Annotated in this window: 58 protein-coding genes and 1 tRNA gene (2 of these 59 cut by a window edge); 12 read left to right on the plus strand and 47 right to left on the minus strand. The window is 39.1% G+C overall.

Features of this window, described 5'->3' with window-relative positions; translation table 11 throughout:
* The 13 genes from rpmC to rpsL form a co-directional block, all read right to left on the minus strand.
* Positions 1 to 105 carry the 5' portion of a 50S ribosomal protein L29 gene (gene rpmC, locus AC58DT_RS08865; RefSeq protein ID WP_202335251.1) on the minus strand. The gene continues 87 nt to the left of window position 1, outside the view, so only the first 105 of its 192 coding nucleotides appear in the window; it begins with the start codon at positions 103 to 105; its stop codon lies beyond the left edge, outside the window.
* Between the two features lie 11 nt (positions 106 to 116).
* Positions 117 to 536 (minus strand): 50S ribosomal protein L16, encoded by a 420-nt coding sequence (gene rplP / locus AC58DT_RS08870; RefSeq protein ID WP_154191847.1) that lies wholly within the window; start codon positions 534 to 536, stop codon positions 117 to 119.
* A gap of 18 nt (positions 537 to 554) precedes the next feature.
* Complete coding sequence (gene rpsC / locus AC58DT_RS08875) at positions 555 to 1283, minus strand: 30S ribosomal protein S3 (RefSeq protein WP_062622471.1); 729 nt, start codon at positions 1281 to 1283, stop codon at positions 555 to 557.
* A 4-nt stretch (positions 1284 to 1287) separates the two neighbouring features.
* Entirely contained in the window at positions 1288 to 1698 is a 411-nt protein-coding gene (rplV, locus tag AC58DT_RS08880; protein WP_497216504.1) for a 50S ribosomal protein L22, read from the minus strand.
* A gap of 6 nt (positions 1699 to 1704) precedes the next feature.
* Positions 1705 to 1983 carry a 30S ribosomal protein S19 gene (gene rpsS / locus AC58DT_RS08885; protein WP_062622473.1) on the minus strand — a complete coding sequence of 93 codons (279 nt, stop codon included), beginning with the start codon at positions 1981 to 1983 and terminating at the stop codon, positions 1705 to 1707.
* Between the two features lie 3 nt (positions 1984 to 1986).
* Positions 1987 to 2811 (minus strand): 50S ribosomal protein L2, encoded by an 825-nt coding sequence (rplB, locus tag AC58DT_RS08890; RefSeq protein ID WP_045079240.1) that lies wholly within the window; start codon positions 2809 to 2811, stop codon positions 1987 to 1989.
* Positions 2812 to 2837: 26 nt separating this feature from the next.
* Positions 2838 to 3128 (minus strand): 50S ribosomal protein L23, encoded by a 291-nt coding sequence (rplW, locus tag AC58DT_RS08895; protein WP_045079239.1) that lies wholly within the window; start codon positions 3126 to 3128, stop codon positions 2838 to 2840.
* A gap of 7 nt (positions 3129 to 3135) precedes the next feature.
* On the minus strand, positions 3136 to 3765 hold the full coding sequence (gene rplD, locus AC58DT_RS08900; protein ID WP_497216505.1) for a 50S ribosomal protein L4: 630 nt from the start codon (positions 3763 to 3765) through the stop codon (positions 3136 to 3138).
* Positions 3765 to 4376 carry a 50S ribosomal protein L3 gene (rplC, locus tag AC58DT_RS08905; protein WP_497216506.1) on the minus strand — a complete coding sequence of 204 codons (612 nt, stop codon included), beginning with the start codon at positions 4374 to 4376 and terminating at the stop codon, positions 3765 to 3767. The genes rplD and rplC overlap by 1 nt, the downstream gene beginning before the upstream one ends.
* A gap of 174 nt (positions 4377 to 4550) precedes the next feature.
* Positions 4551 to 4856, minus strand: coding sequence for a 30S ribosomal protein S10 (gene rpsJ, locus AC58DT_RS08910; protein WP_010181931.1), 306 nt, complete (start codon positions 4854 to 4856; stop codon positions 4551 to 4553).
* A gap of 11 nt (positions 4857 to 4867) precedes the next feature.
* Positions 4868 to 7000, minus strand: coding sequence for an elongation factor G (gene fusA / locus AC58DT_RS08915; protein ID WP_497216507.1), 2133 nt, complete (start codon positions 6998 to 7000; stop codon positions 4868 to 4870).
* Between the two features lie 3 nt (positions 7001 to 7003).
* Positions 7004 to 7480 (minus strand): 30S ribosomal protein S7, encoded by a 477-nt coding sequence (gene rpsG / locus AC58DT_RS08920; RefSeq protein ID WP_068763088.1) that lies wholly within the window; start codon positions 7478 to 7480, stop codon positions 7004 to 7006.
* 61 nt (positions 7481 to 7541) lie between these two features.
* Positions 7542 to 7916: a 30S ribosomal protein S12 gene (gene rpsL / locus AC58DT_RS08925; RefSeq protein WP_014782632.1), complete on the minus strand. Its 375-nt coding sequence runs from the start codon at positions 7914 to 7916 to the stop codon at positions 7542 to 7544.
* 186 nt (positions 7917 to 8102) lie between these two features.
* Between rpsL and AC58DT_RS08930 the strand changes: the two genes are divergently transcribed.
* The 5 genes from AC58DT_RS08930 to rlmB all read left to right on the plus strand — a co-directional run bounded on the left by AC58DT_RS08930 (position 8103) and on the right by rlmB (position 15768).
* A complete protein-coding gene (locus AC58DT_RS08930) occupies positions 8103 to 9800 on the plus strand; it encodes a BamA/TamA family outer membrane protein (protein WP_497216508.1) in 1698 nt (565 codons plus the stop codon).
* Between the two features lie 120 nt (positions 9801 to 9920).
* The gene (locus AC58DT_RS08935; protein ID WP_497216509.1) at positions 9921 to 12989 is read left to right on the plus strand and encodes a SusC/RagA family TonB-linked outer membrane protein; all 3069 of its coding nucleotides are present in this window, start codon (positions 9921 to 9923) and stop codon (positions 12987 to 12989) included.
* Between the two features lie 20 nt (positions 12990 to 13009).
* Positions 13010 to 14446, plus strand: coding sequence for a RagB/SusD family nutrient uptake outer membrane protein (locus AC58DT_RS08940; RefSeq protein WP_497216510.1), 1437 nt, complete (start codon positions 13010 to 13012; stop codon positions 14444 to 14446).
* 21 nt (positions 14447 to 14467) lie between these two features.
* Positions 14468 to 14896: a hypothetical protein gene (locus AC58DT_RS08945; protein WP_497216511.1), complete on the plus strand. Its 429-nt coding sequence runs from the start codon at positions 14468 to 14470 to the stop codon at positions 14894 to 14896.
* A gap of 131 nt (positions 14897 to 15027) precedes the next feature.
* Complete coding sequence (gene rlmB, locus AC58DT_RS08950) at positions 15028 to 15768, plus strand: 23S rRNA (guanosine(2251)-2'-O)-methyltransferase RlmB (RefSeq protein WP_497216512.1); 741 nt, start codon at positions 15028 to 15030, stop codon at positions 15766 to 15768.
* Between the two features lie 3 nt (positions 15769 to 15771).
* Here the strand turns inward: rlmB and AC58DT_RS08955 are convergent, their stop codons facing one another.
* Complete coding sequence (locus AC58DT_RS08955) at positions 15772 to 16554, minus strand: rhomboid family intramembrane serine protease (RefSeq protein WP_497216513.1); 783 nt, start codon at positions 16552 to 16554, stop codon at positions 15772 to 15774.
* Positions 16555 to 16645: 91 nt separating this feature from the next.
* Here AC58DT_RS08955 and AC58DT_RS08960 point away from each other — a divergent pair, with 91 nt between their 5' ends.
* Positions 16646 to 17923, plus strand: a complete 1278-nt coding sequence (locus AC58DT_RS08960; protein WP_497216514.1) for a replication-associated recombination protein A — start codon at positions 16646 to 16648, stop codon at positions 17921 to 17923.
* On the opposite strand, the gene AC58DT_RS08965 is transcribed toward AC58DT_RS08960, so the two are convergent.
* Genes AC58DT_RS08965 through radC form a run of 6 tightly spaced genes read right to left on the minus strand, consistent with a single transcriptional unit; the run spans position 17920 to position 23409 of the window.
* On the minus strand, positions 17920 to 18720 hold the full coding sequence (locus tag AC58DT_RS08965) for a hypothetical protein (RefSeq protein WP_497216515.1): 801 nt from the start codon (positions 18718 to 18720) through the stop codon (positions 17920 to 17922). The genes AC58DT_RS08960 and AC58DT_RS08965 overlap by 4 nt on opposite strands.
* Positions 18717 to 20132, minus strand: coding sequence for a DUF5723 family protein (locus tag AC58DT_RS08970; protein ID WP_497216516.1), 1416 nt, complete (start codon positions 20130 to 20132; stop codon positions 18717 to 18719). Before AC58DT_RS08970 ends, AC58DT_RS08965 begins: the two co-directional genes overlap by 4 nt.
* A 4-nt stretch (positions 20133 to 20136) precedes the next feature.
* Positions 20137 to 20682, minus strand: coding sequence for a hypothetical protein (locus AC58DT_RS08975; protein ID WP_497216517.1), 546 nt, complete (start codon positions 20680 to 20682; stop codon positions 20137 to 20139).
* Between the two features lie 50 nt (positions 20683 to 20732).
* Positions 20733 to 21422 carry a YjjG family noncanonical pyrimidine nucleotidase gene (locus tag AC58DT_RS08980; RefSeq protein ID WP_497216518.1) on the minus strand — a complete coding sequence of 230 codons (690 nt, stop codon included), beginning with the start codon at positions 21420 to 21422 and terminating at the stop codon, positions 20733 to 20735.
* Complete coding sequence (locus AC58DT_RS08985) at positions 21409 to 22707, minus strand: DUF7033 domain-containing protein (protein WP_497216519.1); 1299 nt, start codon at positions 22705 to 22707, stop codon at positions 21409 to 21411. Before AC58DT_RS08985 ends, AC58DT_RS08980 begins: the two co-directional genes overlap by 14 nt.
* Before the next feature lie 6 nt (positions 22708 to 22713).
* Entirely contained in the window at positions 22714 to 23409 is a 696-nt protein-coding gene (radC, locus tag AC58DT_RS08990) for a RadC family protein (RefSeq protein WP_497216520.1), read from the minus strand.
* Between the two features lie 123 nt (positions 23410 to 23532).
* Between radC and AC58DT_RS08995 the strand changes: the two genes are divergently transcribed.
* Positions 23533 to 23973: a DUF1569 domain-containing protein gene (locus tag AC58DT_RS08995; RefSeq protein WP_497216521.1), complete on the plus strand. Its 441-nt coding sequence runs from the start codon at positions 23533 to 23535 to the stop codon at positions 23971 to 23973.
* A 61-nt stretch (positions 23974 to 24034) separates the two neighbouring features.
* Here the strand turns inward: AC58DT_RS08995 and AC58DT_RS09000 are convergent.
* From AC58DT_RS09000 to mraZ, 16 genes are all read right to left on the minus strand, one after another.
* A tRNA-Arg gene (locus AC58DT_RS09000) sits at positions 24035 to 24108 on the minus strand.
* Positions 24109 to 24146: 38 nt separating this feature from the next.
* Positions 24147 to 24596, minus strand: a complete 450-nt coding sequence (locus tag AC58DT_RS09005) for a GatB/YqeY domain-containing protein (RefSeq protein ID WP_497216522.1) — start codon at positions 24594 to 24596, stop codon at positions 24147 to 24149.
* 148 nt (positions 24597 to 24744) lie between these two features.
* On the minus strand, positions 24745 to 26721 hold the full coding sequence (gene ftsZ / locus AC58DT_RS09010) for a cell division protein FtsZ (RefSeq protein ID WP_497216523.1): 1977 nt from the start codon (positions 26719 to 26721) through the stop codon (positions 24745 to 24747).
* Positions 26722 to 26760: 39 nt separating this feature from the next.
* Positions 26761 to 28113 carry a cell division protein FtsA gene (ftsA, locus tag AC58DT_RS09015; RefSeq protein WP_497216524.1) on the minus strand — a complete coding sequence of 451 codons (1353 nt, stop codon included), beginning with the start codon at positions 28111 to 28113 and terminating at the stop codon, positions 26761 to 26763.
* A 4-nt stretch (positions 28114 to 28117) separates the two neighbouring features.
* The gene (locus tag AC58DT_RS09020; protein ID WP_497216525.1) at positions 28118 to 28834 is read right to left on the minus strand and encodes a cell division protein FtsQ/DivIB; all 717 of its coding nucleotides are present in this window, start codon (positions 28832 to 28834) and stop codon (positions 28118 to 28120) included.
* Positions 28824 to 30179: a UDP-N-acetylmuramate--L-alanine ligase gene (gene murC, locus AC58DT_RS09025; RefSeq protein ID WP_497216526.1), complete on the minus strand. Its 1356-nt coding sequence runs from the start codon at positions 30177 to 30179 to the stop codon at positions 28824 to 28826. Before murC ends, AC58DT_RS09020 begins: the two co-directional genes overlap by 11 nt.
* A gap of 2 nt (positions 30180 to 30181) precedes the next feature.
* Positions 30182 to 31270, minus strand: a complete 1089-nt coding sequence (gene murG, locus AC58DT_RS09030; RefSeq protein ID WP_497216527.1) for an undecaprenyldiphospho-muramoylpentapeptide beta-N-acetylglucosaminyltransferase — start codon at positions 31268 to 31270, stop codon at positions 30182 to 30184.
* The gene (locus AC58DT_RS09035; protein WP_497216528.1) at positions 31267 to 32457 is read right to left on the minus strand and encodes an FtsW/RodA/SpoVE family cell cycle protein; all 1191 of its coding nucleotides are present in this window, start codon (positions 32455 to 32457) and stop codon (positions 31267 to 31269) included. Before AC58DT_RS09035 ends, murG begins: the two co-directional genes overlap by 4 nt.
* A 14-nt stretch (positions 32458 to 32471) precedes the next feature.
* On the minus strand, positions 32472 to 33851 hold the full coding sequence (murD, locus tag AC58DT_RS09040) for a UDP-N-acetylmuramoyl-L-alanine--D-glutamate ligase (protein WP_497216529.1): 1380 nt from the start codon (positions 33849 to 33851) through the stop codon (positions 32472 to 32474).
* Positions 33826 to 34200, minus strand: a complete 375-nt coding sequence (locus AC58DT_RS09045) for a four helix bundle protein (protein WP_497216530.1) — start codon at positions 34198 to 34200, stop codon at positions 33826 to 33828. The genes murD and AC58DT_RS09045 overlap by 26 nt, the downstream gene beginning before the upstream one ends.
* A 36-nt stretch (positions 34201 to 34236) precedes the next feature.
* Positions 34237 to 35478 (minus strand): phospho-N-acetylmuramoyl-pentapeptide-transferase, encoded by a 1242-nt coding sequence (gene mraY, locus AC58DT_RS09050; RefSeq protein ID WP_497216531.1) that lies wholly within the window; start codon positions 35476 to 35478, stop codon positions 34237 to 34239.
* A gap of 3 nt (positions 35479 to 35481) precedes the next feature.
* Positions 35482 to 36945, minus strand: coding sequence for a UDP-N-acetylmuramoyl-L-alanyl-D-glutamate--2,6-diaminopimelate ligase (locus AC58DT_RS09055; protein ID WP_497216532.1), 1464 nt, complete (start codon positions 36943 to 36945; stop codon positions 35482 to 35484).
* A complete protein-coding gene (locus AC58DT_RS09060) occupies positions 36942 to 38942 on the minus strand; it encodes a penicillin-binding protein (protein ID WP_497216533.1) in 2001 nt (666 codons plus the stop codon). The genes AC58DT_RS09055 and AC58DT_RS09060 overlap by 4 nt, the downstream gene beginning before the upstream one ends.
* Before the next feature lie 52 nt (positions 38943 to 38994).
* Positions 38995 to 39321, minus strand: coding sequence for an FtsL-like putative cell division protein (locus AC58DT_RS09065; protein ID WP_497216534.1), 327 nt, complete (start codon positions 39319 to 39321; stop codon positions 38995 to 38997).
* 1 nt (position 39322) lies between these two features.
* Positions 39323 to 40219: a 16S rRNA (cytosine(1402)-N(4))-methyltransferase RsmH gene (rsmH, locus tag AC58DT_RS09070; protein ID WP_497216535.1), complete on the minus strand. Its 897-nt coding sequence runs from the start codon at positions 40217 to 40219 to the stop codon at positions 39323 to 39325.
* A complete protein-coding gene (gene mraZ, locus AC58DT_RS09075) occupies positions 40206 to 40679 on the minus strand; it encodes a division/cell wall cluster transcriptional repressor MraZ (protein WP_497216536.1) in 474 nt (157 codons plus the stop codon). Before mraZ ends, rsmH begins: the two co-directional genes overlap by 14 nt.
* Before the next feature lie 204 nt (positions 40680 to 40883).
* Here mraZ and AC58DT_RS09080 point away from each other — a divergent pair, with 204 nt between their 5' ends.
* Both AC58DT_RS09080 and yihA read left to right on the plus strand, forming a co-directional pair.
* On the plus strand, positions 40884 to 41648 hold the full coding sequence (locus AC58DT_RS09080) for an alpha/beta fold hydrolase (RefSeq protein ID WP_497216537.1): 765 nt from the start codon (positions 40884 to 40886) through the stop codon (positions 41646 to 41648).
* 125 nt (positions 41649 to 41773) lie between these two features.
* Positions 41774 to 42385 carry a ribosome biogenesis GTP-binding protein YihA/YsxC gene (yihA, locus tag AC58DT_RS09085; protein ID WP_497216538.1) on the plus strand — a complete coding sequence of 204 codons (612 nt, stop codon included), beginning with the start codon at positions 41774 to 41776 and terminating at the stop codon, positions 42383 to 42385.
* Positions 42386 to 42391: 6 nt separating this feature from the next.
* Here the strand turns inward: yihA and gldC are convergent, their stop codons facing one another.
* Together gldC and gldB are read right to left on the minus strand one after the other, a co-directional pair.
* Positions 42392 to 42730, minus strand: coding sequence for a gliding motility protein GldC (gldC, locus tag AC58DT_RS09090; RefSeq protein ID WP_497216539.1), 339 nt, complete (start codon positions 42728 to 42730; stop codon positions 42392 to 42394).
* Positions 42730 to 43689, minus strand: a complete 960-nt coding sequence (gene gldB, locus AC58DT_RS09095; RefSeq protein ID WP_497216842.1) for a gliding motility lipoprotein GldB — start codon at positions 43687 to 43689, stop codon at positions 42730 to 42732. The genes gldC and gldB overlap by 1 nt, the downstream gene beginning before the upstream one ends.
* 105 nt (positions 43690 to 43794) lie before the next feature.
* Between gldB and nadE the strand changes: the two genes are divergently transcribed.
* Together nadE and AC58DT_RS09105 are read left to right on the plus strand one after the other, a co-directional pair.
* Complete coding sequence (gene nadE / locus AC58DT_RS09100; RefSeq protein WP_497216540.1) at positions 43795 to 44583, plus strand: NAD(+) synthase; 789 nt, start codon at positions 43795 to 43797, stop codon at positions 44581 to 44583.
* A gap of 164 nt (positions 44584 to 44747) precedes the next feature.
* A complete protein-coding gene (locus AC58DT_RS09105; protein WP_497216541.1) occupies positions 44748 to 45380 on the plus strand; it encodes a response regulator in 633 nt (210 codons plus the stop codon).
* Between the two features lies 1 nt (position 45381).
* Here AC58DT_RS09105 and dnaG read toward each other — a convergent pair whose 3' ends face one another.
* The 5 genes from dnaG to AC58DT_RS09130 all read right to left on the minus strand — a co-directional run bounded on the left by dnaG (position 45382) and on the right by AC58DT_RS09130 (position 51227).
* A complete protein-coding gene (gene dnaG / locus AC58DT_RS09110) occupies positions 45382 to 47340 on the minus strand; it encodes a DNA primase (protein WP_497216843.1) in 1959 nt (652 codons plus the stop codon).
* Between the two features lie 134 nt (positions 47341 to 47474).
* Positions 47475 to 48545, minus strand: coding sequence for a hypothetical protein (locus AC58DT_RS09115; protein ID WP_497216542.1), 1071 nt, complete (start codon positions 48543 to 48545; stop codon positions 47475 to 47477).
* Positions 48546 to 48618: 73 nt separating this feature from the next.
* Positions 48619 to 49413, minus strand: a complete 795-nt coding sequence (locus AC58DT_RS09120; RefSeq protein WP_497216543.1) for a hypothetical protein — start codon at positions 49411 to 49413, stop codon at positions 48619 to 48621.
* Positions 49400 to 49966, minus strand: a complete 567-nt coding sequence (locus tag AC58DT_RS09125) for an RNA polymerase sigma factor (RefSeq protein ID WP_497216544.1) — start codon at positions 49964 to 49966, stop codon at positions 49400 to 49402. Before AC58DT_RS09125 ends, AC58DT_RS09120 begins: the two co-directional genes overlap by 14 nt.
* 283 nt (positions 49967 to 50249) lie before the next feature.
* Entirely contained in the window at positions 50250 to 51227 is a 978-nt protein-coding gene (locus tag AC58DT_RS09130) for a polyprenyl synthetase family protein (protein ID WP_497216545.1), read from the minus strand.
* A gap of 321 nt (positions 51228 to 51548) precedes the next feature.
* Between AC58DT_RS09130 and AC58DT_RS09135 the strand changes: the two genes are divergently transcribed.
* Positions 51549 to 52433 carry a choice-of-anchor J domain-containing protein gene (locus AC58DT_RS09135; RefSeq protein ID WP_497216546.1) on the plus strand — a complete coding sequence of 295 codons (885 nt, stop codon included), beginning with the start codon at positions 51549 to 51551 and terminating at the stop codon, positions 52431 to 52433.
* A 47-nt stretch (positions 52434 to 52480) separates the two neighbouring features.
* Here AC58DT_RS09135 and rlmN read toward each other — a convergent pair whose 3' ends face one another.
* The 4 genes from rlmN to AC58DT_RS09155 all read right to left on the minus strand — a co-directional run.
* Positions 52481 to 53521 carry a dual-specificity RNA methyltransferase RlmN gene (gene rlmN, locus AC58DT_RS09140; RefSeq protein WP_497216547.1) on the minus strand — a complete coding sequence of 347 codons (1041 nt, stop codon included), beginning with the start codon at positions 53519 to 53521 and terminating at the stop codon, positions 52481 to 52483.
* A gap of 83 nt (positions 53522 to 53604) precedes the next feature.
* A complete protein-coding gene (locus AC58DT_RS09145; protein ID WP_497216548.1) occupies positions 53605 to 55263 on the minus strand; it encodes a T9SS type A sorting domain-containing protein in 1659 nt (552 codons plus the stop codon).
* 130 nt (positions 55264 to 55393) lie between these two features.
* Positions 55394 to 56443 carry a tRNA preQ1(34) S-adenosylmethionine ribosyltransferase-isomerase QueA gene (gene queA, locus AC58DT_RS09150; RefSeq protein WP_497216549.1) on the minus strand — a complete coding sequence of 350 codons (1050 nt, stop codon included), beginning with the start codon at positions 56441 to 56443 and terminating at the stop codon, positions 55394 to 55396.
* A 169-nt stretch (positions 56444 to 56612) separates the two neighbouring features.
* Positions 56613 to 57671 carry the 3' portion of a 3-phosphoshikimate 1-carboxyvinyltransferase gene (locus AC58DT_RS09155; protein ID WP_497216550.1) on the minus strand. 186 nt of this gene lie beyond the right edge of the window, so only the last 1059 of its 1245 coding nucleotides appear in the window; its start codon lies off the right edge, out of view; its stop codon occupies positions 56613 to 56615.

The raw sequence follows: 57671 nt of genomic DNA on the forward strand, positions 1-57671 counted from the left end.
TGAAATGGTATGAGCCATTTTAAGGTCTGAATAAGCCTTTCTAGATTCAGCGTATGCTTCCTGAAGTTCTGCCGTTGATGCTTTCTTAATTTCTGATTGTTTCATCTTTCAAAAAATTATGCTTGGAAATCCCGAGACATTACAAATTTAGTTTTTACCGGAAGCTTTTGTGCTGCAAGGCGCAATGCTTCTTTTGCTGTTTCAACTGGAACACCGGATACTTCAAAAAGCATTCTTCCTGGTTTAACCACAGCAGCATAATATTCTACGGCACCTTTACCCTTACCCATACGTACTTCAAGAGGTTTTTTGGTAATTGGCTTATCTGGAAAAATCATGATCCAAATAGAACCTTCCCTTTTCATAAAACGGGTAGCGGCGATACGTGCAGCTTCAATTTGTCTTGCTGTAAGAAATTCTGATTCCAACGATTTTATACCGAAGGTTCCGTATGCTAGCTGGTTGCCACGTTCGGCATTGCCCTTCATACGGCCTTTCATTTGTTTACGGTACTTTGTTCTTTTAGGTTGTAACATTTTTTTCTATTTAAAAAATTACTTTCTGCGACGTGCTTTATTGCCACCGCGTCCTGCTGGAGCACCTTTACCACCACTCTTTTTGCCAGTCGATAGACCAACTAATGGGGAAAGTTCCCGCTTTCCATATACTTCGCCTTTCATAATCCATACTTTAACACCCAATCTACCGTAGGTAGTGTGTGCCTCAACTAAAGCGTAGTCAATATCGGCTCTAAAAGTTGATAATGGGATACGACCTTCTTTGTACGATTCTGAACGTGCCATTTCAGCGCCGTTCAAACGTCCCGAGATTTGCACCTTAATACCTTCAGCGTTCATTCGCATTGTTGCCGCGATTGCCATTTTTATGGCACGACGGTATGAAATACGGCTTTCAATCTGGCGCGCGATGCTCGCAGCTACCAAATATGCATCAAGCTCAGGTCTTTTGATCTCGTGGATGTTGATCTGTACCTCTTTATCTGTAATTTTCTTAAGCTCTTCTTTTAGCTTGTCTACTTCCTGGCCACCTTTACCGATAATGATACCGGGACGGGCAGTGGTTATAGTAACGGTTACAAGCTTAAGCGTACGCTCAATAATTACTCTACTCACACTAGCTTTACTTAAACGTGCGTGAACATATTTTCTAATCTTGTCGTCTTCGGCTAGTTTATCGCCGTAGTCGTTGCCTCCGTACCAGTTGGATTCCCAACCTCTAATGATACCTAAGCGATTCCCGATTGGATTTGTCTTCTGTCCCATTTAATTATTTGCTTTGTGTGTTATCGTTTGCTGCCAATACCAGTGTTACGTGGTTGGAGCGTTTTCTAATTCTGTGTGCGCGGCCTTGTGGTGCTGGGCGAAGTCTCTTCAACATCGTTCCACCGTCCACACGGATTTCCTTAACAAAAAGATCTGCATCTTCAATTGAAGCATCTTCGTTCTTTTGTTGCCAGTTATTGATGGCAGACAAAAGTAGTTTCTCCAATTTGCGTGAAGATTCTTTTGAACTGAACTTCAAAATGTTAAGTGCTTTGTCTATTTTCTCACCTCTTACCAAATCTGCCATTAAACGCATTTTTCTTGGTGAAGTGGGGCAATTGTTCAATTTAGCCATGTAAGTAGTCTTCTTGGCTTCCTTGATTGCTTCTGCTCTTTCTCTTTTACGAACTCCCATGGCCTATTATTTTTTACCTTTGTTTTTAGCACCTGCGTGACCACGGAATGATCTTGTAGGTGAAAATTCTCCTAGTTTATGCCCAACCATGTTTTCTGTAACATACACAGGAACAAATTGGCGCCCGTTGTGTACAGCGATGGTTTGACCAACAAAATCTGGAGTAATCATAGAAGCACGTGACCAAGTTTTGATAACGGTCTTCTTATTGTCCTCAACGTTTTGTTGAACTTTCTTGTCTAGTTTATAATGAACGAACGGTCCTTTTTTTAACGATCTTGCCATAACTTATTTCTTTCTTCGTTCTAAGATATATTTATTACTTGCTTTCGTTTTAGTACGGGTTCTGTAACCTTTAGCAGGGATACCTTTTCTAGAACGTGGATGACCTCCTGAAGCGCGGCCCTCACCACCACCCATTGGGTGATCTACTGGGTTCATCACTACTGGTCTTGTACGTGGTCTTCTACCCAACCATCTGCTTCTACCGGCTTTACCTGAAACCAATAATTGGTGGTCACTGTTTGAAACGGCACCAATGGTAGCCATACAGTTTACCAAAATCAATCTAGTTTCACCTGAAGGAAGTTTTACGGTAGCGTATTTTCCATCACGAGCCATAAGCTGTGCGAAAGCACCAGCACTACGAGCCATAATAGCTCCTTGACCGGGACGAAGCTCGATACAAGAAATAATAGTACCTAATGGAATAGCTGAAAGTGGCATTGCGTTTCCAATCTCTGGAGCTACTGCTTCACCGGAAAGGATATTCTGCCCAACTTGTAGTCCGTTCTGTGCAATCACATATCGCTTTTCACCATCTTGATAGTTCAAAAGTGCGATAAACGCAGTACGGTTTGGATCGTATTGAATACTGGCAACGGTAGCAGGGATTCCCGCTTTGTCGCGTTTAAAATCGATAATTCGATATTTCTTCTTATGACCACCACCTATGTAGCGCATGGTCATTTTTCCTTGACTGTTTCTACCACCAGATCTTTTGTTCGGAGCAAGTAACGACTTCTCCGGCTTATCGGTTGTAATGGCGTCAAAACCATTTACAACCCTAAAACGCTGACCTGGGGTGATTGGTTTTAATTTTCTTACTGACATTTGTGTCTGATTAAATCTAAGTTGCCTTAGATGTTACTGTAAAAATCTATTGTATCACCTTCCGCCACCTGTACGATTGCTTTTTTGTAAGCGTTCGTTTTACCAGTTTGGACACCTGTTTTTGTATAACGGGTCTTCCTATCAGGGCGGACATTCATTGTGCGAACTTTTTCAACAGAAACTCCGTAAGCAGCCTCAACCGCTTTCTTGATTTCTACCTTATTCGCCTTTGGGTTCACTACAAAGCCAAAAACGTTTTTGTCTTCAGCATCTTTGGTAGCTTTTTCCGTAATTATAGGTTTAATTAAGATGTTCATCTTGTTTCTATTTACTTAAGTTTGTTTCAATTCCTTCCAAAGAACCTTCAAATAGCACTAAACTATTTGCATTCATAATTTTATAAGTACTTAATTGTGAGTTAGTTATAACTTCAGTACCTTTCAAATTGCGCGAGGACAAATATACATTATTATTTAAGTCTCCCAACACAAATAAAGATTTTTTGTCATTAAGCCCTAAACTGTTCAAAACCGCAGTAAAATTCTTGGTTTTTGGAGCATCAAAATTTAGGTCTTCCAATACAAAAATGGCTTTATCATTCGCCTTCATCGAAAGGGCAGATTTACGCGCCAAACGCTTCAGGTTCTTGTTCAATTTGAAGGAGTAGTTACGCGGACGAGGCCCGAACATTCTACCACCACCTTTAAATACACCAGACTTGATGCTACCCGCACGGGCAGTACCAGTTCCTTTTTGTTTCTTTATCTTTCTGGTAGAACCAGCAATCTCAGCACGCTCCTTTGCCTTGTGGGTACCTTGTCTTTGATTTGCAAGGTATTGCTTCACATCAAGGTAAACAGCGTGATTGTTAGGCTCTATTCCGAACACATCTGCAGAAAGTTCAACTTTCCGACCTGTGTCTTTTCCGTTTATGTCTAATACAGCTACCTTCATTATTTCTCGATCATTACATAAGCGTTTTTATGGCCAGGAACTGCTCCTTTAACCACAAGTAGATTCTTTTCAGGAATTACTTTCAAAACTCTTAAATTTTCAACTTTTACTCTTTCGTTGCCCATTTGGCCAGCCATACGCATTCCCTTGAATACTCTCGCAGGATATGACGCAGCCCCAATGGAACCTGGCGCACGCAAACGGTTGTGCTGACCGTGTGTTGCTTGCCCAACACCGCCAAAACCGTGACGCTTAACAACCCCTTGGAAACCTTTACCTTTTGATGTACCCGCGATATCCACGAACTCACCCTCGATAAAATGCTCCACAGTAATTGTGTCACCTAATTTGTAACTTTCTTCAAATCCCTTGAATTCGGCGACTTTGCGTTTTGCAACGGTTCCTGCTTTTTTGGCGTGCCCTTCGGCAGCTTTAGTTACAGTCTTCTTGTCATCGAAACCAAGTTGAAGAGCTTCGTACCCGTCAACCTCTTTGGTTCTGACTTGGGTAACAACACAGGGTCCTGCTTCAATAACGGTACACGGAATGTTCTTTCCGTTGTCGTCAAAGATGCTGGTCATCCCTATCTTTCTTCCAATTAACCCAGACATATTTAATTATTTATTGATTATTACTTATTTAAATTTCTATTCAAAAAAACAGGGTCAAAATAAATTCAACCCTGAATATTATTTTGTTTCCGTTTTTCCACAACCATCGTTGAGGACATTTTTAATCTTTACAAGATCCCGAAGCGAGTTCGGGAAGTAAATTAAAGTTTATAACTAAACTTTGATTTCCACTTCTACTCCACTTGGAAGCTCCAATTTCATTAGAGCGTCAATTGTTTTTGAAGAAGAACTGTAGATATCCAAAAGTCTTTTGTAAGAACTTAATTGGAATTGCTCTCTACTTTTCTTGTTCACGTGCGGAGAACGTAGTACTGTAAAGATTTTTTTATGTGTTGGTAAAGGAATTGGCCCTGTAACTACAGCTCCGGTACTCTTTACGGTCTTTACGATTTTTTCAGCAGATTTGTCCACCAAATTGTGATCGTAAGATTTTAGTTTTATTCTTATTTTTTGACTCATTGCTGAAATTATTAAACGTTAGCGGTTCCTCTTGCTGCTGCTATTACACTTTCTGAAATGTTAGAAGGTGTTTCAGCATAATGTGAAAATTCCATAGTTGAAGTTGCACGACCTGAAGACAATGTTCTCAATGTAGTTACATAACCGAACATTTCAGAAAGTGGCACTTCAGCCTTGATAACCTTTGCTCCGGCGCGGTCAGCCATATTATTGATTGTACCACGACGACGGTTAAGGTCACCCACAATATCACCCATATTTTCTTCTGGCGTAAGGACCTCAAGCTTCATTATAGGCTCTAGAATTACTGCACCTGCTTTTTTGGCAACTTCTTTGAAACCAATTTTTGCGGCAAGTTCAAAAGACAATGCATCAGAATCCACAGGGTGGAATGATCCGTCCTTTAAAGTAACCTTCATACTGTCAACTTCAAAACCTGCAAGTGGCCCATTGACCATTGCTTGTTTGAAACCTTTTTCAACAGCAGGGATAAATTCCTTAGGAACGTTACCACCTTTTACTTCGTTTACGAATTCAAGCCCAATCTTGCCTTCTTCAGCTGGTTCAAGTGTAAATACGATATCAGCAAATTTACCACGACCACCAGATTGTTTTTTGTAAACCTCTCTGTGATCAGCAACTTTTGTAACAGCTTCTTTGTACTCAACCTGTGGTTGTCCTTGGTTTACTTCAACTTTGAATTCGCGACGTAAACGATCCACGATAATATCTAAGTGAAGCTCTCCCATTCCTGAAATAATTGTTTGCCCAGAAGCTTCGTCTGTACGCACTTGGAATGTTGGATCTTCTTCGGCAAGTTTTGACAAAGCCATACCCAATTTATCAACATCAACCTTAGTTTTAGGCTCTACCGCGATACCAATTACTGGATCAGGGAAGTTCATACTTTCCAAAACAATTGGATGTTTTTCATCAGACATGGTATCACCAGTCTTGATATCTTTAAATCCTACCGCCGCCCCAATATCTCCAGCTTCGATATAATCGATAGCATTTTGTTTGTTGGAGTGCATTTGGTAAATACGTGAAATACGTTCTTTTTTACCGGAACGGTTGTTCAAAATGTAAGATCCTGCGTCCAAACGACCTGAATAAACACGGAAGAATGCCAAGCGACCTACGAAAGGATCTGTAGCAATCTTAAATGCTAGTGCAGAAAATGGTGCACTTACATCTGGTTTACGTATTTCTTCTTTTTCGGTATCTGGGTTAACACCAATAATACCTTCCTTATCGGTTGGTGCTGGCAAATAACGGCAAACAGCATCTAAAAGAAACTGAACCCCCTTATTCTTAAATGAAGAACCACAAACCATTGGAATGATAGACATATCCATTACGGCAGCACGAAGCGCAGCGTGCACCTCTTCTTCAGTAATAGAGTCTTCGTCCTCCATATATTTTTCAAGCAAGTTTTCGTCATAAGCAGCAACTTCTTCAATAAGTTTACCACGTAAAACTTTTGCTTCAGCTTTTAATTCTTCTGGAATTTCAACAACGTCGAATGTTGAACCGAATGAATCATCATGCCAAATTACAGCACGGTTTTTCACTAAGTCAACAATTCCTTTAAAGTCTGCTTCGTCACCAATATTCAATACAATTGGCACTGCGTTGGACTTCAGCATATCCTTTACCTGCTGACATACAGCCATAAAGTTTGCTCCTTGACGGTCCATTTTGTTAACGAAACCGATACGAGGTACTTTATAGTTATCTGCAAGCCTCCAGTTTGTTTCGGATTGTGGCTCAACACCATCTACCGCACTGAAAAGGAATACCAAACCATCAAGAACACGCAGCGAGCGGTTTACCTCTACGGTAAAATCCACGTGGCCAGGAGTGTCAATAATGTTGAAATGGTAATCTTTTGTTTCAGGAAGCGGTTGTGCGTTTTCCAATGGAAACCTCCAAGTACAAGTAGTAGCAGCCGAAGTAATGGTAATACCACGCTCCTGCTCTTGCTCCATCCAGTCCATGGTTGCAGCTCCATCGTGAACCTCACCAATTTTATGGCTTACCCCAGTATAAAAAAGGATACGCTCTGTAGTTGTGGTTTTACCGGCATCAATATGCGCAGCAATCCCGATATTTCTTGTGTATTTTAAATCTCTTTGTGCCATTTTTTAGAATCTGAAATGTGAGAATGCTTTGTTAGCTTCTGCCATTTTGTGAGTATCCATACGTTTCTTTACAGCGGCGCCTTCTTCTTTGGCAGCGGCAAGAATCTCACCAGCAAGTTTTGCGGCCATGGATTTCTCGTTTCTTTTTCTTGAATAAGTAATTAACCATTTCATTGCGGTAGCAATTTTACGGTCCGGACGTATTTGCATAGGAATTTGGAAGGTTGCCCCACCAACTCTACGGCTACGCACCTCTACGTGAGGCATAATATTGGAAAGCGCATCTTTCCAAAGCTCCAACGCAGTTTTTTCGTCGTCTTGTTTCTTTTCATCTACAATGTCAATTGCATCATAGAAAACTTTGAAAGCCACACTCTTTTTTCCATCCCACATCATGTTGTTTACAAAACGCGTAACCAACTGGTCGTTAAACCTTGGATCTGGTAAAAGTGGTCTTTTTTTGGCCTGTCTTTTTCTCATTTGTTGTTTGTTAATGGCTAAGAATATATTTTTTCAATTTATTCTCGACCCGTTTTCATTTTTACTTCTTTGGGCGTTTTGCTCCGTACTTAGATCTACGTTGCGTGCGGCCTGCAACACCTGCGGTGTCTAATGCTCCACGAACAATGTGATACCTAACTCCTGGCAAATCCTTTACCCTTCCACCTCTAACCAATACTATCGAGTGCTCTTGGAGATTGTGTCCTTCGCCTGGGATGTATGCGTTTACTTCCTTACCGTTTGTAAGTCTTACCCTTGCAACTTTACGCATTGCAGAGTTAGGCTTCTTAGGTGTAGTAGTATATACACGCGTACAAACACCACGACGTTGTGGGCACGAATCCAAAGCAACCGATTTACTCTTCTTGGTTATTTTGGTTCTTCCTTTACGTACTAATTGTGAAATTGTTGGCATATAAAATATGTATTATTACTGTTTAAAAATAAAACACCCCTATTTTTAGGGGATGCAAATGTAGAATATTTTTTTTACTAATCAAACCATACTGAATTAATTTTCAGCATAGTTTCATTATTTTTTCGCTTTAGATATGAAATGGCAAGTTGAAGCGTTAATTTTACACAGCAAATGTCACCCTTTTTGAAAAGATTCCTATACATTTTTCTATACCTTAATATATATACCTGTTTTTTCTTCGGAATTAAAGCGCAGGAGCTCACCCTATCCATAAAGACAGAAAAACCAATTTCCGAAGGCATAATAGATTCGCTTCAAATGAAGACAAGCTTCAAGGATTTTAATTCGCTGAAGAATGAAGCCGACACCCTTTATTTGAAGTTTCAGCGCATGGGTTTCATAGAAAGCGAACTGATTGAATTAAAAAAAGAAAACGACAGCAGCTATTTAGCAGATTTCTCTCTCGGGAAAAAGTTCAGCTACCTAAAGGTTTTTTATTACAATGAAGATTTCACCAAAAAGGAACTACAGCAGATTTCTTCGGAAGTTGACGAAATCTATTTTATTCTTCCTTTTGAAAATATACCCCTTTCACTAAAAAAACTCACCGCGTTCCGAAACCAAAAAGGAAATGCTTTTGCACGGGTAAAGCTTTCGGACTTTGAAAAAGATGAAAATGAAAATTTATCCGCCACCCTTTTTATCGACAACGGAAATGTCCGCACTGTAGATTCAATTGTGGTTAAGGGCTATGAAAAGTTTCCCCGATCTTTTCTGAAATATTATGCCGGCGTTCGCAAGGGGAAAATTTTCAATCAGAAAAAGTTAGTTGCTCAAAATGAAAATCTAGACGGGCTAGGTTTTGTTTCAGCAGCTAAACCACCCGAAGCATTGTTCCGAAAAGATTCCACCACCGTTTATTTTTATTTGGAAAAACAAAACAATAATCTGTTTGATGGAATTTTGGGCTTTGCCACTGATGAAGAAACTCAAAAATTAACTTTTAATGGATATTTGAACCTAGAGCTGAACAATAATCTAAATTATGGAGAGCAACTTTTAATAAATTATAAAGCTGACGGCAAGGAACAGGTAAACTTCAGGACCAAGTTAACGCTACCTTATCTTTTCAGCACACCTTTTGGGCTGAGTGGAGAATTGAAGATATTTAAAAGAGACAGTACGTTTATCACGACAGAGCAACAGATTCGCGCAACCTATCAAATAGATCCTAGATCTACGGTATATGTTGGTTACAAAGGGTACGAATCAAGTAATTTGCTAGATGAAGCGATTGCAGGCATCCCTATTGATGACTTCAAGTCGCAATTCTTCATTGCTGGAGGTAGCTATATAAAACCGCAAAACCGCAAACTGTTTCCAGTCAAGACCGCCATATTGCTGGACGCTGGAATTGGCTCAAGGGAAAAAGACGGAAAGTCAGAAGGTCAATTGGGCGTTGAGACCACCCTCAATAATATTTTCAATTTAAATTACCGGAACTCAATCTTTATTCAAAACCAAACGAGTGTTCTATTCAGTGAAAGTTATTTGGTAAATGAATTGTATAGGTTTGGAGGAATCAACAGTATACGAGGTTTTAACGAAAATAGCATAGACGCGTCTCTTTTTTCAATAATTAATACGGAATACCGCTATCAATTTAATGATGGCATTTATGTTCATAGCATAATAGATTTAGGATATTTTGAAAATGAAACTATTTCCATAAAACAAAATCTATACAGTTTTGGATTTGGACTAGGCTTGAACACCAAAGCAGGCCTTTTCAAATTTAATGTAGCCAACGGGAATGCCCAAGATTCAGATTTTAGCTTTTCAAACACTAAGATACATATCAGCATTTCCTCAAAATTTTAACAAACTACCCGTAAACAGATTGGTTTCATTAAATAAAACACAAAAATTGGGAGCAAATACTTGTGTAATTAACTTTTTATTATGATTTTTGCCGTTGGCTAATTCAAATAATTTATAAAAATGAGAACAAAGTTTAGTGGAATTTTAACGCTTTTACTAGCGTTAGTTGTGCAGCTTACCTTCGCACAGCAAAAAACTATTACAGGTACGGTGACAGACGATACAGGTCTGCCATTGCCTGGTGCAAACGTTATAATTAAAGGAACAAGTACTGGTACCCAATCAGATTTTGATGGTAATTATACCATTTCTGCAAATGTGGGACAGACATTAACCTTTAGTTATGTAGGTTTTGACACCAAGGAAGTAAAAGTAGGTGCCCAGAATAAAATTGATGTTACTTTACAACCAGGTGAAAGCCTGAATGAGGTAGTTGTAACTGGGTATTCTACACGAAACCAAACAGTGCAAACCTCGGCAGTTGTGTCAATTTCTGCCGCAGAACTTTCACAAATGGCTCCAACCACTAGTATAGACAATATGCTACAAGGTAAAGCCGCTGGTGTACAGGTAACTGCTGCTAACGGTAAGCCGGGGCAGGGAGCTTTTGTTCGTATTCGTGGAACAGGATCTCTTGTTGCAGGTGCTTCATCGCCACTATACATTGTTGACGGTGCGCCTATTAGAGAAGTAGATCTTGCTAGTATTCCAAACGAGGATATCGAGAATATCACTATCTTGAAAGATGCTGCAATGACTGCTCGTTATGGTTCTAGAGGATCTAACGGGGTTGTGGTTATTACTACAAAGAGTGGTAACCGTAATAAAGACGCTAAAATCCGTTTTAGCTCTCGTTATGGTACAGTTACAAGAGTAAACCCTAACTTCACAATGATGACAGCTGCTGAAAAAATGCAGTATGAAGCTGAACTTTATGCGCTAGGTGTTACAGGTGCATCAGGTTTGCCAGGTGTAACTACACAACCGGGATCTCCTGAGCGTCAATTTCTATTAGATAATGAAGTAGATTGGCAAGATTTGATTTTAAAAGATGGAGTTATTCAAAATAACAGTATCTCTATTTCTGGTGGTTCTGAAAAAATGGACTATTACTTCTCTGTAACTAATGACAGAAACACAGGTATTATTGATGATATTGATGGTTTCGAAAGAACTGGTGCTCGTCTTAATGTTAACTTTGATGCTAAAGATTGGCTATCATTAGGTGTAAACGTTGGTTACTCACGATCTATGAGTGATGAGCCAAGAGATAGAAATAACACGCAGAACCCATTTAGAGGTATGCTTGACTATAATGGTTACGAAACTGAGTTTGTTCTAGATGAAGATGGTAATATTGTATTGGACGAAAACGGAAACCCTATTTACAACCCAACTCACACCACATTCCCAGTTAGAGGAGCACTTTTAAGTGAGCCAAGTGAAGATATAAATAATACAACTCTTGGAAGTATTGATGCATTGGTAAAGTTTGATAAGCATTGGACTTATAACTTTAATGTTGCTGTTAACTGGCTTGCCAGACGTAGAGAAAGCTATTCTAAACCAGGAGGTATTTTGGATGCTCTTATTGGTGATCCAACTAAACCAGGTAACAAATTTGATGACCAACAACACAGATTAGACCTAACTATAAGTAACCGTTTAAATTATAACCTTACAACTGAAGCACATACTTTAAACGTATTAGGTCTATATGAATATAACATGAATGAGTTTAACCGTGCTTTCGTAAGAAGTATTGGTTTCCCTTCAGCTTTATTAACAACTCAAGCGAATGCCGCTGAACTTACTGATGGATTCACAAATAGAAGTAGATTGACATTGGTTTCTTATGGTGTGTTTGCAGATTACGATTACAAACAGCGTTACTTGCTTCAAGCATCTGTACGTCGTGATGGTTCTTCTAACTTCGGTTCAGATGTACAATATGGTACTTTCTATAGTGCGAGTGTTGGTTGGAACTTGGCCAAGGAAAACTTTTTTCAAGTTGACTTTATTGATGACTTAAAACTTAGAGGTTCATACGGATCGGTAGGTAACAGATTAGGATTAACTAATTATGCTTCACAAGGTACAGTTGGTTTTGGATCATATCCTGGAGGATCAAGTACTATTCCTGATAACGTAGCGAACCCTGATTTGAGCTGGGAGACAACTACTACTACAAACATAGGACTTGAATTAAATATGTTCAACGACAGAGTTCGTTTAGTATCAGATTACTTTATTAGAAATACTACTGACCTATTGTTTGCTATTCCTACTGCAGACGAAGCAGGTGTAGGAAGTATCAATGGTAACGTAGGTGATATTCGCAACAAAGGTTTAGAAATTTCGTTGCAAGCTGATTTATTCCGCAGCAACGACTTCAAATGGACCTTAGGAGGAAATATTATCTTCTTAGATCACGAAATCGTAAAATTGCCTGATGGAGAACCAATTGATCCTACAGCAAATACATTCTTCATCCGTTGGGAAGAAGGACGTTTGATCAATGAGCATTTCTTGATTCGTTATGCAGGTGTTGACCCAGCTACTGGTAGAGCTCAATTCTATGGTGGTGACGGAAATGTCTATTTCGCTAACGAACTTCCAGAAGGTGAAGAACACCGTGTATTCCAAGGGAAATCTACAATTGCTGATAAGGAAGGTGGATTCTTCTCTAACATTACTTACAAAGGCTTTGGACTTCGTACAGACTTCGTTTTCAAATACGGTAACTGGATTAACAACTTTGTACGTTCTGATCGTGAATCAGATGGTTTAGCGATCGCAGATAACCAAGCTGTAGGTGCATTCAACTACTGGCAACAACCTGGAGACACAGATGTATTGCCAAGTCCTATATACTCTGCTACTGATGCAACCGTTATGGGTAATTCAGACAGATGGTTAGAGAGAGGTGATTATATACGTATGCGTAACGTAACGCTTTCCTATACTTTCCCAAGTAAAACTTTGGAAAAAACACCTATCAGTTCATTAAGAATTTATCTACAAGGCCAAAACTTATTGACCTTTACCAAATTCTGGGGAGATCCTGAAGTTGGACTTTCTTCTGGAGAAACCATTTCATTTGCAAATGCAGTTGCTCCGGGTGAAGCCACACTATATAGCTATCCAAACACTAAATCTTACCAAATAGGTTTGGACCTTAGTTTCTAATTTTAAAAAAAATTGATACAATGAAAAAAATATTTTATAAAATAGCATTTTTTACCTTAATCGTTGGAGCTCTTACTTCCTGCGATAAGGAACTAGATCAGGTACCATTTGATTCTTTCGGTACTGAAAATGCATATGTTACAGCGGCAGATTTTGAAAATGCCATTAGAGGTGTATATTCAAACTTAACTGCTTCTGGCTTTTATGGCGGTAGTGATGCTGGCGGGATGCTTGATGCTCCTGATGTATTGTCAGATAACGTAACTTTTGCACAGAAAGGTCGTGGAACAAGAAGAACACTTCATAACTGGCAATATGGTGCAGCAGATGCTCCATTGTACGGTCTTTACACAGCTGCTTACAGCACTATATATAGAGCGAACTTATTGCTAGCCAACAGTGAAGGGTTCGAAGGTGAAAATAAAGAGAATATAGTTGCTGAAGCAAAAGCTTTGAGAGCATTGGCACATTTTGATCTTGTAACATTTTGGGGGAAAATCCCAACGCAATCTGGCGACGCAAATGGAAGTCTTGGAGTTGCTTATGTAACAGAACCAGATCCTACAATTGAGCCAGCAAGAGAAACTGTTGGCACTACTTATGACTTAATCGTTAAGGATCTTACAGAGGCCGCAGCTGGCATCAATGTAACGAACGATGTAGGTCGTATGAACAGAGATGCAGTAAATACTCTTTTATCAAGAGTTTACTTATACATGGGGCAATGGCAAAAAGCAGTTGATGCTGCTAATCTTGTAAGTACTCCAGTAGCACCACGTTCAGATGTTGTGGATGTTTGGACTGACTCAAGCAGATCAGGTCTTTTGTTCTATATTCCAAATGAACTTCCTGTCTTAGGTATTAGTATTGGAGTTACTTGGAGTCAAGGTGGCCTTACTAACTTGATACCTGAATATGTTGTTTCTTATGATTTTTACAATTCATTTGCAGCTGATGATATCCGTAAAGAGGCATATACTATGCAAGCAGCCAATAACGCTGACGGACTTCAATTCAATGCCATTAAGAAATTATACGGAAGAGAAGGTCAATCTAACGGACAAGTAGATATTAAAATTCTTCGTGCCGCAGAAGCTTATTTGAACAAAGCAGAGGCTTATTTTAACTTAGGAAATGAATCTGCTGCAAGAACTGCCTTGGATGCGGTTAGAACAAAAAGATACACTACCCCTCCAAGTGGAGAAACCGGTAGTGCGCTTCGCGATGCAATTAGACTTGAAAGAAGATTTGAATTTGCTTTTGAATATCAAAGATTTTTCGACCTAAAACGTTGGGGCTTGAGTATTGATCGTGATGGTTTTGGAGACCTTGCTGATGGTACTGGCACACCTTCAGACCAACAATCTCTAGCAGCAGGCAACAATAAGTTCCAGTTGCCAATTGCTCAAAGTTCATTGGATCAAAACCCTAATCTAGTTCAAAACCCTGGGTATTAATAAATCTTAAAATCTATCAAAATGAAAAAAGTTAATATATTAATTGTTATTCTTACTATAGCCATCGTTGCTGTTTCTTGCGAAACATATGATGATTATAATACAGATCGTAAAACTGTGGTAGGTTTTACTACCGCTACCAAGAACATTAACAACATTCCAGAAGGCGGAACTAAAAGTACTACTGTTGATTTATTTGTTTCTGACTTGTCAAGTGCAGCTAGAACATTTACTATTGTAGCTATTCCTGCTGACTCACTTGCTACAGCACCTGAAAACTACACTTTTGACAGTACGGTAACTTTTCCAGCAAACGAGCGCTCTGCAACTATCGAAGTAATTGCCGTGGATAATTCTATTACAGAAGAGAGAGCTTTTTTCAAGCTCGCTGTTGAAGGAAGCACAGATATAGTTTCTGGTGGTATAGTTCTTATGGGTGTTAAAAATTAATTTTTAAATAGCCATTATTTTATAAAACACCCCTTATTAAAGGGGTGTTTTTTTATATATAATTTTAAACACAGTAGAAGAATTATTCTATTTACCTTTGTTTAAATTCAACAAGAAATTAACAGAAACCCATGCAAGATAAAACAAACACTATATTTGGAATTTATCCAATAAAAGAGGCTTTAGCCTCTCAAGTTGTTTTTGACAAAGTATTTATTCAAAAAGGAATAGAAAGCGATAAAATTGAGATGCTTATTAAAGATTTGGAAAAGGCCAATGTCCCTGTTAACATTGTTCCTTTTGAAAAACTCAATAGGCTCACAAAAGGTAATCACCAAGGGATTGTAGCACTTACTTCGCCAGTGGCCTTTCAATCATTGGAAACTGTTGTGGAAAGAGCATTGGAAAGTGATAAAAAACCTTTATTTTTAGTGTTGGATCAAATTACAGATGTCCGTAATTTCGGAGCCATCCTACGTACCGCTGAATGTACTGGCGTTAACGCTGTAATAATTCAAAAATCTGGAGGCGCTCCCGTATCGGGCGATACCGTAAAAACTTCTGCAGGTGCTATTTTCAAAATTCCAATTTGTAAAGTAGAGCATATTAAAGATGCAATCTTTTATCTACAGGGCTCAGGTATTACTACCATTGCAGCTACCGAAAAAACCAAAACTGAAATATATGCCTTAGATTTAAATAAACCATTAGCCATAATTATGGGTTCTGAAGGTAAAGGCGTAACAAAATCAGTTCTTGGCTTGGTAGATGAAAAAGCCTCACTACCCCTGCTGGGCGAAATTAACTCTTTGAATGTTTCTGTTGCGTGCGGTGCTTTTTTATATGAAGCAACAAGACAAAGACGCATATAGCGTTTATTTAGATTTGTCTTTATCTTTTTTCTTAAGGCTGTATACTATTTTTACAACTTTCCTATTTTCCTCCGCTACTTTTTCCTTTATTGATGATGGAACAGAATTTTCTACAGGTTCTTTTGGCAATTCAATAAAATTTCCATTTTCGTCAAATTGTTGCAAAAAGGGATCATTCTCCGGTATATAATCTTCCCGCTCCCACTCGTATTTTTTTCTTTCAATAGGATTTCCTTTAAACAAAAATGCAAAAACAAGCCCAACAAAGAAACCAGACAAATGTCCTTCCCAAGATATTTTTGGGTCTACAGGAAAAACATACCAGAGCATTCCTCCATAAAGAAAAACTACCGCCAATGCCAATGCTGTGAGTTGATACTGTTTTGAAAAAATTCCTTTAAAAAATAAAAAAGAAGCGAGCAAATACACAATACCACTCGCACCAATATGAAGTGATGGGCGTCCAATAGCCCATGTAGCCAAGCCCGTAAACAACAATCCGAGTATTAGGACATTCCAGCGTATTTCTCTATAAAAATAAAAAAGTGCAGCTGTCAAAACGAAGAGCGGCACCGAATTATTAAAAAGATGCTTTAAACTGCCATGTATAAACGGGCTGAAAACAATACCACGCAGACCCTCCAATCTTCTTGGATAAATACCGTATGGATTAAAGTTTATATTAAAACGGGCTTCCACCCAATAAACAATCCAAAGTAACATCACAAAAAGCAAAGGATATCCAAAAACCTCTGGACTGAATTTCAATTGGTTGGATTTCGACATAGGTGACTGATTACAAAAAACACTCCCAAAATCAAATTTATGATAAATTGTCAGTGATACCGATTTATTAAAATTGTAATTTTGAAAAACTATGAACGCACCACTCGCCGAACGCATCCGCCCCGCAACGCTCGAAGGCTATTTAAGCCAACAGCATTTGGTCGGCCCCAAAGGCTCGCTTACTTCACAATTGAGTACTGGAATGATTCCCTCAATGATTTTTTGGGGTCCTCCAGGCACTGGAAAGACAACACTTGCAAATATAATTGCTAATGAAAGCGGCAGGCCCTTTTATACCCTAAGCGCCGTTGACAGCGGTGTTGCCGCAGTACGTGAAGTGATTGAAAGAGCAAAAAAAAGTGACGATCTCTTTTCTACAAAAAACCCAATTCTATTTATAGATGAGATTCACCGTTTCAGTAAATCGCAGCAGGATTCACTTTTGGGTGCTGTAGAAAAAGGATGGATTACCCTCATTGGCGCTACTACAGAGAATCCAAGCTTTGAGGTAATACCCGCATTATTATCACGCTGTCAGGTTTATGTTTTGGAATCTTTCAGTCGTGATGATATGGAAGCACTGCTGAAAAGGGCTTTAAGAGAAGACGAAATTCTTTCCCAAAAAAAAGTAATCCTAAAGGAAACTGAAGCGCTCATAAGGCTTTCGGGCGGTGATGCTCGTAAACTTTTAAATATTTTAGAACTGGTTGTTCTTTCAGAAAAAGATAAAAAAATTAGCATCACTAATGAATTAGTAATGCAAAAGGCACAGAAAAACACTGTGCTTTATGACAAAACCGGAGAACAGCATTACGATATTATTTCAGCATTTATAAAATCCATTCGCGGCAGTGATCCGAACGCTGCGGTATATTGGTTAGCACGTATGATTGAAGGTGGTGAAGACATTAAGTTTATAGCTCGAAGAATGGTTATTCTCTCATCCGAAGATATCGGTATGGCAAATCCAAATGCCCTTTTGTTAGCTACCAGCACTTTTCAGGCCGTAAATACTATTGGTTATCCCGAAGCGCGAATAATTTTGAGTCAGTGCGCAGTATATCTGGCAACTTCTCCTAAAAGCAACGCTTCCTATAAAGCCATTGGCGAAGCCCAACAAGTGGTTCGGCAAACAGGCGACCTATCTGTCCCCCTATCAATAAGAAATGCACCAACTAAGCTTATGAAGCAATTAGGCTACGGAAAGGAATATGAATATGCCCACAATTATGAAGGCAATTTTGTTCCGCACGAGTTTCTGCCTGAAGAAATTAAGGGCACTACCTTCTACAAACCGGGGAACAATCCAAAGGAAAACGCTTTAAAAAATTATTTGACGCAACTCTGGAAGAATAAATATAATTTTTAATTTACGGATAAATAAACAGTTGATGACGACCCATCCTTAATTACTAAATTCCCAGAGGGGTCAAAGGAAGCATCAGAAACCTTTCCTAAAGTATCAATATATTTTACCACATTATCCATTACGATAATTTTTCCTCTTAAAAGAAGACCGTCTTCTGCACTGGCAGTTTCTTCATAGAAAGAATAGCCTTCCGTTGTTTTTCTGAGCAGAAATGTTTTTCCGTCATGGCTATAATTTGAAAATTTGGCATCGGGAAGCAAATTTCCTGAAACCCTTGAAACTTTTGGTTGTGTAAGTTCTTCTACTTTTGAATCCGGTTTCAGTTCTATTAAAGAAGCCTTGGCAGTATTTGAGTTATTGTTTAAAAGCATCACCTCTTTTTGATTTACGTTAAGTAATTCTACACTATTGAATGCCTTGCGGAGGGCATCTTGATAGCTTTTGTCAAATTCCTTATACTTGCTTTTTCCTTCTTGGCTCCTATAAATTTCATTGTCGTTACAATCTTTTAAAACCACTTGCAGTTTAGTGCCAAACAATGTTTTCAATTCCTCCACATTGGCATAAAGGCCATCACAACGGTTTGCGTTTGGGGCCGAATCTGCCAAATAAGCATTGAAACCGCTTTTTTCAAAATAAAACTTGGTCATTGAATTTAATTGAAATTGATCCTTTGATTTAAGAAAATCAAACTGATCAGGAACAATTACGTAACTATAATCGTTCAAGTTTGTTTGCTGTGCATATAAGTTTATCGATAAAAATAAGGCAGTTACTAGCAGTAAAAATCGTGTCATTCTTCGTCAATTATAATGTTAAACCCTAATTGTAAAGATACACTTTTTGCTTTTGCTAAATTGCCATACCTTATAAGATTGTCAGCTGCGAGATAAAAGTTAAGTTTACCAATATCAGTAGAAACCCCTAACCCAACATTTGAAAACGAATATGGATCTACTGTATATGTTGCTTTTGCAGATAAATAGTCAGTAATTCTTCTGTGATAGAACAAGGTTCCTGCCATTTGGGCTCCTTTGGGTCTAAACATAGCGTAAAATTGCAAACCTACATTTTGCTTATGAAGCTTTCCTCCGCCCATATTTAAGCAATCACAATCGCCAGCGCTATTGAATCTTCCAAAACCGAAACTTAGCCCAGCATTCAATTTTGTAGGACGAAACTGAGTATATGAATTATGAAGTGTATCAATAGGAATTTCACGTTCTATTTCATCTTCGAGGTTATCATAATACGGAAGCGTGGAATCTCCTTCATTAAGCGGTGGAAAAATTAAGTTTATCCCGTCCAAAGTATAAGTTCCATGCGCCCGATAGCTTTCCACATCTTTTGAGTGAAAAATTGCACCCACATCCAGCGCACTGGCTGTAAGTGTCCATGCTTCATTAATATCATAAGTAAAACCTAGGTCTAGCCCTACCCCAATATTTCCACCAAAAAAAGCACGGCCTAAAATTTCATTTGTAACTTGTGATGCACCATCTAAATCCCTCAAGGAAGCATAGCCCGAAGTCTGAACACTGACATCTGCGTTTTGAACGATGTGCTCATAAATATTTTCTGAATCATTATCGCCCAATCGGGTAATGAAGGTTCCAGTATTATTCACACTCCGGTAACTGAACATACTGGAATACAGTTTTAATCGTGCACCCACCGTTAGTTTATCACTGATTTGTTTATTTAATCCAAAATGATAGACAGTCATAAAATCACCCGTGGTACTTATTTCACCCAAATTAAAAGGATAGTCTAGATAATCCCTATTTCCTTCCCATGCCAGAATTGCCAAATCCTTCGGAAAATAGACTATAAAGTCAAATTCCTGATAAATTCCGCCAGAAAAATAGATATCATTTTTTGCACGCCAACCAAAATTGAGAAGCTCCAATTGTTGGGTAGCGGTGAAGAAATCTGTATGCTTCATTTCAAATAACTTTTGCGTAATACGGCCATTGATATTATCATTTCCATCTTTGAAAATATCATAAACCGAAACGCCCGACGAACCTCCGTTAAAATGGATTTGCGACAACAATGGAATTCCGTAGTGTTTCTGTTGAGTTACTTTACTCCCGGGGTTTAGCATTAAGGATTGGGGAATGTCATCAAAACCATAGAGGATTTGCTTATTTTGGGAAATAGCCAAAAAGCCCACGAGGGATAGTATGTAGGTAAATAAGTTTCGCATTGTATTAGTATTCCAAAAAGTAGGTGGTTTTGGATTTTAAGTTTAATGTACCTTCCAGATTTTCGTTGGAAGAAGGTATGGTTACCGTAACCACAACCTTATGTGCCTGCGTAAGGCTAAGTATATCATCACCCTCAACGTTTTCAATGTATTCGGTGATTACCGGAGCCGTTGGCATTCCTTCAGAAACGGAAGTTCCTGCTACATAAGTGGTATCATTTGCCTCGCTTAGAAACTGAAAATCTACTTGGAAACTTCTAGGGATGCTATTGGTGAACTTAAAATAAAATTCAGCGCGCTTAAGACTTTCCTGCAATGTACTATCATCAAGAAATTTAATCTCAGTAGTGTCTGTAACGGTAAGAATTGGATTTGAATTTATAGAATCATAAAATTGGTTTGCATTCAGGTTGAAGTATATTAAATCTAGCTCTACTACGGGAGTTAGGGCAATATCTTCAGCTTGATCAAAATCGGTATCCTTTATGCAAGCCGAAAAGAATAGGCAAGCACAGACCATTATAATGGAACGGGATATGGTTTTATTCATATATGGGGATAATTTACCTGTTGTTAACGTACTTTTATGCAGGATTATTACTACAAATGCTTTTTAATTTCAGAAAGTTCGCTAATGGCGAAGTGTGGTGCCGTAGCAATTTCATTCCTATAGTTAAAAAACAAGGTGTACATTCCAGCTTTTTGCGCCCCGATAATATCTGCTTCCAGGCTATCACCAATCATAACACTTTTTTTTGATGCAACCGAAGCTTTCATTAGGGCGGTTTCAAATATAACAGGATGGGGCTTCTTTAACCCTACCTCTTCCGAAGTTGTAATGGTGTTAAAATATTTTTTTATACCGCTATTTTGAAGTTTTAGGTGCTGCACCTCTTCAAAACCATTGGTTATGATGTGCAATTTATAGGTTTGGGAAAGATAGTCAAGAATATCAACAGCGCCGATAAAAAGGTGGTTATCCACAGGCAGTTCTTCAATATAGCAATGCGCAACAGAATCAATGGTTTTCAGTGGAAGTTTTAATTGGAAACTAGCGAAAGTTTCTGTCAATCTCCCTCTTCGAAGTTGTTCTTTACTTACACGGTCTTCCCGATATTTTTTCCAATAATCAAGATTTATGGGTTCATATACTTTCAAAAAATCGACCAATGGCAATTCAATTTTGTGCTTTTTGAAAACCCTTTCAAACGCCAGACCTGAATTTTTATCAAAATCCCAAAGGGTGTGGTCCAAATCAAAAAAAACATCGGTTATCTCACTTTTCTGCATATTCCTGTAATTTTTCAGCTAAAATCTTTCGCCAAACTTTATTGTTTTCTTCCGAAGAAAAATCGCTGTTTGAAAATATCATAGTAAAAGTTCCATTTACCTTTTCTACGGCAGCAATGGTATTATTTACAGTTTTTTCAATGTCTGATGCATATTTCTTCTGAAAAGCCAAAGTTGTCATCGCGATGGGATGCACAACCAGAGGTGTTTTTATTTCATAATCCAAATCATAAAAAAGAAAAGGTGTACAGGTACCGGCCCTGAAACCCACGGTATCGCGAAAGACCATTGTAAAATCACGCTTTACCTCCAACTCTACCAAATGACGATATATGTCGGGCAAATTCACCAAAAACTCAGAATTCAGGGAACTGCCGAGAGAACGGTTGGTGATCTCTTCCATTCGGCGTTTTTCGGCTTTTAAGATTTCATAATTGCTGAGGGCATTAAAGGAAAAAATAAGCCCTACCTCTTTATAGTCTGATACAAACTTTATCAACATTTTAAACTTTTGTCGATGCGTGTTCATACTCTCGTTAAAAGACAGTGCATTCCCCAAAAGAAAAAATACCGTTAAACTAAAATCGCTTCTCGTGGCCTTGTTTATAATCCATTTAAAAGTATCCAACGGATCGCGTTTTAAGCCTAAAATTACCTGTGTTCTATTTAAAATATTTCGAAATTTCCCTTGAAAAAAACTATCAAAATAACCTATCACGGAGCGAAAAACCCCCTTCTGTTTGTAAGCGTAGGGCTGCGAAGCGAGAATAACGGGATGTATCTTAATCCTTTTTTCAGGAAACAACATATCCGGAAAAACCTCTAAAAGTTTAGTCTTAAAAAGGTGTGCCCAAATATCCACAACTGGCTGTTGTAGAAATCCGTGCTTAAATGCCAAGCTTTCCGAAGCCATGAAACGCCCCACTTCGTCTTTTACGTGGGGAAGATATTCCTCATATCTTGTTATCATAAAAAAGCTTGCTGAGAAAATATCAAAAGGAAGAGCGCTATTATTTGAAACAGAAAAAAAGCCAAAAGTATCTCCCCATTTTTTTACCGAAACATCAATTGCCTCAAGACCTTGCTGTTCTAACAGTCCATAACTTTGAAAAAACAGTTCGTTGCCCAATGGCTTTTTTACATATGAAATTTTAGGGCCGCCGTGAGCAATAAATTCTTCAATTTCAGAAGTAAACGCAACTTCAATTCCTAAGATTCGAAGACAAATATGCTTAAAAATATAGGAAATACGGGGAGTGAGCTTTTGAGTGTAAATTAATAGCATATCGGGTTACAGCATATTTTCATCGGCAAAGCTAAAGTACGCTTTTTCAGTAATTATAAGGTGGTCTAGTACTTTTATGTCCAAACTCTCCCCGGCGGTTTTAAGCTTTTTAGTAAGCTGAATGTCTGCCTGGCTGGGCTTTAAGGTACCCGAAGGATGGTTATGTGCCAAAATAATACCCACGGCACCCAGTTGCAACGCCTCCTTAAACGCCAACCGGACATCGACCACCGTACCGGTAATTCCACCTTTGCTGAGCTGTGCGCTTTTAATAATTTTATTTGAATTGTTTAGGTAAAGTATCCAAAATTCCTCGTGAGGTAGTTCCCCGATAATGGGTTGTACAAATTCAAATACGGAATTACTGGAAGTGATTTTTTTTCGTTCCAAAGCTTCTCCGTTTCTTCTTCTTCGGCCTAATTCCATTGCTGCGGCAATGCTTATAGCCTTGGCCTCGCCTATGCCCTTAAACTCCATCAATTCAGGAATGGAAAGCCTACCAAGCTCGCTTAAGTTGTTACTGACAGAAGCCAAGATGCGCTGGCTCAAGGAAACGGCACTTTCGTTCCGACTGCCGGAACCTATTAAAATTGCAATTAACTCTGCATCGCTCAATGCAGTTCGACCTTTCAAAAGTAACTTTTCGCGAGGGCGGTCGTCTTCGTTCCAGTTTTTTATGGAAAAGGAGTTGCTTTCTTCCATACCTTAAGCTTTTCATTAAAGATAATAATGTATGTTTAAACAACACAGAGATTTGAAAACAATCTTTATAAACCCTGATTTTAAAGTTATAATGAATACATTTATTACTTAAATATATAGAAGATGAAATCACTTTTTGAAAACGAAGCATATTCTGAAATAAAGGAAAGGCTGAATAAGCTTAGTAGCCAAAGTGGACGCAAATGGGGAAAGATGGACGTTGCCCAAATGTTGCACCACTGCCAGCAGCCCTTAAATGTTTCATTGGGCAAGGGCAATGTGAAAAAACAATTTTTTCCACTAGCCTTTCTGTTTAAGGCAATGTTGTATAACGACAAACCATGGAAACAGAATTTACCAACTGCAAGGAGTTTTAAAATTTCCGGCAGTAAGGATTTTGATACAGAAAAGTATGAGCTTGCAAAATTGATAGACCAATTTCACGAGATGAAAGATGAAACGCAATGGGAGCCACACCCTGTTTTTGGAAAATTCACTCCCCAACAATGGGGCCAGATGCAATACAAGCATTTAGACCATCATTTAAAGCAGTTTGGGCTTTAATTTTTCAATATCTTATATAAATAAAAAGTCCATACTTTTACATATGGACTTCTCTCTCAAGTGACCGCGGAGGGATTCAAACCCCCAACCCTCAGAGCCGAAATCTGATGCGCTATTCAGTTGCGCCACGCGGCCTTGTCATTCCCACAAAAGCGGAAATTCAATTTATATATCTAAGAAAGTCTTGACTTTACAATTGTTGAAATGGTTTTGCCATCTGCTTTTCCTGCAACCCTTGCGCTGGCCAAGCCCATTACTTTTCCCATATCGGCCATAGAGGAAGCCCCACTTTCAATGATGATTTGATCAACAATTTTACCCACTTCTTCTTCACTTAATTGTTTTGGTAAAAACTGTTCTATCACCTGTGCTTGGGCCAATTCTGGCTCGGCAAGATCCTCGCGCCCCTGCTCTTTATAAATTGCGGCACTGTCCCTGCGTTGCTTTACCTGCTTTTGTAACAATTTTATTTCTTCCTCTTCGGTCAAATCTGCTTTGGAACCCGTTTCGGTCTGTGCCAAAAGCAGGGCAGATTTTACGGAACGCAAAGCTTCCAAAGACTGGGTGTCCTTAGATTTCATTGCGGTTTTCATTGCATCCATTATCTTTTCCTGTAAGCTCATTCCATTGTTTTTAATAGCGTACGAAGATACTTAATTCAACCGAAATTCGAAATAGTATTATTAGTTTTATAAATGAATAGATTTTACAAAAAAGGCCCAAACTCAATTAAGAAATTCGGGCCCCTGCTTTAAGTGAAAAAAATATCACTTAGTCAACATTATCGTGTAAATATGAATTGTTCTTACGCAATTCAATTTCATCATCTTCTGTATTTACAGATGTTCTAGAAATGTTAGGTTCGCTTTTTGTTTCGTTAAGATCAATGCCCATACGTTTATAAGCAGGTTGCTTTTCAATCTCATCGATACGGGAAGGACTGTTTTTGAATTTATAATTAAACTCCTTCATTTTTCTTTTACGTTCTTCAGTACGGTCGCTCAATATTTTTGAAATCGGTGAATTTAATGGATCTTCTTCACCTTGGGTTTCCACTTCTTTTGAATTGGGTTCCGCAACCGTTCGTTTTTCGAAAATAATTTCTTCCTCTTCTATTTCTTCGGCAACCAATTTTGCAGGCTTGGCATTATTTAATTGATTTTCTACTTCTTGGTAGTCATCCAAGCTATAACGCTTTATTCCTTCACCAGATACTTCGGTAACCGGGATAACCTCAATGTGATCCTGAACTTCTATCTCGCCCAGATCAAAGAAAACAGTTTCCTCCTTTTTTTCCTTTTCAGAAGATTTTTTTGAAGCTGAGTTTATAGGAAGATCAAACATCAACATCTGCTCATCACTTTCTTCGGAAGAAGGTGTAACAGTTTCAGAATCCTTTTCGGTTTCCTTCTTTGGAGCTTCAAGAATCACAAATTCGTTAACGTTAATTTTATTGACTTCCACTTGATTGAATTCCTCTATATTCTTTGCTTCCACTTCTTCATAAGAAACATTAAGGTTCTTCAACAATTCCGAAGTTTTAATGTAGCCTTCAAATGGCAGTTTCTCTTCCACTTCTGCAGTATCAAAAAGTGTGTGTTTTACCACTGGAGCTTCGGCTCTAGGTTTTGTGCTTAAAGGTTGCTCTGGCAATCGTACTGGGCTAGCTGTTGCCTTTGGTGTAAGACTCTGTTCTGCTCTTTGTTCATCCTCAAGTGTGTGGATTATTTTTTTTGTTTCAGTATTTACTATTTCGTTTTGCTGTTCCACATTGAAACCCGTTGCAATAACAGTGATTGAAATAGAACCCTCAAGACTTTCTTCTTCACCCACACCCATAATGATATTCGCGCTGTGGCCAGCTTCATCCTGGATGTGATCACTGATTTCGCCAATTTCATCTATGGTGATTTCATCAGAACCAGAAACGATAAGCAGCAATACGTTTTTGGCGCCTTTTATTTTATTATCATTCAATAAAGGAGAATCCAATGCTTTGCCAATAGCTTCTTTGGCTCTATTGGCGCCAGAAGCAGTGGCGCTCCCCATTATGGCCGTACCACTATTGGCAAGTACGGTTTTTGCATCACGAAGGTCAATGTTTTGCGTGTAGTGATGTGTAATAACTTCGGCAATACCACGAGCAGCGGTGGCCAAAACCTCATCAGCTTTTGAAAAACCTGCCTTAAAACCAAGGTTTCCATATACCTCTCGCAGTTTATTATTGTTTATTACTACTAAGGAATCCACATTTTGGCGCAGTTTTTCAACCCCAATTTGAGCTTGGTCGTTTCGAGTTTTTCCTTCAAACTGGAATGGAATGGTTACAATTCCAACCGTCAGGATATCCATATCTTTGGCCATTTTTGCAATAATTGGCGCTGCACCAGTTCCGGTACCACCGCCCATTCCGGCAGTGATGAAAATCATTTTGGTATTGGTGGTGAGCATACTGCGGATTTCTTCCATGCTTTCCACGGCAGACTGTTCACCAACTTTAGGGTTAGCACCGGCTCCCAGACCTTCGGTGAGCGAAACCCCCAATTGGATCTTAATAGGCACAGGGCTATTTTCCAAGGCTTGGGCATCTGTGTTGCATATTACAAAGTCAACTCCCTTTATGCCCTGGCTGAACATATGGTTAATGGCGTTACTTCCCCCGCCCCCTACACCAATAACCTTTATCACATTGGATTGGTTTTTTGGAAGGTCGAAAGAAATGTTGTCAAATTCTGTTTTGCTGCTCATATTTTTTTTATTTGTGGTCCTTTCTTTTTCTATTTGTCATTATTCGGCATTGTCCAAAAATTCCTTGAACTTCTCTGCCCATTTATCAAAAAACCGCTTTGAGGTTTTTTGTTCCTTTTCTTTATTTTTTTCTTCTTTAGTTTCTTCTTTAATTTCGGTTTCGTCAGCTTTTTTTTCAGTTTCTTCCGAAGCAACTTCATGTGAAAAACGCTTCATCAATGAAGATTTTTCCTTGCTTTCTAAACTATTCAGCACCAAACCTACAGCCGTTGCATACATAGGACTGGTGGTTTCGGCGTCACTATCACCGGCCAAATGCTCATTAGGATAGCCAATGCGCGTGTCCATTCCCGTGATATATTCTACCAATTGTTTTATATGCTGAAGCTGAGCGCCACCACCAGTGAGCACAATGCCCGCAATAAGCTTCTTTTTAGGATCCTCATGGCCGTAATTTTTTATTTCCATATATACCTGCTCGATAATCTCGATAACACGGGCATGGATTATTTTTGAAAGATTTTTTAAGCTAATTTCCTTTGGTTCTCTTCCACGAAGTCCGGGAATAGAAACAATCTCGTTATCCTTGTTTTCTCCGGGCCAAGCGGAGCCAAATTTTATTTTCAGAAGTTCAGCCTGTTTTTCGATTATGGAACAGCCTTCTTTTATGTCTTCGGTGATAACATTTCCTCCAAAAGGAATTACGGCTGTATGACGAATGATGCCGTCTTTAAAAATTGCCAAATCTGTCGTTCCACCTCCTATATCAATCAGAGCTACACCAGCTTCTTTTTCTTCTTGGCTTAAAACTGCTTTTGCCGAAGCCAAGGGTTCCAATGTGATCGCTGAAAGTTCAAGACCAGCACTTTTAATGCATCTCCCTACATTTCTGATGGAAGAAACCTGCCCAACTACTACGTGAAAATTAGCTTCCAATCGTGCGCCATACATTCCAATAGGCTCTTTTATTTCGGCTTGCCCATCAACTTTAAAGTCTTGGGGAAGTACATGCAAAATTTCTTCTCCGGGAAGCATTACCAGCTTATGCACCTGGTTGCAAAGACGGTCTATATCCTCTTCTTTTATAACATCTTCACCATTGGGACGGGTGATGTAATCACTATGCTGAAGACTACGTATGTGTTGACCTGCTATGCCTACAACAACTTCCTTAATTTTCATTCCTGAAGAAGTTTCGGCATCCTGAACCGCTTGCTGAATGGACTGAATGGTTTGGGTAATGTTGTTTACCACGCCACGGTGCACGCCAAGGCTCTTTGCCTTTCCTATTCCCAATACCTCCATTTTGCCGTAATCGTTCTTTCTACCAATCATAGCAACTATCTTGGTAGTTCCAATATCCAATCCTACAGCAATATTATCATTTTCCATGGCCTTACTTTTTTGTGGCAATTACCTGACTTTCGAACTTCAGATTTACCATATTGTACCCATACAGTGTACTGTCCTGTTTTGTTTTTTTATAAAATGCTTTAAAGTTTTGAAACTTTTTCTCAATGTTTTCCGGTTTACCAAAAAGCACTTTAAAGTTTGCTTTTCTAAGCTCCAATTCTATCTCGCCGTTCGTTTTTCTGTTTAAACCCACCACGCTTCGTCTCATAAATTCATCGTCATTGATTTTTAGCAGCAATTGGGTAACTTCAGCAAAATTATTTTTTGAAATTCCCGTAATTAATGGCACCCTTGCCGAGTAAACATCAGATAACGGCATCTTTTTTCCGTCAGCGTCTAAATAATAATCCGGCGAAGCGGACACCCTGCCTATTGGTTTGCGTTGTTCAATCTTTGCCCCCAGCGTACCGTCAACAGATACATAGACCTGAGCATCACGAACCATAGGATTTTCCTGCAGTCTCTGCTCCATCTTCTTCAAAACTAAAGTTTCTTTGTCTATGCTCGTAACCTTGGCTTGATTTTGTATCAACAATTTATTAACTGTATTGTATGTTATAAATGGACTGTTTTCATCTACAAATTCTACGTCCAGTTTAGTCAATTTTCTGGCGTCATTTCGTTTTTTTGTAAAGCTGAAAAGAAACGCCATAATGCCAAGCAAAATGATAAATTTGATGATTTCAATACTACGTTTCATTTTTCAAGATTTTGGTTAACTTATTCACTTCAGCGCCTATATCTCCAGCACCCACGAGCAATTTTATTCTGCATTTTGACTTCAGCAGCACTTCGGGAAGGGCAGATTTAAAAACCAAACGTTTATTTTCTGCAACAACTTGTTTTAAAAGCCAATCAGAGGTTATTCCTTCAATAGGTTCTTCCCTCGCAGGATAAATGTCTAGCAGCACCACTTCATCAAATTGTGATAGACTTTTTGCGAAACCTTCTGCAAAATCACGTGTTCTGCTGTAAAGATGTGGCTGGAAAACAATCTGTTTGTGATCGTTGGGGTACATTTCATCAACAGCTTGATACAGTGCATCAATTTCTGTGGGATGATGTGCATAGTCATCAATCAAAACCAATGCGCCGGTTTTAATTTTATATGAAAAGCGACGTTTTACCCCTTTAAAAGATGCCAATGCTTTGGACAGACGATCGGTTGGGGAGCCTGCTAAAATCGCCATGCCCAAAGCCATGATGGCATTTGTAAGATTGTGGTGCCCAGGAAGATGGAATGTTAAATTTTCCAAAGTTTCGTTTGGGGTTTTTAAGTTAAAAATGTATGCCCCGTTCTCTATTTTTATGTCTTGCGCTTCGTAATCTGCGGATTCTCCCACAGCAACCGTCATCCCGTCCAATGGAAGGTTCTTTTTTATGAAAACGTTTTCTTCTTTCTCAACCAATTTTGAAAAAGCTCTAAACGCAGTTTCTATTTCGGCAGCATCCCCATAAATATCCAAATGATCCGCGTCCATTGAAGTTACGCAGGCAATATCTGGACGAAGCTGCAGGAAGGAACGGTCAAATTCATCTGCTTCCACGACCGTTATTTCACTACCCTTGTAAATAAAATTTGAGTTGTAGTTTTCCGCAATTCCGCCCAAAAAAGCGGTGACGGGCATATCACATTCCGTCAATAAATGTCCTAAAATTGCCGAAGTCGTTGTTTTTCCGTGCGTACCGGCAACTGCCAAACAAAGTGTGTTTTTTGAGACTTCACCTAAAAGTTGGGCGCGTTTAAGGATTGTAAATTCTTCGGAAAAGAAATAATTTAAAATTTTATTCCCCTTTGGAATGGCGGGCGTATAAACAATCAAAACGTTTTCCTTGGAAAGCACTCCACTTTGAATCTCAGAAATTTCATCAATAAATGCTACTGGAATGCCTTCGGCAACCAATTCATCCGTTAAATCGGTCGATGTTTTGTCGTAACCAAAAACATTCTTTCCCTGCATTTTAAAGTAACGCGCAAGCGCACTCATGCCAATGCCGCCGATGCCTACGAAGTAAAAGGTTTGTATTTGATTTAAATCTTTCAATTTTAAGCTTTCAATAATTTTTCAATCTCTTCAACTATATCTTTTGTGGCGTTTGGTTTTGCCAGTTTTTTTATGTTTTCAGAAAGGGTTTTCTGCTTTTCTTCGGAAACCAACAATGCGGAAAATTCCTTTTCAAATTTGGCATCCAGCTCACTTTCCTTTATCAATAACGCAGCATTTTTTTCTGAGATTGCCAACGCATTTTTGGTCTGGTGGTCTTCGGCCACATTGGGCGAAGGAATAAAAATTACCGGTTTGCCCACCAAACACAGTTCCGAAACCGATAGTGCGCCCGCCCGCGAAATAATGAAATCTGCTGTCGCATAGGCCAAATCCATCCGGTTTAAGAAGGTATGTACCTGCACACTTGCCGAGCCTTTGTCTTTATATGCTTCTTCGTAATATTTTCCGCACTGCCAGATTACTTGTAGATTTTGTTTTTCGAAAAAAGGAAGTGATTTTTCTATCAATTGGTTGATGCGACGGGCACCTAAACTTCCACCCAAAACCAGCAAGGTTTTATTTTCTTTTTTCAAATTGAAGAAAGCCATGGCTTCTTCCCTTTTTAATGAAATATCCAGCAAATCCTGCCGTACAGGATTGCCTGTAAGTTTTATTTTTTCCGCAGGGAAAAATTTATCCATTCCCTCATAAGCGACACAAATTTTTTGCACTTTCCCGCTCAACCATTTATTTGTGATTCCCGCATGGCTATTCTGCTCTTGAATCAAGCAGGGAATACCTTTTAAAGCAGCCATTCGCAACAAGGGAGCACTGGCATAACCGCCCGTACCGATTGCAACATCGGGTTTAAAGTTTTTAAGAATTTTAAGCGATTTGCCAAGACTGGAAACAAGTTTCAACGGAAACGCCAAATTCTGCAATGATAAACTCCGTTGCAACCCAGAAATCCCCAGACCTTTTATTTTATAGCCTGCCTGTGGCACTTTTTCCATTTCCATTCTATCCTTAGCGCCAACGAACAAAAATTCAGCATCGGGAAAACGGGTTTTTAACTCGTTCGCAATGGCAACCGCCGGGTAAATATGACCTCCGGTGCCGCCGCCTGATATGATGAATTTATATTTCAAATTGCTTCGCTTAAAATATCCAATGGGTTTTCTTCTGTTTCTTCTTTTGCAACCACTTCACGTTTTGCACTTACACTTAAAATCATGCCAAGTGCGAGACATGTCATCCAAATTGACGTTCCTCCACTACTTATCAATGGTAAGTTTTGGCCCGTTACGGGGAATAATTCTACGGCTACGGCCATATTTATCATTGCACGAAAAACAATAGGCAAACCAACGCCGATGACAAGTAATTTTCCAAAAACAGAAGTGGATTTGTGTGCTACCACGACAATTCTAAAAAGAAGAAACAAATACAGCACCATTAAAAACATTCCGCCCAAAAGGCCAAATTCTTCAACGATTATTGCATAAATAAAATCTGAGGATGACTGCGGCAAAAAGTTTTTCTGAACACTTTTGCCCGGTCCCAAACCTGCCACACCGCCTGAAGCAATTGCTATTTTTGCTTTTTCTATTTGGTAATCGGCTTCGGTATCTTTATCATCACTGAAATTTTCAACACGACTTATCCAAGTATCCACACGGTTTGGGAAAACACCTGGAAATGCTTTTGCGGTAAGCACGAAAAGCGTGAGGAAAATTAATCCCGCACCTAGTATTATCCCTAAAAACTTCAACGGATACCCGCCTACGAAAACGAGCATTACAATCATTGAAAAAAAGATTGCAGTGGTAGAAAAGTTAGCAGGAAGTATTAATGCAAGCACTATAAATACAGGCACCCATAGCGGTAGTATTGTTTCTTTAAAAGTTACCGTTTTTCCTTTTATGCGCGAAAGATAACGCGCCACATAAGTCATCAAAACCACTCCAGCCAGTGTTGAAGTCTGAAATGTTATACCCACAAACGGCAAGCGTATCCACCTACTTGCGTTTGCACCGTCAATCGTGGTTCCTTCCGCCATTGTGATAATCAACAGCAGGATAATAACGGGCATGGCGATAATGGAAAGCCCCCGGAAATAGTGATAAGGTATTTTATGAACGCCATACAGAATTCCAAAGCCCAATACAAGGTGTGAAAAATGGCGCAGTAAATATGGCAGCGTGCTTCCATCTCCATACAAATAGGCAAGGTTGCTACTGGAGCTATATACCGGCAAAAAGGAAAATAACGCCAAAAGGCCTACAATTCCCCAGATTGCTTTATCACCCTGTATGTAATGGAAAATATTTTTCACTTGTTTCTTAAATATTATAGATTTCGCACCGCATCCTTAAATTGTCTGCCCCGATCTTCGTAATTTTCAAATAAATCAAAACTCGCACAAGCCGGCGATAGCAAAACAGTGTTATTCCTTTCTGCCAACTTGTACGCAATTTGCACCGCCATAGTCATTGAATCCGTTTCCACGATAGTATCCACAATATTTCCAAAGGCTGTGATTAATTTTTCATTGTCTACCCCCAAGCAGATTATTGCCTTTACTTTTTCGTTTACCAACGGCAACAACTCACTGTAATCATTCCCTTTATCCACACCGCCAACAATCCACACGGTTGGGTTTTCCATACTGTCCAGCGCAAAAAATGTAGCATTTACATTGGTGGCTTTGGAATCGTTGATGTACATCACATTGTTGATTTTTAAAACCTTTTCCAACCTGTGCTCCACGCCCTGAAATCCTTCCAGACTTTCACGGATTGTCTGTTTTCTGATTCTCAATAATGTGGCTACCGTTGATGCAGCCATTGCGTTCTTTACATTGTGTTCCCCTTGTATTCCGATTGTTGCGATTGGCATAGTAAATTCTGTATTATTTATTTTTATTATTATTTCGTTGTTTCTTTTAAAAGCTCCCTGGTTCAGTTCTTTTTTTACCGAAAAAGGCAGCGGTTGTGATTTTATGGAATTTTGCGAAAGCCACTTTATTATTTCAACATCATCTGCATCATAAATGAAGTAATCCTGCGAGGTTTGGTTCATCGTTATCCGAAATTTTGAAGCGATATAATTTTCATATTTATAATCATATCGGTCCAAATGGTCCGGACTCAGGTTGGTCAAAACTGCGATGTGCGGTGTAAAGGTTTCAATGCCGTCAAGCTGAAAACTGCTGAGTTCGAGTACGAAGTTTTCGTACTTTTCTTCGGAAACCTGCTCTGCGAAACTCTTTCCGATGTTTCCTCCCAACGCCACATTAAGTCCGCCGTCTTTCAGCAATTTATAGGTCAAACTTGCGGTGGTTGTTTTTCCGTTGCTACCCGTGATTCCTACAATGGTTACCTTTGTATATTTTGCGGCAAACTCAATTTCAGAAATGACCTTCACCCCCTTTTCGCGCAACTTTTTAACAATTGGCGCCTTATCGGGAATTCCCGGACTTTTCATCACAATATCTGCGGAAAGGATTTTGGCTTCGGAATGGCCTTCCTCTTCCCATTCAATTCCATTATTTATAAGAACTTGTTTGTACTTCTCTTTTATTTCTCCGAAGTCTGAAACAAACACCTCAAACCCCTTCTTTTTTCCTAAAATGGCTGTGCCTACCCCACTTTCTCCTCCTCCGAGAATTACGATTCTCGATTTACGATTTACGATTGACGATTTATGATTTGTGCCCATCTTTTCCATCTAATCTTTTTCGAATCGTTTTTATTGACGCAATTGTAATGGAAAGAAATTCGTCAGCTTCCTTATGCAATCGGTCAATTTCCTCGTGATGTGATTCGGACATTTCTTTCAATATTTCTAAGAAAAACATACTTTCATCCGCCTCCTCTTCCACAATTTTCAATTTGTTTATAAAATCCCTATCGGATTTTCCTCTACATGCCGCTCTATAATTGGCTCCTACTATACTTGAACATCTAATTAATTGATTACAATAAGCATTATATTCTCTTGAGATAGGAAACCTCATACACAACTTTCCCACATCAACTGTAAATCGCAACATTCTCTTTTTAATTTCTTCCTTCATAATCGTAAATCCAAAATCGTATATCGTAAATAATCCTTATCTGATTTTTAAGGTGACGATTGTGATAATGGCCAGAAAAATTCCCACAATCCAAAACCGCGTCACGATCTTGCTTTCGTGAAACCCCTTTATTTGATAGTGGTGATGCAAGGGAGACATTCTGAAAATGCGCCTGCCCTCACCAAATTTTTTCTTTGTGTATTTAAACCAGCTTACTTGTAAAACCACCGAAAGGTTTTCCATCAGGAATATTCCGCAGAGAATTGGTATCAACAGTTCTTTCCGAACGGCAATTGCAATTACGGCGATGATTCCGCCAATAGTCAAACTGCCTGTATCGCCCATAAATACTTGGGCGGGATAGGTATTGTACCATAAAAACCCGATAAGCGCTCCTACGAACGCGGTGATGAAAATCGTCATCTCTCCGGTGTTTGGGATGTACATAATGTTGAGATAATCCGCAAAAATTACGTTGCCCGACACCCAAGCAAAAAGCGCAAGCGTAAGCCCAATGATGGCCGAAGTACCCGCGGCGAGGCCGTCAATTCCATCGGTGAGATTGGCTCCGTTTGAAACCGCCGTGATTATAAAAATCACAATAGGAATAAAAATGAGCCATACATAGCTTTTATAATCTTCACCGGCCCAGCTTATGAGTTTAGAATAGTTGAATTCGTTTTCCTTCACAAAAGGAATGGTGGTAAGCATTGCTTTGTCCTTTACGTAAAATGTATTTACGGACTCTTTGGCAATAACTTCTGTTACTTGAGTTTCAGTTTCAGGATTTTCGATGGTACGCTGCACAATAATGTCTGGGTGCAAATACATAGTTACGCCCACAAAAAGCCCCAAGCCTATTTGGCCTATTACCTTAAATTTTCCGGGCAATCCCTGCTTATCGTTTTTGAACTTTTTTATGTAATCATCAATAAAACCGATAGTTCCCATCCAAACAGTGGTAACAATCAAAAGAATTACGTAAATGTTTTCAAGTTTCGCAAAAAGTAAAACCGGAACCAACGTGGCGAGAATTATAATGATCCCGCCCATTGTCGGTGTTCCCGCTTTTTCGTTTTGACCTTCCAAACCAAGATCACGGATAGATTCACCTACTTGCTTTTTCTGTAGATAATTGATTATTTTTTTACCGTAAACCGTGGCGATAAAAAGCGAAAGGATAACCGCCAAAATCGCCCGGAACGTAATAAAATTGAACAGCCCCGCACCCGGCACGTCGTATGTTTTATCCAAATATTCAAAAAGATAATAAAGCATTGGCTATTTGTTTAGGGCGGTTAAAAGTTGGTTTACTATTTCAAAATCATCAAAATCGAAGCGTTCTCCATTAATTTCCTGATAAGTTTCGTGGCCTTTTCCGGCAATCAAAATGATGTCGTGTTCCTGCGCCATTTGGCAAGCGGCTTTTATGGCTTCTTTTCTATTCGTGATTGAAATGGTTTTTTTGTAGTGCTCTGCAGGGACACCAGCTTCAATTTGTTCAATAATTATTTCAGGGTTTTCGGTTCGTGGGTTATCACTTGTAAAAACCACTTTTGTGCTCAGTGAAGCAGCAATGTTACCCATCACGGGGCGCTTCTGTGCATCACGGTCTCCACCGCAACCCACCACAGTTATCACTTCTTCATTTCCTGTGCGAATACTGTTTATGGTTTCCAACACATTTTTTAATGCGTCTGGAGTATGTGCGTAATCTACAATAGCAGTGATTTTCTTTTCTGAAATTAAATATTGAAACCTTCCGCCAACACTATCCAGAGTGCTCATAATTTGAAGAGTTTCAAGTTCCTGCAATCCTAATAAATCAGCGGTCCCAAAAATTGCAAGCAAGTTATAAGCATTGAAACCGCCAATCAATTTCACCCACAATTCCTGATTGTTTATTTTCAGGAGTTGCCCGGTAAATTGGCTCTCCAAAACTTGTGCTTTATAATCTGCATAGGTTTTAAGGGCGTATGTATGCTTTTTCGCTTTTGTATTTTGAAGCATTACCACCCCATTTTTGTCATCCACATTTACTAGCGCGAAAGCAGTTTTTGGCAATTCATCAAAAAATGATTTTTTCACATCACGGTATTCCGCAAAATCCTTGTGATAATCCAAATGGTCGTGAGATAGATTTGTAAATACACCTCCTGAAAAACGCAATGCTTCTGTGCGTTTCTGATGTATGCCGTGTGAACTTACCTCCATAAAGCAAAATTCCACACCAGCTTCAACCATTTCGCGCAGATATTTATTAATTGTAAGTGAGTCAGGAGTTGTATGTGTAGCTTTATACTCAATATCCCCTACCATTATTTTTACAGTTGAAAGCAAACCAGCTTCCATTCCTGCTTTTTTGAAAAGTTGATATAATAAAGAAGAAACCGTAGTCTTTCCGTTGGTTCCGGTAATTCCAACCAGCTTTAATTCTTCTGAAGGATTGCCGTAGTAATTTGCAGCCATTATCGCTAATGCTTTATGCGAATCTGCCACTTGTACATATGTAATACCGTTAATGATATTTTCGGGCAGGGTTTCACAAATAATAACCAAAGCACCTTGGTCAGCCGCGTTTTTTATGAATTGGTGCCCATCTGAAACCGCTCCCTTTATAGCAATAAAAACATCGTTCAAGGATACTTTTCGGGAATCAAACTCCAGATTGTTTATAGCCACGGAAGTACTGCCAACTACGCTTTCGATGGTAACCTTATACAATATGTCCTTTAAAAGTATCACGATAAATTCAAGGTTATTAATTGTCCCTTTTTTAAGGTTTCGCCAGACTTTATGGATTGGCTGGCAACGGTGCCATTGCCCACAACTTGTACCCGCAGCCCGAGATTTTCCAATAAGGAAACCGCATCCATTCCCGCCATTCCAGTAACATTTGGAATCGTTTTGGATGGTTGCTGCAGTTTTGAATAATACTTCTCAAAATCTCTTTCAATGGTTGGATCTGGCTGCTCTATACTTTCAACCTTATCAATATTTCGGGATTCGGTAAATATTTTTTGGGCTATTCTTTTGAAAACTGGCCCTGAAACATCAGCGCCATAAAAACCTTTTTTGGTGCTTGGTTTGTGGATAATTACGATACAGGAATACTTGGGGTTTTCCGCAGGAAAAAATCCCGCAAATGATGAAATATAACGGCGGTTGCTTTTCCAATCGGGCATCCAATATTCTGTTTGTGCAGTTCCCGTTTTTCCGGCCATTGAAAAATCTGGGGAGTAAAGTGATTTCCCCGTACCACGTATTACCGTGTTCTTCATAATTTCCTTGATTTTACTCAAGGTCTCATCAGAACAGATTTTAGGGTTTATAACTTTGGTATCGTAAGTTGTTACTTTTTCATTCCAAGCGCGAACCTCTTTTATGAAACGCGGCTTTACCATCACGCCATTATTTGCAATAGCATTGTAAAAGTTTAAGGTTTGCAGTGGGGTAAGTCGTAGATTATAACCATAAGCCATAGATGGCAAAGCATTTTTGCTCCATTTTTTATCGCCAGGCTGCGGAATCATAGGCACACCCTCACCTTTAATGGCAACACCTGTTTTTTCGGTCAGGTGCCAGCTTTTTAAACGGTTGATGAATTTGTTGGGATTTTTGGAATAGTTATCATTTATAATTGTAGCCAAACCAATGTTTGAGGAAACTTCCAAAGCTTTTGCAGCCGAAATTTTTCCGTAGCCGCCCCGGTGGGAATCGTAGATTTTTCTTCCGTAGAAAACTTTCACACCCTTACCTGTATCGACAACAGTACTAGTATCAATAACCTTATCCTCCAAAGCCGCCATCATAGCCATTACCTTAAAAGTAGAACCCGGTTCGTGCGATTCGCCGATGGCATAATTGAGTTTTTCATAATAGGTTCCGCTGGAAGTACGCCCCAAATTTGAAACGGCTTTTATCTCGCCCGTCGCAACTTCCATTACGATTACCGTTCCGTGCTCGGCTTCGTAATATTCCAATTGTTTCAACAAAGCGTGGTGGGCAATGTCCTGCATATTCACATTGATAGTCGAAACAATATCATAGCCATCCTGCGGCTCTATTTCATTATCGTCGGAAACTGGTTTCCACTGCCCTTTGGCAATTTTTTGCTTGAGGCGATGACCTTCCTTTCCGGTCAACAAATCATTAAAAGCACCTTCAAGTCCTACGGCATAATAGCCGGGACGATCAAAAGCTTCATCACCGACGGTGCGTTGTGCAATTTTACCAATGGGATGTTCGCGAACGGTGCGCTGCTCCACAATGATTCCACCCTTGTAGGGACCTTTGCGGAAAAGCGGCAGGTTTTTCACCTTTATATAATCTGAATAACCCAGATTTTTCACAATAAGCAAATACCTATTTTTATCGGCACGCGCTTTTCTGAACATATTTTGATAATGCGAAACAGGCTTGCCAAACATCTTGCTCAACCCTTCTGAAAGCGGCTTTAAATTTTCCTTGAAATCTTCCGAAGAAACCGTTACAGCATCAAAACGAATATCATATTTTGGAACCGAAGTGGCCAAAAGGCTGCCATCATCAGCATAAACATTACCACGGTTTGCAGGAATTACGAAATTTTTTGTAGTGTTCTCCTTTGCCAATTCGCGATATTTTTCACCATCCACAAACTGAATGTTCATCAACTTCACACTAATGGCAAGCGCAAAAAGAAACATGCATCCGGCAACGACGTATAGACGGTTCAATATGTTTTTTTCTTCAAAAGGCATGTTCAGGTATCGGTTGTCAGTTATTGGTTAATGATTACACTTTTAGCATTAGCTATTTTTTATTTTCCGGTTCAATTATTCTAATTCTCTTCGGGGGTGTTGTGGATGGTTGCAAACCACGATTTTCCATAGCGGCTATAATTTTGCTTTCCATTCTTGCTTGCATCAACAGCATACGCACATCAACATATTCGCTTTTCAGTTCTTTAACCTGTGCGTTCAATTTTGAAATTTTATGAACCTTCTTGTCTGCACTGTGCGAACTGCCAATCATAATCAAAGCAAGAACAGAAAGGAAAATGATAAAGCGCCAGTTTTTTAGCGCATCGTCACTTACCAAGAATTTTCCTTTTATTATGTTGTAAAAACCCTCTTTCATATTATAACTTCTTCGCTATACGAAGCTTGGCACTTCGGGCGCGGTTATTTAGTTTTATTTCTTCCTCGGAAGGAATGATAAATTTTCCCACCGCCTTAAAAGGCACTTCAAAATGTCCAAAAGCATCCTTCTCCGGCTCCCCCTCAAACAATCCATTTCGGATATATCTTTTTACCAGCCTATCTTCCAAAGAGTGGTAGCTTATCAGGCTAAGGCGCCCACCCGGTTTTAAAACTTCGTTTGTTTGCAGCAAAAATTCTTTCAATGCTTCCAATTCCTGGTTTACTTCAATGCGAATGGCCTGATAAATCTGGGCCAAAATCTTGTTCTCTTTATGCGCTGGCAGAAACCTGCTCAACACTTTTTTTAATTGCTCGCTAGTTTTTATTTTTTCATTTTGGCGCGCTTCCACAATTACACGGGCCATTCCCGCAGCACTTCGCAATTCGCCATAATTTGAAAGCACACTTCGCAGCTGCGTTTCTTCGTATTTATTCACTACTGTGTATGCCGAAAAATTGCTGTCGCGATTCATTCGCATATCCAGATCGGCTTCAAAACGGGTAGAAAAACCTCTTTCAGCAACATCAAATTGATGCGAGGAGACCCCAAAATCGCCCAAAATCCCATCAACGGTTCGGTAGCCGTGAAATCTCAAAAATTGCTTCAGGAACCGAAAATTTTGATTTATAAGCAAAAAACGCGTATCGTCGATAGCGTTTTCCAAAGCGTCTTTGTCCTGGTCAAAAGCGATAAGTTTTCCATCGGGACCTAAGCGCTTTAAGATTTCTCGGGAGTGGCCTCCCCCACCGAAAGTAACATCCACATAAATCCCCTCTGGCTTTATGTTAAGCCCATCAACAGTTTCTTTAAGCAAAACCGGATTATGATACTCCATCACCATCATTGCTTTTGTTTCCCATTACTTCTTCGGCCAAATCGGCAAAATCGCTTGCGGCATCATCAATAGCCTGTTCGTATTTGTCTTTATCCCAAACCTCCACAATATTTATTGCGGAAGAGAATACAATCTCTTTACTGATACCCGCAAAAGAAAGCAGGTCTTTGGGAATCAACAATCTACCAGTAGCATCAAGCTCTACGGTCTTTACGCCCGCGGTAAATCTTCTTATGAAATCGTTGTTTTTTCTATTAAATCGATTCAGCTCGCCCATTTTTAGCATGAGAGCGTCCCATTCTTTCATTGGGTAAATTTCCAGGCAAGGCTGAAAGACAGCTCTTTTAATTACAAAGCCTTCGGGAGCTACAGTTGCCAATTGCTTTTTCAGCGGCGCAGGTACCATGACCCTTCCCTTTACGTCTGCTTTACATTCGTATGTGCCTATTAGATTGAGCATTGTGGAAATTCCCGATTTGTAATTTATAGTTTCAAATATATATAACTTTTACCACATTTTACCACATTCTACCACTTTGTTGATAAGTTTTACCACTTTGTAGATAAAGTGAAATCGATACAGTAAATAACAAAGCCTTATTTTAAATAGACCTTATGAAATAATTTTGTTTACTTTTGTCATTCTAAATTGCAGCAACCAAGCATGTCGGAAAACTTAAAGAAAGAAGGAAAATTTTCATATTTAGAAATAGGTGAAGGCACTCCAATAATCATCCTTCACGGGCTTATGGGCGGGTTGAGCAATTTTGATGGCGTTGCAGATTTCTTTCCGCCAAAAGGCTATAAAATTTTAATTCCCGAATTGCCCATTTACAAGATGACTTTGTTGCGTACCAATGTGAAAAATTTCGCAAAATATGTAGCGCAGTTTATTGACCATCTGGGTTATAAAGAAGTGATTCTTTTGGGAAATTCTCTGGGTGGGCATATTGGCCTTTTATGCACAAAAATGTATCCTGAAAAAGTGAAAGCTTTAATAATCACAGGAAGTTCTGGCCTCTATGAAAGTGCTATGGGCGAAAGCTATCCAAAACGCGGCGATTATGAATATATCCGCCAAAAAGCAGAAAATGTGTTTTATGACCCTGCCGTTGCAACCAAAGAAATTGTTGATGATGTTTATGAAACTGTAAACGATCGAAACAAATTAATACGAACTCTTGCCATTGCAAAAAGTGCCATTAGACATAATATGGCCAAGGATTTACCAAAAATGCACACTCCTACCTGCATAATTTGGGGTAAAAATGACAATGTAACCCCTCCAGAAGTCGCAATAGAATTTGATGAGCTTCTGCCAGATTCTGAATTATTTTGGATTGATAAATGTGGCCACGCCGCAATGATGGAGCATCCCGATGAGTTTAATGAACTTCTTTACGCTTGGTTGCAGAAACGAGGGTTTTAGTAGTTCCAAGTTTCAGGCTTCAAGTTTCAAGTTTCAAGTTTCAAGTTTCAAGTTTCTAAAAAACGTATTCTCCCCCATAACCCTTAACTCCTAACCATTAACTCATAACTCCTAACCCTAAAGCAATGCAAATAAAATCGGCAGAATTTCTAATGAGCAACAGCGAGGTTGCAAAATGTCCCAAAGACCGTTTGCCGGAATACGCTTTTATTGGGCGCAGTAACGTTGGCAAATCTTCTTTGATCAATATGCTGATGCAGCGCAAGAGTTTGGCTAAAACTTCGGGACGGCCTGGAAAAACACAACTGATCAACCACTTTCTCGTAAATAAAAATTGGTATTTGGTAGATTTGCCGGGCTATGGGTATGCCCGTGTTTCAAAAAGCAGTAAAAAAGTTTTTCAAAAATTCATTACAAACTACTTTGAAAAGAGAGAACAAATGGTACTCGCTTTCGTTTTAGTAGATTGTCGCCACGAACCCCAACCTATTGATTTGGAATTTATGCAGTGGATGGGCGAAAGCGGAATTCCCTTCAACATAATTTTTACCAAGGCAGACAAATTGAAACCAAAAGCTTTGGAAAGAAATATTGCCGCATACACTGAAAAAATGCTCGAAACCTGGGAAGAAATGCCTCACTATTTTGTTACTTCAGCCAGTGATTCCACAGGAAGGGAGGAAGTGTTGAATTATATTGATGAATTAAACAATTCTATTCAAACTTCTGAATTTTAAAATTCTCTAGTCCCGCTTCAGCTCTAGCTTTTCCGCAAAATAATCGCAAAAATCACGCATTGTCGCGCTCATCTTGTCATCGTTTGTTGCACGTTGAAAAGTATCGGCCATCGCGCTTAAGGTTTGATGGAAAAAAATCTTCATTTCATCTACCGGCATTTCTTTTGTCCAAAGATCTATTCTAAGCGATTCCTTGCTTTTACTGTCCCAAACCGATAGCATTACCGCTTTGGTTTCTTCGTTTGAAACACCGCCGTCCTCGGCTGTCCAATTGATAGTTTCCGGAACTTTATTTTCGTCAAGACCTACTTTTAAACTTATTTCTGAAGTATGTTTAATTGCCATTATTTCTTTGGTTTGTATTTTGAATTTGTAAATATTTCTTCAGCATCTGTTATCATCAGCCGCTGCACATCAGTATCGTTTTTTTCCATATAGGCACGGACAATTTTCCAGCCCAAATAGCGCCCTAACATTCCGGGAGATTCGTTGTCTATTTCCAAGTAAAACTTTGAAAAAGGGGCAGGAGTTATAAACCGTGCTCCCAGTTTTGGGTCTGTACTATAGAGCAATTCCTTCTCAATAAAGTAGCGCCACATATACTCCTCGTTTTCTTCGGCCCATTGATATTCCTCATCGGTATAGCCTATTTTTTGGGCATCCGTAGCATTTGGAAGCCAAAGATCTTTTAAATAGAGCTCTTTCCCAAAGTAAATAATCTGTCCCAAAAAAGTAGCTTTGCTGGGCGGTTTTATATACTGCCTTGCATAGACTTCCGCCACATCGGGACCTATTTGCGCAGGCTTCATTTCTTTGGAAATGTATTTATCAATTCCTTCGTAAAAACGGTGTTCGGCGCCCAAATAATTGTCTAAACCAATAACGAGCATACTATCTGCAAGAATAACCTTGTTGCGATAATCTACGTCTGATGTAGTAGTTACCACCAATGGGGTTGTAAATTTCGGAAAGTAATATTTTATGTGTTGAAACAATGGAATAAGTGTCTGTTCCAATGCTTCCTCATTCGAAAAAGTTTTTGTCACTTCTTCCTCAAGTTGGTTTTGCAGCGTATCGTTTAATTTTTCAATCCAAATACTATCGTTGTATTGTTTTGGGAAAAATGCCGGAAATTCAGATTTCAGCTTTGGAAGCGTTTCAGGATTAGCTGATGCAAATTCCTTATCAAAACGGATAATTTCAACATTCATAGGAATTTCTTCAATCTCTTTTTCAACTTTGCTTTCGTTATTACACGAAAAAAAGAAAATGCCCAAGAGAATCAATGCGCAATATTTCACCATAGTAAAAATGTTATTGTTGGTTAACGCCATTCCTTTTTATTAATTTTATCTTTAACCACTTTTGCGGTGCAAAGGTATTATTATAAAAGATTAAAAACACAGAAAATGCAGACTGAAAAAGTTATAGAATATATTGTAGATTGGTTAAAAACCTATGCACAAGACGCAAAAATGGATGGTTTTGTAATTGGAATAAGCGGTGGGATTGATTCTGCGGTAACCTCAGCCCTCTGTGCAAAAACTGGGCTTGACTTATTATGTGTGGAAATGCCCATTCATCAGGCATCGTCTCAAGTAAGCCGAGCAGTTAATCATATTGCCTGGCTGAAGGAAAATTTTGTGAAAGTTGAAAAAATTGAAGTAAACCTTACCCCTGTTTTTGATTCCTTGATTGCCGCTTTGCCAGAAGTTGAAAAAGAAGAAGAGCGTTTCATGTCGCTCGCAAATACACGTGCTCGTTTGCGGATGACGACCCTTTATTATTTTGCAGCCCTGAACAAATATCTAGTGGCAGGAACCGGCAATAAAGTAGAAGATTTTGGTGTGGGTTTTTATACAAAATACGGCGACGGCGGTGTAGATTTAAGTCCTATTGCTGATTTGATGAAGAGTGAGGTCTATGAAATTGCACGCTTTTTAGGAATAAATAAAGAAATAATTGCCGCGGCACCAACAGATGGATTATGGGGCGATGACCGAACCGACGAAGACCAACTTGGTGCAAGTTATGACGAACTGGAATGGGCAATGAAAATGGATGAAAAAGGTAAAAGCAGCCCAGATTTTTCAGGGAGGGAGAAAGTGGTTTTTGACATTTACAAAAAATTGAACAGCGCCAACCAGCATAAAATGCTCCCAATTCCTATTTGCGAAATCCCAAAAGAATTGAAATAATATTGTTATTTATCGAACAATTTAACCATTAAACGAAAGGTTTACTTTTCTTCCCTTGTATATTTTATATATCCAAAATGTAGTATTAATATTACGTGTCTAAAACTCATTTGCTCCCCAAATCTGAAGGTTTTATTCATTCTTGAATTTATAAAAACACTAAGATGAAAAAAGTTGTAATTGCAGACCACCACCCTGTAACCAGAAAAGGCGCTTCCGTTTTACTAGATAGCACCAATGAATATTTGATTGTTGGAAAAGTATCCCGCGGATCGGAACTATTAAAATGCCTTGAGAAAGAACGCCCAGATATTTTAATTTTAGAATTGAACATTCCTGAAATTAATGGTTTTCATGCACTTCGCAGCATTCGCGAAGAGTTCCCGAAAACCCGAATCGCTATCTTTTCTTCACATCCTGAAGAAATTTATGCCCTGCGCTCAGTAAAATCTGGTGCCGCGGGCTATATTCCAAAAACAATTTCTTCCGAATTATTTCTACATGCTATCAAACGTATCGCGATGGGCGGCATATTTTTGAATGATGAGTTTGCAGCCGCTTTCAACAGCCGTTCTGTAAATGACAATACTCTGGTAGGCAGGTACAAAAAACTTTCTGCAAGGGAAATTGAAGTACTCAATCTGCTATCAAATGGAAAGCGTAATAAAGATATTGCTTCGCTTTTGGAAATTAACGAAAAGACCGTAAGTACTTACAAAACAAGACTATTAAAAAAACTGAATGTTACAAGTTTGGCAGAGTTGATAAACCAAGCGCGGATGTTTCAGTTTTCTTAATTTACAAAACCCGGTTAAGTTTATTGGAAAGTACTTTTTTTAAACTTAAATAATCTACAATTTCCTGTAAACCTGATTCTTTTTCAGGGCTGTCTTCCTGTTTCATAGTTTCGGAAAGTTCGTTTATTTTTTGGGAAACCAAATGGCGGCGCAGGTTCAAGATGGTCTCACTCACCATTTGTGCAATTGTATGCTCCTTTTCTTTAACATATATTTCCTTGCGTTCCCAGTTGTGGAGCACATAGCGCTCTTCTTCCATCAAAACATGTGTAACAGCAGAAGCCATTTCTGGCTCTAGCTCATTAATGAAGGTTTCAGCCTTCGCATCAGGGTTTAGGTTAAAACGATTGACCACTTCAAAATATAGATCCTTAAATTCGGGGTTGGTAAATTCTATTTCATCTTCTTGAAGGTCTAGATAAATTTTTTCAAACACGCGCGATTTGTGAATTTCCGGCTTTAAAGTAATTTCACCTTTTTCGTCAGCCTCCAATATCAACTCCTCAAAATCTTCTTCTACGTTTCCGTATAACAACAAAAGCTCAATTATTTTTTGCTCCAGCTGAAGTTGGACATCTACCTTTTCAATCTTTTTTTCGGTAGGAATTACTTCAAAAGCTTCCTGCGGGACAATAGCTTGTTTGGCAGCATCTTTTCTGTCTTTCTGAAAAATCTGTGCAAGGGTGTTAAAAAGCACCTGTTCTGAAATGTCCATAATCCGGGAGCATTCCTTTATGTACACTTCACGTTTTATAACATCGGGAATTTTAGCGATGCTATTTACCATATCGTGAATGGTCTCAGATTTTTTTATGGGATCATTCTTTGCTTCAGAAGCGAGAAGAGAGGCTTTAAAAGTGATGAAATCCTTAGCGTTTTCCTCCAAATAAAGCGTTAATTCTTCTAAAGAATTTTTTCGCGAAAAACTATCTGGGTCCTCCCCTTCAGGAAAAGTACAAATCTTCACATTCATCCCCTGTTCCAAAATCAAATCGATACCGCGAAGGGATGCTCGCAGACCTGCCGCATCGCCATCAAAAAGGACGGTTATGTTTTTGGTAAGACGGTTTATAAGCCGTATCTGTTCCGAAGTCAAAGCCGTACCAGATGAAGAAACGACGTTGTGAATGCCTGTTTGGTAAAATTGGATAACATCTGTATAGCCTTCAACCAAATAGCAATTATCCTCTTTGGCGATGCTTTGCTTGGCATGAAAAATGCCGTAAAGCACCTTGCTTTTATGGTAAATATCGCTTTCGGGAGAGTTTAAATATTTCGCTGCTTTTTTATCTGAAGTTAAAATACGTCCTCCAAAACCCAACGTGCGTCCGCTCATGCTCAAAATGGGAAACATCACCCTTCCCTTAAAACGGTCAAACTGTTTTTCTTCCTTTACGATGGATAGACCTGTCTTTTCCAAAAACTCAAGCTTATAGCCTTTTTTTATGGCGTGGCTGGTAAAAGCATCCCAAGAATCGGGCGAATAACCTAGCGCAAACTTTTTTATGGTTTCTTCGGTAAAGCCGCGTTCCTTAAAATAGGAAAGCCCAATAGCCTTGCCTTCCTCAGTTTTGAGCAATGTATTGTGAAAATATTCTTTCGCGAATTCGCTCACCAAATAAAGGCTTTCACGCTCGTTTGCCTGCTCTTTGTCTTCGGGGGTCTGTTCGGTTTCCTCTACTTCTATTCCATACTTTTTGGCAAGGTACTTTATGGCCTCTGGGTAGGTAAAGTGTTCGTGCTCCATCAAAAAAGCCACCACGTTTCCGCCCTTTCCACTACTGAAATCTTTCCAAATTTGCTTAACCGGGCTAACCATAAAACTCGGCGAACGCTCATCTGTAAACGGGCTAAGCCCTTTAAAGTTACTTCCGGATTTCTTCAACTGCACAAAATCGCCTATCACCTCCTCTACCCGGGCGGTTTCAAAAACATTGTCTATGGTGGTTTTGGAGATCAGAATGTTGGATTTTTAAATTGTTGGACGGTTAGATTCTTGATTTGTAAAAATAGTGATATTACGAAAAGAAACCTGCACGAATTATAAAAATCCATACAGGTTTATAAACAACGAATAATAAAGGATGGCTGTGGCTAATCCATGTCAAAACGGAGCCCAAGAGATACGTTACGCTGATCTACGGGATTATTCTTGAAAATTGTATTAAGGTCATACTTAGCATACAATGCCACTCCATGCCAACCTATATAACCACTAAGGCCATAAATGAAATTGTTTGTATTATAGTTGGCTTTTAGTTTAAGTTTTCTGTCTTCCCCTTCTTCTTCAAATTTTAGTTTTTGACGTGTGCTAAGATTGATACCTGCATAACCGCCAAGGCCAATTTTAATTTTGTTTTCGGTTGAATAACGAAAATAATCATCGTGTTCTATCTTTTTAGATGGGCCAAATTCAAAGTGGAGGGGTACCACAAGGTTGTCCATCCTAAATTTAGATTTTTCAAGATCTAAGGTATATTCTTGCAGCTCGGTCTGCTCGCCTATGTCTACATAATAACGATTATCAGTAGGTTTTAAACCATTAAATTGAAAAGATAGACCATACTTAATGCGTACCCAATTGGTGTTTTTAAAAACGCGGGTCTTCCATGCCCAACCGAGTTCGGCAAACCGACTTCCGGCAACTTTGAAGTCTGAGTCCTGCAAGGACTCACCTTCCGTAATTGCATTATTGAGTCCAAAAGCAAAGACAAGGTCCGAGGTGGTTCTTCGGTCATATTTGCGCTTTTTATTTTTGGGGCCAATGTAGAGCACATTATCATTCTCACTGTCTTTGCCAGAGGAACCGAAGCGCAGAATAATTTGGCCATCTTCGTCTTCGTCTATGTTTCCGTTTCGTTGTAATAGCGCGACTTTATTGTCTATAATTGCCAAACGGTTCTCAATATTTAAAGCGTGCTTTTCAGCGACTTCCTGTTTGAGGATTTCGGCTTCAGCCTCGGTAATGTTTCCGCTTTCAAAACGCTTGTTTATATTTTCAACACTGAATTTCAACGCATCCTTTTCCTCTTGAATGATTTGTTCTTTTAAGGAATTAAGACGCTCAACGGCGGTTTTTGTATCGTGATCGTTTTCTTGAGCCTGTGTATAAAACCCTGCAAGTAGCCAAAGGGCGAAGGCGGTGCTAAATGTAATTAATTTCATAACTGTTCGATTTGATTAATGATGATGAATGTTTATTGTTTATTGAAATTTGAGCATTGAATATTGAATATTGCTAGTCGTTCCGTTCCGAAACCGCGGTTCTGATTTTATTAAAACCTTCGCCGAGGGCATCAAAAACCTTATCGCGGAAACTTTTTTCCAGCTCCCACTCTACGTCCTCCAGCAAAGCGGTGGCATCTACCTTTCGACTGCTGAGAATTCGCTGGGTCTGTATATCACGGCGGGCGTTATTCAGCAGTGCTTCCACTTCGGTAGCGGTGACTTCGGTATTGTTTTGCTGAAGTCTTTTTACTGAAGCAACAACTTCATCAACTTTAGTGTTGAAAATTCTGTCTTCTTCAGACGAAACGGGTTTCTCTACTTTAAGAGGTTGTTTCACTTGAGCTTGTGTGGCAATGGCCTCGGTCTTTTCAATCTTTTCGTCAACGGTAGATTTTTTTGAGGCATTGGGCTCCGTAAGTAATTGCGACTTATTTGAACGGGGCGTTTGTTTCTTTACGGATCGCTTTTCAGAAGTACTCTTTTCTTTAAATTTTTCTTCCGAAGCGATCTCTTCCTTATTTATAATTGGCGGAACGATTTCGGCTTTCTCTTCAACTTTGGTCTGTTCTATGTTCTCGTTTACTATTGGGGTGTTTACTTCCGAAGTATTTCTGCTAAAGAAAATTGAAGCTACGATTAGCAGTCCTCCAAAACTTGCGGCAGCGTAATACCAAAAATGATTTTTCTTTCTGGGCTGTTCAGCATCCAATTTTGCTTCCAGTTTTTTCCACGCGTCAGCAGAAGGTTTCAGCTCCCTCGCCTCCAGTTTTTCGCGGATGTTGTCTTCCAGTTTATAGGGTGCCATAGCTTAAATTGTTTTGTTGTTTTACAATATTCTGAAGCATTTTGCGTGCTTTGAACAGTTGCGTTTTTGATGTGTTTTCACTTATCTGCAACAATTCGGCAATTTCACCGTGCTTATAACCTTCTACGGCGTAAAGCACAAAAACAGTTTTATAACCGTCGGGCAGACTATCTATCATTTTTTGAATTTCTGTCGCTTCCAGTGTGGTTTCAATAAAGGTGGCATGTTCTGCCGTATTTTCAATCTCTGCTTCTGAAATAAAATGCAACTTTTTATCTTTCCGAAGTTGGGAGATACTTTCGTTCACCATAATTCTACGTATCCATCCTTCAAAACTGCCTTCGTTTTTAAAATCATTCAAATGCGTGAACATTTTGAAAAAACCCGAAAGCATTACCTCTTCGGCTAAATCATTACTTTTTAAATATTGCCTGCACACGCCCAGCATTTTTGGCGCAAACATTTCAAACAATTGATGCTGCGCACGGCGATCACCTTTGGACGCTTTGTCAATTAATTTGGAATAGTTTTTATGTAAGGGTATAATTTTCAAAATACGCTTTGCTGTTTAAGGCTTCTATTTTAATAGACGCAGGTTTTTGAATAATGGTTGTCTCAAGGTAAAAAAAGATTATTGCAACACGTCATGCATACTATTCACATACTATTTTCTATAGAATCAAACACTAGGTTCACCCGTATTAATGCCTACCCAAAGCCATAGATAAAGTATGAATAGAGTATGAATAGAGTATGAATAGAGTATGAAACACTCATACTAAAATCATTCTGCATTTTGGATAATACAAATTTTAACAAATGAACTTTTGAAAGATTTATTTCTTTCTGTCAATTACGTAATTCACCATTAACTCCAGTGATTCTTTGTAGGGAGAGGGGGGATATGTTTCAAGAAGTTGCAGTGCCTGTTTTTGATACTCCTTCATTTTTGAAACCGCATAATCAAGTCCGCCGTTATCTTTTACAAAGGCGATAACCTCCTTAACGCGCTGCTTGTCTTTATTATGGTTTTTAACCGAATTGATAAGCCATTTTTTTTCTTCGGAAGACGAATTATTTAACGCATAAATTAAAGGTAGTGTCATTTTCTGCTCCTTAATATCAATACCTGTAGGCTTACCAATACGCTCGTTGCCATAATCAAAGAGGTCGTCCTTAATTTGAAAGGCTGTTCCTATAAGCTCGCCAAACTTGCGCATTTTTTCTACTTCTTGATCCGGAGCCATTACAGATCGGGCACCCATTGCACAGCAAGCCGCAATTAAGGTGGCCGTTTTTTGGCGGATAATTTCAAAATAAATTTCTTCGGTAATGTCGAGCCTTCTGGCTTTTTCAATTTGTAGCAATTCGCCTTCGCTCATCTCACGCACGGCTACAGAGATTATTTTTAGCAAGTCGAAATCATCGTTGTCAATGGAAAGCAACAATCCTTTTGAAAGCAAATAATCGCCAACCAAAACTGCTATTTTATTTTTCCAAAGCGCGTTTATGGAGAAGAAACCACGACGTCGGTTACTATCGTCCACCACATCATCGTGCACCAAGGTGGCAGTGTGGATAAGCTCAATAACGGAAGCTCCACGATAGGTACGTTCGTTCACTTGGCCGTTGCCTGTCATTTTTGCGATTAAGAAAACAAACATGGGCCGCATCTGCTTTCCCTTTCGGTTTACCACATAATGTGTAATTCTGTTTAGTAGGGAAACTTTGGAAGACATAGAAGCGGAGAACTTTTTTTCAAAAAGCTCCATTTCGGTTTCAATGGGAAGTTTGATGCGCGAAACTATCTTCATAAAGGTTCAAAGATAGTCAAATTTGAATGATGGATTTGGAGGTACTATTTTATAAAATCTACCAAAATTAGTTGCTGAAAATTTTCCTTAACAAAATTTTAGCAGTCTGGATTAATTTCCAAAAAGTAAAAAGCGCAATCAATTATAGGCTTTGCACAGAAATCTTTAAAAAGCTTGTTAATAATTGTGGAGAATACAATATAACCTGTAAACCTTATCAGAATATTCAAAAATGCGTTAAACTCTTGGGATGTACAGTAAAACAGAAGGTCAAAAGTTAACTTTGGAACAATAAATTTTAACTCCTTAATTAATATTAAAATGAAAAAAATTACATTATTGGCCGCATTATTTGCTGGCTTTGCTATGAATGCACAGACGACTATTTTTGAAGATGATTTTGAATCTTATGATGATTTCATTATTGAAAATGTTGGAGATTGGACTTTAGTAGATCTTGACCTTTTACCAACTTACGGCTTTACAGGTGTTACTTTTGACAATTCCGGGTACACTGGAGCTTTTATTGTTTTCAATTCAACTACAACAAATCCTCCGTTAGATCCAACAGCTGATTCTGACTGGACTGCATACAGTGGAGCAAAAGCAATGACATCTTTTGCTGCTGTACCAGACGGAACAACTAACTCAAACAATGATTGGCTTATTTCTCCACAAATAACTCTTGGAGCAGATGGAAATATGTTATCATTTTGGGCTAAAGCAGCAGACGCTACTTATTCTCAAGAAAATTTTAGAGTTTTAGTTTCTACTGTTGATACAGACCCAAATAACTTTTCAGAGCTTGAAGGTGGTTTAGTTCCTCAAGCAATTGATTGGGAAGAATTCACTTTCGATCTTGATGCTTATGCTGGACAGGATGTGTATATCGCAATTAACCATGTAGCTTCTGACCAATTTGGTTTCCAAGTTGATGATTTTAAAGTTACAGCTGATGTTTTGAGTGTGAACGATGAAGCTTTCCAAGGTTTCAAACACTTCGTTGCTAACGGTCAATTAAACCTTTCTGCAAACACTGCTATGGAGCGTGTTGCCCTTTACAATATGTTGGGCCAAGAAGTAGTTTCTCAAAAACTAGCTAGCAATAATGAAACTGTAAACATTGCTGGACTTCAGTCTGGTGTTTACATTGCTTCTGTTACTATCGACGGTGCAACCAAAACTTTCAGAATTGTAAAAAACTAATTTAGGTTTTATTCTGAATTGAAAAGAGCGGCAAAAGCCGCTCTTTTTTATTGCTTGTTTGCCAACTGCCCGCAGGCAGCGTCAATGTCTTTACCGCGACTTCGGCGGACCGTTACCGGAATCCTGTCGTGCTCCAAAGCCTGTATGTAATCATCAATCACGATGGAAGAAGCTTGTTGAAAATGGCCGTCGTCTATTGGGTTGTATTCAATGATATTTACTTTACAGGGAACGTACTTACAAAAGGTTACCAAAGCTTCAATATCGGCCCACTTATCGTTTATATCCTTCCATACTATGTATTCGTAAGTAATTTTGCGTTTGGTTTTACTGTACCAGTATTCTAATGATTCTCGCAGATCTGGCAGTGTAAAATTCTTCGCAAAAGGCATTATCTGCTCCCGCGTTTCTTGAATGGCAGAGTGCAATGATACCGCAAGATTGAATTTCACCTCATCGTCGGCAAGCTTTTTAATCATTTTTGGCACCCCAGACGTAGATACGGTAATGCGTTTTGGGGACATTCCCAAACCGTCATCTGAGGTAATCTTTTCAATAGACTCCAAAACATTTTTATAATTCATGAGCGGTTCGCCCATTCCCATAAAAACAATATTTGAGAGCGGTTTGTCGTGATATAAGCGGCTTTCTTTATCAATTGCCACCACTTGGTCGTAAATTTCGTCGGGGTTTAGATTGCGCATTCGTTTCAACTTTGCGGTAGCGCAGAACGTACAATCCAAACTACAGCCCACTTGCGAGGAAACGCAGGCCGTGGTTCTTTTTTTTGTAGGAATTAAAACCGATTCAACTACCAAGTCGTCATGAAGTTTTACGGCATTTTTTATGGTGCCGTCATTGCTTTTTTGAAGATGGTCCACCTTTATGTGGTTGATAACGAAGTTTTCATCCAAGTGTTTACGGGTCTCTTTGGAAATATTGGTCATATCATCAAAACTGTGAATTCCCTTACTCCATAACCAATCATATACCTGTGTTCCCCGGAAAGCTTTGTCGCCAATGCTCTCGAAAAAACTTCGCAGTTCTTCTTTTGAAAGTGCCCGTATATCTTTTTTTTCTGAAACCATCGTGCAAAATTACTGTATTTTAAAGAAAAAAGCCTCTTTTCCTTTTCAGAATAGAGGCTTAATCCACTTAATAGAACTATGGTTTATTTATTTATAATTACTTTTTTGGTTATAGAGTCTTTGCTGTCCTCATCAATCAAATGAAGAAAATATACACCATCCGCTAGATTAGAAACATTGATAGTGTTCATAGTATTGGACAATGAACCTGAATGGATACGCCGCCCCACAACGTTTAAAAACTGAAATGACAGGTGCGGGTATCTATTATTCATAACTGTAATGGTTGAACTTGCAGGATTCGGATAGATTTTAAGATCTCCCGTAATTTCAAAATCTGGAATGTTCAATAGATTTTGAAGTGTTTCCACTGTGGTGTGCCCAGAATTGGTAGGGTCTAGCCATTCCTTAAGTCGGGTTTGTTGTGTTGTCCCATAATTCCAGGAAATACCGAACCTTCCGTAAATATCGTAATCTCCATTGTTTTCCAACCCGTTGCAGGCAGACTGCCCGGCGTAAAGTTGCCCAATAATCCTTCCGTTTTCGTCAAAAAGTGGGGAGCCTGATGAGCCGCTCTCTGTAGTGCCTATTTCCCAACCATTTCCACTTCCGTGGTTACCGCCACCAATTAACCAAACTTGCGTGCCATTGGCATCTATTTTTTCGGCACCGGAATCATCACGGCAAATTTTCATAATATCTCCATTAGGGTGATGGATACCAACCTCAAACAATGGTTCATTATCTGAATTATCCCAACCTGCAAAAGCAACATCCCACGATTCTGGTATTTTGTCAAAAAGCTCCACAAGCGCAAAATCACTTTTGGCATTGTTTGCCCTCAATTCTGCCCCGCTGATGGTGAAATTTGTTTGCAAATCGCCGCTTTCATCTCCGGTTCCACATACTGGAGTGGGACTTACCCAATTAAACCGAATGGACCAAAGCGAAGGATTGCTGTTTTGAAGACAGTGGTTGGCTGTTAAAAGGTATGGGGTTTTATCATTTCTGGTATTATTAATCAAAGCAGCAGAACACAGATAACCATTTCCTAAGTTTAAAAGTGAAACTGCTTTTTTAACCAAATCTTTTTTAGTGTCAAAATCACTTCCTACTGGACAGTTTACATCGTAATTACATTCACCTGAGTCGTTAAGTCCACGGTTTCCTTCAAGGAGAGCATTTACCCTGCCCATTCTATATCCGTGAATTACACTATTTATCTGAAGACGCGCTACATTTTGGGTATTTGCAGGTTGGTAATATTCAATCCAAATAATATTGCCATCAACAAACCAAGTGCCTAACTGTCCATTATCTCTATTCTGGTTATTATTATAAGTACGGGTAACATCGGTCCTCTCTTGATTGTAAAGTTGAACTTTTGAGCCATGTGGTAAATAAAAATCACTAAAATTAATGCTCAGGTTTAACGCACCAGTTGATTGAATGGTAGCCTGCCATATTTTAGCCCCGTCGGGAAGTGTAGTCCACAAACCGTCGTGCTCCATATTTATATTTACGGGAACCTCAATTCCATACCGCCAGGGCATGCTTTTATCCAAATCATTAATGCTATCCTGTTGCACTATCATTTCCAAATCTAGTGGGGGAAGGCGAATAACTTCTGGCTGTTGTTGTAAATTTAGATCCCAGCTTTCAGGCAAATCATCACCAGCACCTTGCGAGAAGGCGGCAAAAAAGAAAAGTGTAAAAATGAAGAAAAGTAATGTTTTTTTCATTCAACTTGCTGGTTAGTTTACAAAAGGAAGACTAAGGTATATTATTATTTTGACATTTGAAAACCAAATGCTTATAAAATAAAGAATCCCGATACACATCGGGATTCTTGACAATTATATTGAACTTGTTTTAGATTATTAACATAGCATCGCCATAGGTATAAAACCTATATTTTTCCTTAATGGCCTCTGCATAGGCTTCCTTAATAAAATCATGACCTGCAAATGCCGAAACCATCATCAATAAAGTAGATTTTGGGGTATGGAAATTTGTAACCATGGCATTGGCAATGCTGAAATCATAAGGTGGAAAAATAAATTTATTTGTCCATCCTTTGTATGAATTTAGTGTGTGATTTGAAGAAACAGAACTTTCCAAAGCACGCATAGCGGTAGTGCCCACGGCGCAAACACGTTTTTTCTTTTGAATACCCGCATTGATTATATTGACTGCCTGCTGGTCTATTTCCATCTCCTCAGAATCCATCTTGTGTTTTGAAAGATCTTCTACCTCAACAGAACTAAAAGTTCCCAGGCCTACGTGAAGCGTAACTTCGGCAACGTTTACTCCTTTAATCTCAAGACGCTTTAAAAGATGTTTTGAAAAATGAAGTCCAGCTGTGGGCGCCGCAACTGCTCCTTCATTTTTAGCAAAAATAGTTTGGTAGCGCTCCGCATCTTCTGGCTCTACTTCTCTTTTTATATACTTTGGAAGTGGTGTTTCCCCCAATTCCGTCAATTTATTTCTGAACTCTTCATAAGACCCATCAAAAAGAAAACGCAGTGTTCTTCCGCGCGAAGTTGTATTATCAATAACTTCTGCCACAAGGGTCTCGTCATCGCCAAAGTACAGCTTGTTTCCAATTCTTATTTTTCGGGCTGGATCTACCAAAACATCCCATAGACGGGTCTCGGGATTTAATTCCCTTAAAAGAAAAACTTCAATACGAGCTCCGGTTTTCTCCTTGTTTCCGAACAAACGCGCCGGAAAAACCTTGGTATTATTGGTTACCAAAACATCATCTTCGTCAAAATAATCAATCAGATCTTTGAACATTTTGTGTTCAATGGTTTTGTTTTTTCTATCCAATACCATCAAGCGAGCTTCGTCGCGGTTTGGCGCTGGATATTCTGCCAATAATTCTTCAGGAAGGTTAAAGTTGAAGTTTGAAAGTTTCATTCCCATAATGCGTCGTTTCTTTTAAATTTAAAATGCCCCTTTCAAGGCTTTGGTTTACAAGGGCGCAAATATACAACCTCAAAACAGGCGTTGTCAAGTAAATGACGGTTTATTATTTTTAAATGTTTGACACTGGGTGTTCGTAGCTTAAAAAATGAGGCCGAAACAGCTAATTTTTGGATTGTTCAAAAACACAATTAACACCCGCTTTTTCTATATCCTCCCAAAATTTTGGATAGGATTTTGAAACTACTCCGGCACTGTTGATCGTAATTTCTGTTTTCAGGGCAAGCGGTGCAAAGGCCATCGCCATTCTGTGATCCTGATACGTTTCCACAGCAATACCTTTATTAATTTTTAAACTTTTTTCAAGATTTAAGGAATTGCTATCAATTTGGACTGAAGCGCCCAGTTTCTCCAATTCAGTTTTCAACGCCAAGAGCCTGTCAGTTTCCTTAATTTTTAAAGTATGTAGCCCCGTCAACCTGCAACTTACGCCCAACCCGAAGCAACTCACTGCAATTGTTTGTGCCAAATCTGGCGTGTTTGCAAGATTGAGAAGTAATGAATCCGGCAATTCGATGGACTTTTTTGACAGTGAAATGGTTTTCTCAGAAGTATTAAAAACCGTTTCCACACCCAATGAATTATATAGCTGCGCCAAAGCGGCATCGCCTTGCAAGCTTTCCTCTGAAAAACTGCCGAGTGTAATTTGAAGATTTTCAGAAAGAGCGACCAAACTGTAAAAATATGATGCCGAGCTCCAATCAGATTCCACAATCATCTGCTCGTCTTCAATACTTTCTGCGGAAGAAATTTCTATAGAATTTCCAGTGAAATTTCCCGCAACTCCAGCGTTTTTTAAAAGCTGAAGTGTCATTTCTATATAGGGAATAGAAGTGATTTTGCCTTCCAAAGATATTTTTAGGCCCGTGGGAAGCATTGGAGCAATCAGCATTAATGCAGAAATATATTGACTACTGACGTCAGCTTTGATAGTCACTTCATTCTTTTGAAGATTTTTACCCTTTATCTTTAAAGGAGGGAAACCTTCGTTTTGGGCATATTCAATATCTGCGCCCAAATTTCTAAGTGCATTGACCAAAATTTCTATGGGGCGCTCCCGCATTCGCTGGCTTCCGGTGAGCAGCACATCGGCTCCTTCTTTTGCGGCGAAATAAGCGGTTAAAAAACGCATTGCGGTACCGGCATGGTGAACATCTACAGT

The organism is Aequorivita sp. CRS11 (assembly GCF_059693805.1).

Coding starts and splice junctions, on each gene's coding strand:
- rplP (WP_154191847.1), bottom strand. CDS start 536: ATGTTACAACCTAAAAGAACAAAGTACCGTAAACAAATGAAAGGCCGT.
- rpsC (WP_062622471.1), bottom strand. CDS start 1,283: ATGGGACAGAAGACAAATCCAATCGGGAATCGCTTAGGTATCATTAGA.
- rplV (WP_497216504.1), bottom strand. CDS start 1,698: ATGGGAGTTCGTAAAAGAGAAAGAGCAGAAGCAATCAAGGAAGCCAAG.
- rpsS (WP_062622473.1), bottom strand. CDS start 1,983: ATGGCAAGATCGTTAAAAAAAGGACCGTTCGTTCATTATAAACTAGAC.
- rplB (WP_045079240.1), bottom strand. CDS start 2,811: ATGTCAGTAAGAAAATTAAAACCAATCACCCCAGGTCAGCGTTTTAGG.
- rplW (WP_045079239.1), bottom strand. CDS start 3,128: ATGAACATCTTAATTAAACCTATAATTACGGAAAAAGCTACCAAAGAT.
- rplD (WP_497216505.1), bottom strand. CDS start 3,765: ATGAAGGTAGCTGTATTAGACATAAACGGAAAAGACACAGGTCGGAAA.
- rplC (WP_497216506.1), bottom strand. CDS start 4,376: ATGTCTGGGTTAATTGGAAGAAAGATAGGGATGACCAGCATCTTTGAC.
- rpsJ (WP_010181931.1), bottom strand. CDS start 4,856: ATGAGTCAAAAAATAAGAATAAAACTAAAATCTTACGATCACAATTTG.
- fusA (WP_497216507.1), bottom strand. CDS start 7,000: ATGGCACAAAGAGATTTAAAATACACAAGAAATATCGGGATTGCTGCG.
- rpsG (WP_068763088.1), bottom strand. CDS start 7,480: ATGAGAAAAAGACAGGCCAAAAAAAGACCACTTTTACCAGATCCAAGG.
- rpsL (WP_014782632.1), bottom strand. CDS start 7,916: ATGCCAACAATTTCACAATTAGTACGTAAAGGAAGAACCAAAATAACC.
- AC58DT_RS08935 (WP_497216509.1), top strand. CDS start 9,921: ATGAGAACAAAGTTTAGTGGAATTTTAACGCTTTTACTAGCGTTAGTT.
- AC58DT_RS08940 (WP_497216510.1), top strand. CDS start 13,010: ATGAAAAAAATATTTTATAAAATAGCATTTTTTACCTTAATCGTTGGA.
- AC58DT_RS08945 (WP_497216511.1), top strand. CDS start 14,468: ATGAAAAAAGTTAATATATTAATTGTTATTCTTACTATAGCCATCGTT.
- rlmB (WP_497216512.1), top strand. CDS start 15,028: ATGCAAGATAAAACAAACACTATATTTGGAATTTATCCAATAAAAGAG.
- AC58DT_RS08955 (WP_497216513.1), bottom strand. CDS start 16,554: ATGTCGAAATCCAACCAATTGAAATTCAGTCCAGAGGTTTTTGGATAT.
- AC58DT_RS08960 (WP_497216514.1), top strand. CDS start 16,646: ATGAACGCACCACTCGCCGAACGCATCCGCCCCGCAACGCTCGAAGGC.
- AC58DT_RS08965 (WP_497216515.1), bottom strand. CDS start 18,720: ATGACACGATTTTTACTGCTAGTAACTGCCTTATTTTTATCGATAAAC.
- AC58DT_RS08970 (WP_497216516.1), bottom strand. CDS start 20,132: ATGCGAAACTTATTTACCTACATACTATCCCTCGTGGGCTTTTTGGCT.
- AC58DT_RS08975 (WP_497216517.1), bottom strand. CDS start 20,682: ATGAATAAAACCATATCCCGTTCCATTATAATGGTCTGTGCTTGCCTA.
- AC58DT_RS08980 (WP_497216518.1), bottom strand. CDS start 21,422: ATGCAGAAAAGTGAGATAACCGATGTTTTTTTTGATTTGGACCACACC.
- AC58DT_RS08985 (WP_497216519.1), bottom strand. CDS start 22,707: ATGCTATTAATTTACACTCAAAAGCTCACTCCCCGTATTTCCTATATT.
- radC (WP_497216520.1), bottom strand. CDS start 23,409: ATGGAAGAAAGCAACTCCTTTTCCATAAAAAACTGGAACGAAGACGAC.
- AC58DT_RS08995 (WP_497216521.1), top strand. CDS start 23,533: ATGAAATCACTTTTTGAAAACGAAGCATATTCTGAAATAAAGGAAAGG.
- AC58DT_RS09005 (WP_497216522.1), bottom strand. CDS start 24,596: ATGAGCTTACAGGAAAAGATAATGGATGCAATGAAAACCGCAATGAAA.
- ftsZ (WP_497216523.1), bottom strand. CDS start 26,721: ATGAGCAGCAAAACAGAATTTGACAACATTTCTTTCGACCTTCCAAAA.
- ftsA (WP_497216524.1), bottom strand. CDS start 28,113: ATGGAAAATGATAATATTGCTGTAGGATTGGATATTGGAACTACCAAG.
- AC58DT_RS09020 (WP_497216525.1), bottom strand. CDS start 28,834: ATGAAACGTAGTATTGAAATCATCAAATTTATCATTTTGCTTGGCATT.
- murD (WP_497216529.1), bottom strand. CDS start 33,851: ATGGAAAAGATGGGCACAAATCATAAATCGTCAATCGTAAATCGTAAA.
- AC58DT_RS09045 (WP_497216530.1), bottom strand. CDS start 34,200: ATGAAGGAAGAAATTAAAAAGAGAATGTTGCGATTTACAGTTGATGTG.
- mraY (WP_497216531.1), bottom strand. CDS start 35,478: ATGCTTTATTATCTTTTTGAATATTTGGATAAAACATACGACGTGCCG.
- AC58DT_RS09060 (WP_497216533.1), bottom strand. CDS start 38,942: ATGCCTTTTGAAGAAAAAAACATATTGAACCGTCTATACGTCGTTGCC.
- AC58DT_RS09065 (WP_497216534.1), bottom strand. CDS start 39,321: ATGAAAGAGGGTTTTTACAACATAATAAAAGGAAAATTCTTGGTAAGT.
- rsmH (WP_497216535.1), bottom strand. CDS start 40,219: ATGGAGTATCATAATCCGGTTTTGCTTAAAGAAACTGTTGATGGGCTT.
- mraZ (WP_497216536.1), bottom strand. CDS start 40,679: ATGCTCAATCTAATAGGCACATACGAATGTAAAGCAGACGTAAAGGGA.
- AC58DT_RS09080 (WP_497216537.1), top strand. CDS start 40,884: ATGTCGGAAAACTTAAAGAAAGAAGGAAAATTTTCATATTTAGAAATA.
- yihA (WP_497216538.1), top strand. CDS start 41,774: ATGCAAATAAAATCGGCAGAATTTCTAATGAGCAACAGCGAGGTTGCA.
- gldC (WP_497216539.1), bottom strand. CDS start 42,730: ATGGCAATTAAACATACTTCAGAAATAAGTTTAAAAGTAGGTCTTGAC.
- gldB (WP_497216842.1), bottom strand. CDS start 43,689: ATGGTGAAATATTGCGCATTGATTCTCTTGGGCATTTTCTTTTTTTCG.
- nadE (WP_497216540.1), top strand. CDS start 43,795: ATGCAGACTGAAAAAGTTATAGAATATATTGTAGATTGGTTAAAAACC.
- AC58DT_RS09105 (WP_497216541.1), top strand. CDS start 44,748: ATGAAAAAAGTTGTAATTGCAGACCACCACCCTGTAACCAGAAAAGGC.
- AC58DT_RS09115 (WP_497216542.1), bottom strand. CDS start 48,545: ATGAAATTAATTACATTTAGCACCGCCTTCGCCCTTTGGCTACTTGCA.
- AC58DT_RS09120 (WP_497216543.1), bottom strand. CDS start 49,413: ATGGCACCCTATAAACTGGAAGACAACATCCGCGAAAAACTGGAGGCG.
- AC58DT_RS09130 (WP_497216545.1), bottom strand. CDS start 51,227: ATGAAGATAGTTTCGCGCATCAAACTTCCCATTGAAACCGAAATGGAG.
- AC58DT_RS09135 (WP_497216546.1), top strand. CDS start 51,549: ATGAAAAAAATTACATTATTGGCCGCATTATTTGCTGGCTTTGCTATG.
- rlmN (WP_497216547.1), bottom strand. CDS start 53,521: ATGGTTTCAGAAAAAAAAGATATACGGGCACTTTCAAAAGAAGAACTG.
- AC58DT_RS09145 (WP_497216548.1), bottom strand. CDS start 55,263: ATGAAAAAAACATTACTTTTCTTCATTTTTACACTTTTCTTTTTTGCC.
- queA (WP_497216549.1), bottom strand. CDS start 56,443: ATGAAACTTTCAAACTTCAACTTTAACCTTCCTGAAGAATTATTGGCA.